The organism is Pseudomonas sp. GM49, assembly GCF_000282355.1.
Lineage (GTDB): Bacteria > Pseudomonadota > Gammaproteobacteria > Pseudomonadales > Pseudomonadaceae > Aquipseudomonas.
The window spans coordinates 1-42097 of the sequence record NZ_AKJL01000093.1 but is presented as its reverse complement, the minus strand read 5'-3'; the positions used below and the strand labels follow the sequence as shown (position 1 = coordinate 42097).

Here is a 42097-nt window from a genome sequence, read left to right as displayed (position 1 = left end):
CCCCCAGCCGCAAGTGTCGGCGGTGATGGCGGCCAGCACGCGGCCCATGTCCGAGTACAGGCAATGGCCGGCGGTGAGCTTGGCGGTGTGTTGGCATTTGAGGCTGTCGGGCAGGTTCAGGCGTTCGGTTTTTTCATTGGCATTGAGCAACGTCAGGCTGACGTTGGCGCCGCCGCGCAGGTCGGTCAGGCGCAGCAGTTGGCCGCGCTTGAGCACAAAAGAGCGATGGCCGCCGCCGGGGAGCATTTCTTCGGCGAAGGGCGGGAACAGTTGGGTCGAATCGGTCACGGGAAAATTCCTCTCAAGCAGTTCGAAGTGAGCCCGCCAGTGGCACCGGCAAGGCGTCGACGACGGCACGGTCGGCGCGGCGGTCGCTGTTCAACGGGATGTCGTAGGTGATGCGTGCGCCATAGGCGCCTGGTGCGTGCGGGTCGAGGCGAACCTTGTCGAACACCAGCAGACGCGTGCCAAGACTGAAGCCTTCGGACAGGTCATGGGTGACCATGAATACCGTCAGTCGGGTCTCGCGCCACAGCTCCAGCAGCAAGGCGTGCATGTCTTTGCGGATGCCCGGATCGAGGGCACCGAACGGTTCGTCGAGCAACAGCACGCGGGGCTTCATGATCAGTGCCTGGGCGATGGCCAGTCGTTGCTGCATGCCGCCGGAAAGCTGCGCCGGGTACTTGTCCAGCGAGTGACCGAGACCGACTTTGTGCAACAACAGTGATGCCTGTTCGCGGGCCTCTTTTTTAGCGCTGCCGAACAGGCGTCCGAGCAAGGGTGAGCGTGGCAGTTCGAGGCCCAGGGCGACGTTGTCCAGCACGCTCAAGTGCGGGAACACCGAGTAGCGCTGGAACACCACGCCACGACTGGCGTCCGGCTCACTGGCCAAGGGCTGACCGTCGAGCAGGATCTCGCCGCGACTGGCGCGTTCCTGGCCGAGCAGCAGGCGCAGGAAGGTCGATTTACCGCAACCGGAAGCGCCGACGAGTGTGCAGAACTCACCCTCGTTGACGTTCAGGTTCAGGCCTTCGAGCACCACCTGATCGGCGTATTGCTGCCAGACGTTTTTAACGGTGATAAAGCTCATTTGGCGGCCCCTTGGTGCCAGGGGAACGCACGCTGGGTCAGGTGTTTGAGGCCCCAATCCATCAGCCAGGCAAGCAGGGTGATCCACACCACGTACGGCAGGATCACGTCCATAGCCAGGTAGCGGCGCACCAGGAAAATCCGGTAGCCGAGGCCGTCGGTAGAGGCGATGGCCTCGGCGGCAATCAGGAACAGCCACGCCGAGCCGAGCATCAAGCGCAGCGAGATCAACAACCGTGGCAGCAGCTGTGGCAGCACCACCCGCAGCATCAGGGTCCAGGTCGAGGCACCGAGGGTCTGGGCCTTGATCAGCAGCTCCACGGGAATTTCCCGGGCGCGCTGTTCCAGGTCACGGGCCAGGGCCGGAGTGATGCCGATCACGATCAGCATCACTTTCGACAGTTCTCCCAGGCCGAAGACGATAAACAGGATCGGCAGAATCGCCAGTGGTGGCACCATCGACAGCACCGTCAGCAACGGTGACAACGGCGCACCGAACAGCGGCAGGGTACCGGCGGCGATGCCCAGGCACAGCCCGGCCAAGGCGCTGATGCCCAGGCCGATGGCCAGACGTTGCAGGCTGGACGCCGTGTCCTGCCAGAGCAGGTATTCGCCGGTGCGGGTGTCGGCGATGAATGCCAGGCGTTTCACCGCATCAGTCATCTGCACGGCGCTGGGCAGCAACTTGTCATTGGGGTTGTCCGCCAGTCGCTCGGCCGAGCCCGTGAAGTAGGCAAACAGCACCAGGGCGAACGGCAGGATCACCAACAGCAGGCGACTCGGGCGGTCCGGGTGAAGGTTGATCAGGCGCATGGCCAAGTCCTCTTTTTACAGCTTGGCGTCGGCGGCCATCTGCACGTAACTCGGGTCGAAGCGCAGCTTGAGGTTGCCCTTGTCGCCGCTGGTCACGCCGTTGGCGAAGGCCATGCCGACTGCGCTGGTGTCCTTGGCGCCTTCACCCAGCAAGCCGTGCTGGAAGGAAAACTCGGCGACTTTGCGCATGGTGTCCGGCAGTTGCTTGCTGGTGCTGAACGCCAGGGCCTCCTTGGGCGTGGCGAACAGTTTTGTGGTGTCCAGTTGTGCCTGGAAACCCGGCAGGTCGGTGCCCGAGGCTTTGGCCATGTGTTCCAGTGCGGCTTTGCCCGCAGCGTTCCTGGCGTTCATCAACTCGACCACTTCAAACCAGGCGCCGGTCAGCGCCTTGCCGAGGGCCGGGTTGTCTTTGAGGGTCTGGGAGTTGACGACCATCATGTCCATGATTTCGCCGGGGATCTGGCTGGAGTTGAACACTTCGCTCACCCCGGGCTTGGCCTTGATGTCCGAGAGCATCGGGTTCCAGGTGGTGACGGCGTTGACCTGATCGGTGTTGAAGGCGGCCGAGATATCGGCGTCGGAGGTGTTGACCACTTTCAGGTCTTTCTCGGTGAGATCCACCGAATCCAGGGCTCGAGCCAGTAGGTAGTGGGAGACCGAGAGTTCTACCAGGTTGACGTCCATGCCCTTGAGGTCGGCGACTTTCTTGCCTTCGCCCTTGAGCACGATGCCGTCGTTGCCGTTGGAGAAATCGCTGACGATCAGCGCAGTGCTGTCGACACCGCCGGCGGCCGGAATGGTCAGCGCGTCCATGTTGGTCATGGTGCAACCGTCGAACTGGCCGGCGGTGTACTGGTTGATCGATTCGACGTAATCGTTGAGCTGCACCACGTCGATCTTGATGCCGTACTTTTTCGCCCATTTATCGACGATGCCCTGGCTGCCGGCATATTCCCACGGCATCCAGCCGGCGTAGATGGTCCAGCACACGCTGAAGTGGTCTTTCTGGGCGGCCTGGGACGAGAAGCTCACGAGGGCCGCGAACGCAGCGGCGAGCAGGGCGGGTAAACGAAGCTGGGACATGGTGGTTCTCCAGTTGATCAAGGACGGACAGGACGGCAGCGGCACCTCGAACGGTGGCTTGTCTCCCGGGCTTTTGTCCCGCCGTGTAACCTCAACTGGAGGTCGCCAACTCTCGGACCAGTCACTCGCGATTGCGAGCCGGAACCCTAGTCAGCCATTGCAAATTGTGGTGCCGCGAACCTGTGGTGACTCCTGCACGGTTTTGGTAAAGCGAGAGGCGTGCCAAGTTGGTCCGAACGCTCTAGCGTGGGGGACAGGAGGGACGACGGGTTTGACTGGAAAGGCGGACTGCCTTGTGATGGTGCGCAAGCGCACCGCATTGGAACGTATCCGCCGCTGATCAGAAGGTGGGTGCGGCGTTGCACTTGGCAGAGATTTACCAGTCAAAACAGATGTCAGCCGGTCTGTTCCGACTGCTGTCACTGGTCTTTACGGAGGCCGTCATGTTGCGTCGTTTGTTGGTTGGTGCAGTGCTCGGTTTTGGATTGTCTGGCTGCTATTACTACGACAGTCCTGCCGACGTCTACGGGACATCTTATTACTACCCAGGTTACTACTCGCCTTATTACTACGGCGGCTATTACGGCCCACGTTATTACGGTGGTTATCGCTCCTATTACCATGGTGGGCACGGTTACTACGGTGGCCACGGCTATCGCGGCGGTTGGTATAACGGAGGTGGATATCATGGCGGTGGATTTCACGGTGGCCACCGTTAATCAGGGCGTGAATGGATGAAAAACCTTTCATCGGCCAGATGTTTCCACTTGTTTCAAGGGCGCACCAGATTCCGAATTCGATGTCTGATCTTTCGACAGTCATCAAACATTTGACTGTCGCTTGCCAGCGTCGCTGGTGTAGCTCACCCGCGGTCCAGGAGGCCGCCATGCTCTGTCAAAATAAGCTGCGGCGAATTCTTCTGCTTGCTGTGTCGGTATTGTCCCTTGGTGGGTGCGTGCCTTATTACGACGAAGGAGGCAGTTACTACAGTTCCGAAGTCTATACCTCGCCTGCGCCAACCTATTACGCCGGGGGGAGTTCCTACTATTCCAATGGTTACTACACACCGTCGCCTCGGTATTACATGCCGCCAGCGCGGTATTACCAGCCGACACCGCGCTATTACTCGCAGCCGCGGATGTATCAACCGCGCTATTACCAGCCCGCTCCGCGTTACTACCAGCCATATCGGGGTGATTACCGGATGCATCAGAACCATGGCTGGGACGGCCGTAACCGCGGGGGCTGGAACAATGACTCTCGCGGCCATGACTGGCGCAACCATCGTGGCGAACGCGGCGATCACAACTGGCGGGGTAATCACCGCTAATCATTCAGTTAAATACAATTGCTGTGGGAGCGAGCTTGCTCGCGATGGCGGAGTGTCAGGCAACATTGATTTCGACTGACACGCCTTCATCGCGAGCAAGCTCGCTCCCACATTTTTTATGTCCGGACTTTAGTATTCGGACAAATCCGCCAACGGATGCCGGCCTTCCCACGCCTTGTGAAAATGCGCCTCTACCACCGCGTCCGGCACGTTGTTGATGTCCGGCCAGTGCCAGTGCGGCTTCTGATCCTTGTCGATCAACCGGGCACGTACGCCTTCGCTGAATTCCGGATGACGACAGCAGTTGAGGCTCAGGGTGTATTCCATCTGAAAGACTTCGGCCAGCGACAGGTGCCGGGCACGGACGATCTGCTCCCACACCAGATGAGCGGTCAGCGGCGCGCCTTCGCTCATGGTCCTGGCCGCGCGGCTCAGTAACAGATCGCTGTGATCGCGCAAGGCGCTGATGGCCTTCCAGGCGCAACGCACGTCGCTGACATCCAGCAGCTCATCGATCTGCTGACGGCGCGGCAACCACTGGGCTTCGGGCATCTGCGCCACGGCTTCCTGCTGTAAGGCCTTGAGCAGGCTGTTGAGCTGCATGGGTGTCTGTTCCTGCCAGTTCAATTGCAACAGGCCTTCGATCAATTCCGGCTGCTGCTCATCGCGCAGGAAACGATCCGCCAGGTCCAGGTCGATGGCATCGCGGCCGTTCATGTGTGCACCGGTCAGGCCCAGGAACAACCCGAGCCTGCCGGGCAGGCGCGACAGAAACCAACTGGCGCCAACGTCCGGGTACAGGCCGATGCTGATCTCGGGCATTGCCAACCGGCTGCTCGGTGTGACGATGCGAATGCTCGCCCCTTGCAACAACCCCAGGCCGCCGCCCAGCACATAGCCATGGCCCCAGCAGATCAGCGGCTTGGGGTAGGTGTGCAGGTGGAAGTCCAGGCGATATTCCGCCGCAAAAAAGTGCGCGGCCAGTGGCGGCACTTCCCCGGCTTGCGCGCGGCAGGCTTCGACCAGGCTGCGCACTTCACCCCCGGCACAAAAAGCTTTGGAGCCATTACCGCGCAACAGCACGCAGACGATCTGCGGGTCCTTGGCCCAGGCCGCCATGCGGTCGCGCAGGGCGTTGATCATCGGCAGGGACAGGGCGTTCAGGGATTTTTCGGCATCCAGGCTGGCGATGCCGATGCGGGCGCCGTCGGTGCCGGTGAGTTCTTCGAAGTGCAGATTCATCGTGACCTCGATCGGGAATTTGAAGGTTAAGTATGATCGCAGTGTAGGAAAGTGCCGGATCTGCGTCAGATCAATTGACAAGCTTGGTGCGCTTTCCTAGGGTTCGCCCCATTGTTTTTGCCGGGTATGACCATGACTGCTGACGACCGTATCAAACTCGAACCGAGCTGGAAGGAGGCACTGCGTGCCGAATTCGACCAGCCCTACATGACAGAGTTGCGAAACTTCCTGCAACAGGAGCGGGCGGCCGGCAAGGAAATCTATCCGCCGGGGCCGATGATTTTCAACGCGCTCAATTCCACGCCGTTGAACAAGGTCAAAGTGGTGATCCTCGGTCAGGATCCTTATCACGGCCCGGGCCAGGCCCATGGTTTGTGCTTTTCGGTGCAACCCGGCGTGCCGGCGCCACCGTCATTGGTGAACATTTACAAAGAGCTCAAACGCGACCTGAACATCGACATCCCCAACCATGGCTACTTGCAGAGCTGGGCCGATCAGGGTGTGTTGATGCTCAACACCACCATGACTGTCGAGCGCGCCAATGCCAATGCGCACAAGGACAAGGGCTGGCAGTTTTTCACCGATCGGGTCATTGAAGTGGTCAGCCAGCAGCAACCGCACCTGGTGTTCATGCTGTGGGGCGCCCATGCCCAGAGCAAGCAGAAACTGATCGATGCCACCAAGCACCTGGTGCTGACTTCGGTGCACCCGTCACCGCTATCGGCCTATCGCGGCTTTCTCGGGTGCGGGCACTTCAGCCGCACCAACAAGTTTCTTGAGCAGAATGGCGAGACGCCGATCGAGTGGCGGTTGCCGCCGGTTTGATTGGTTGACCTGACTGGCCCCATCGCGAGCAAGGATCACGCGAACCCTGTGGGAGCGAGCTTGCTCGCGATGGGGGGCACTCGGTCTATTAGTCTGGCTCGGGATTACGGTCCCAGTACTTGAACAACGGCTCCGCCAGAAACAGCACAAACAACAACCGCATCACCTGCATCGCCGTCACCAGCGGCACCGACAGTTGCAGGGTTTCCGCCGTCAGGCTCATCTCGGCAATGCCGCCGGGCATCATGCCCAATGTCAGTGAGCGCAGATCCAGGTGGGTCAGCGCACTCAAACCCAGTGCTGCTGCAGTCGCAATTAACATGGTCAACACCGTGCCGATCAGGGTGCGGCCCATGAACGATGGCGCCCGCCGGAAAAACTGTCGGTTGAAGTGACAGCCCAGACCGCTGCCGATCAGCCATTGGCCGATCTGGCTACCGCCATTGGGCAAGCCGATGTGCAGATCCCAGCCGATGCTGACTGCCGCACTGACCAGCAATGGCCCGAACAGCCAGGGGTTGGGTTGCCGCAGGCGTTCCCAGATCCAGGCCGCCAAAGCGCCAGCGGGGAACAGCAGGGCCAGCCAGCGCCAGTCCACAGCGTTGGCATGTAAAACCGGGGCACCATCGCCCAACAAATACTTGAACGCCGCCGGCACGCAGAGCACCACGACCAACACCCGCAAACTCTGCCCCGCCGCGACACGGCTGAGCACCGCACCATTGCGGGCGCCGAGGTTGACCATCTCCCCGGAACCGCCGGGCATGCTGGAAAAGAACGCCGTGGCGCGATCTTCACCGGTACGGCGCATCAGCCACACGCCGACCACAGCAGACAGGCTGGTGACCAATGCACCGAAGAAGATCAGACCGAAATGACTCAGCACCTGCTCCATCACCACCGGGGTGAAGTGCAGGCCGATACCGATGCCGACGATCCACTGGCCGCACTTGCGGCCGCCAGGGATTTCGGCCAATTGCCAGGGTGTCAGGCAGCGCACGAGGATGATCGCCAGCAACGAGCCGACCATCCACGGCAAAGGCCAGCCGACCTGGCTGGCGAGGTAACCGCCAAGCAGGCCGACCAGCGGGGTTCCCCACCAGAGTTTGAAGGGGGACCTGTCAGACATCGGCGATTGCGCGTTGCGCGGCCGAACGTTTGCGCCAGATGCGGATAAGCGGCATCAGCAGCATGATCGCCGTCAGGATCCAGCAACCGAAGGTGATCGGGCTCGACCAGAGGATTTCCAGTGCACCGTTGGAAATCGACAGGGCGCGGCGCAGGTTCTGTTCCATCAGGCCGCCGAGGATGAAGCCCAGCAATACCGGCGACAGCGGGAAGTCCAGCTTGCGCAGGATATAACCGAAGATGCCGATGCCGATCATCAGGAACAGGTCGAACGTTGTAGCGTGCACCGCGTAGACACCAATCCCGGTAATGATCGCGATCACCGGCACCAGTGCCCAGTTCGGCACGGCGAGGATGCGGGTAAAGATGCGGATCATCGGGATGTTGAGGATCACCAGCATCACGTTGGCGATGAACAACGAAGCGATCAGGCCCCAGACGATGTCCGGTTGCTGCTGGAACAGCAGCGGGCCCGGAGTGATGTTGTACAGCGACAGCGCGCCGATCATCACCGCCGTGGTGCCGGAACCTGGAACGCCGAGGGTCAGCATCGGCACCAGCGCACCGCAAGCTGCGCCACCGATGGCGGTTTCCGGAGCGGCGAGGCCGCGCATGTCGCCCTGGCCGAAAGTACCCTTGGCGCCAGCCATGCGTTTTTCGGTCATATAGGCCACGGCACTGGCCAGGGTCGCACCGGCACCCGGCAACACGCCCATGATGAAACCCAGCACGCCGCAACGGATGTTCACTACGAACACCGATGCCGCTTCCTTGAAGTTGAACATCATGCGCCCGGTGGCTTTCACCGCTTCCTGGCCGTGATGGGTTTTTTCCAGCAGCAGCAGGATTTCGCTGATGGAGAACAGGCCCAGCACCAGCACGACGAACTGGATGCCGTCGGTCAGGTGAATGTTGTCCCCGGTGAAGCGATACACACCGCTGTTGGCGTCGATGCCGACGGTCGACAGGAACAGACCGATCAGCGCCGCGATGAACGTCTTCAGCGGACGGTCACCGGCCATGCCGCCGAGGCAGACAATCGCAAACACCATCAGTACGAAATATTCCGCCGGGCCGAAGGCAATCGCCCATTTCGCCAGCAGCGGGGCGAACAGCACCATGCCGCAGGTCGCGATAAAGGCACCGATGAACGAGCTCCATGCCGACAGCGACAGCGCTACACCCGCCAGGCCTTTGCGTGCCATCGGGTAACCATCGAGGGTGGTCATCACGGTGGACGCTTCGCCCGGGATGTTCAGCAGGATCGAGCTGATCCGGCCGCCGTATTCGCAACCCAGATACACCGCCGCCAGCAGGATCAGTGCCGACTCCGGTGGCAGGCCGAGGGCGAATGCGATCGGGATCAACAGTGCCACGCCGTTGATCGGCCCCAGGCCCGGCAACAGGCCGACCACGGTACCGATCAGGGTGCCGCACAGTGCAGTCACCAGGTTATACGGGCTCAGCGCGACGCCGAAACCCTGACCCAAATAGCCAAGAGTATCCATATCAGTTCTCCAGAACGTCGAGCACACCCAAAGGCAGCGGCACGTCCATCAACTTGTCGAACAGCAGGTAGAGGCCGACGGCCATCAGGCTGATGATCACGATGCTTGGCACCCAGCGACCGCCATACAGACGGGCCATGGGCACGCCGATCAGGATGCTGGCGACGATGAAACCCAGTGGTTCGAAGGTGCCGGCGAACACCAGCAACAGCACCACGCAGATGCCGATCTTGGTCAGGGTTTCGCGATCCAGCGGCGGCTCGTCAGCACTGTGCTTGATCGGTGCCGGACGGAACGCCATGTACAACAGCGCTGAGCCCATCAGGCCAAGCATCAGCAGTGGAAAGGCCCGAGGCCCCACCGGTTCGTAGGAAAAAGCCGCTTGGTACGGCCACGCCATCAGTGCCAGGCCGAGACAGACCAGTAACAGCACCGAAGCAAAAATGCGTTGTAAGAGCATGGAAAACTCCTGTGCCGCGGCCCCGCAAAACGGAGCCGCAGCCGCTAGACAGAGGCGATCACTGGATCAGGCCGAACTCTTTGGCCAGCACTTTGTAGTCCGCGACTTGCTTCTTCACGTAGGTGTCCAGTTCCGGGCCGGTCATGGCGAACGGGAACAGTTCACGCTGATCGCGCAGCTTGGCGAATTCAGGCGAGGCCAGCAGTTTGTCGAAGGCGTCTTTCCACCAGGCGTAGTCTTCGTCACTGACCTTTGGCCCGAGGTAGAAGCCGCGCACCACCGGCCAGACAATGTCGTAGCCTTGCTCTTTGGCGGTCGGGATGTCTTTCATTTCCGGCTCGTCCAGACGCTTCTCGGCAAACACGGCCAGCAACCGCATGTCGCCGCTCTGGATGTGTGGCATGGAGTCGGAGATGTCGGTGCTGCCGACCTGGATGTGGCCGCCAAGCAGGGCGGTGGCAATTTCACCGCCACCTTCAAGGGCAACGTAACGCAGGTCGCGCGGGTTGATCCCGGCAGCCTTGGCGATCAGCGCGGTTTGCATCCAGTCCTGGCTGCCGACGGTGCCGCCGGAACCGATCACCACTTTGCTCGGATCTTTCTTCAGTGCCTGGACCAGATCGTCCAGAGTCTTGTAAGGCGAATCGCTTTTCACCGCGATGGCACCATAGCTGGTGCCGACGGCGGCCAGCCAGCGCACGTTGCTTTCATCGAAGCGACCGAATTTGCCTTGGGCCAGGTTCAGCAGCGAACCGCTTGACCATGCCACCAGGGTGCCGGCATCTGCCGGACGCTGGGCAACCACCGCGTTGTACGCCACCGCGCCGACACCGCCGGGCATGTAGGTCACGCGCATCGGTTTGGTCAGCAGTTTTTCGTTGACCAGCGCGCTTTGCGCCAGTTTGCAGGTCAGGTCGAAACCACCGCCGGGCGAGGCCGGGGCGATGCATTCCGGGCGTTTGGGTTCGGCAAGCGCTTGGCCGGTGAACAGCAGGACGCTGGCGGCGAGGGCTAGTTTACGCATTGACAGGTTCATTCAAGTCTCCTTGGGAGTTGTTGTTATCGACGTACTGAATTACCAAAGGGCAACGCTATAGCTCACCAGCAGACGCACTTCATCGGCATCGCGAGCAGAGTAGTTGGAGCGGTAGGTGGCATTGCGCAAGCGCACGGCGACATCCTTGAGTGCGCCGCTTTGTACAACATATTTAATCTCGGAGTTGCGTTCCCACTCTTTGCCTTCGTCACCGTTCTTGAGCTTGATGTTGTCACCGCTCACGTAACGGCTCATGAAGCTCAGGCCGGGGACGCCGAGGGTGACGAAGTCGAAGTCATAACGCGCTTGCCAGGAGCGTTCTTCGGCGCCGGCAAAGTCGTTGATCTGGACGAAGTTCACCAGGTACGGGTCGCTGCCATCCACATATGGGAACGCGCTGTCGCCGGACATGTGCTGGTAGCCCGCGCTGAACTTGTGCCCGCTCAAGGCGTAACTCACCAGACCGTTGAGGGATTTGTTGTCGATCTTGCCGCCACGGGCCTCGCCCTGGTCGTCACTGATGGCAAACCGCAGGTCGCTGGCAAAAGTGCCGGGGCCGAATGGCTGCGAGGCGATCAAACCGAGGAAGTGCTGGTTGTAGACTTCATCGAGTTGCGCGAAGTGGTAGCTGCCGGTGATTTTGTCGGTGAACTTGTAGTCCGCACCGCCGAAATCGAAGTGCTTGCCGGCCACGGTGCCAGCGAAACGGCTGTTCTTGTTGTTGAGGGCAATGTCCTCGAAGTCGGTGCTGTCGCGATCCTTGGCCTTGTCCAGGCGCCCGCCGGTGAAGGTCAGGTTCTTGATCTCTTTGGAGGTCAGCATGCCGCCTTCAAAGGTCTGCGGCAGGATGCGCCCGTCGTTGGCCTTGAGGATCGGCAATTCCGGAATCAGGCTGCCGATTTTCAGCTCGCTGGCGGAGATTTTCATTTTGCCGGTCAGGCCGAGCTTGGAATATTCGTCGACGGCTCGCCCATCGTCGGTCGGCAGCAGGCCGGTACCGGTACGATCCGGGCTCGAATCGAGCTTGACCCCCATCATGCCCAGGGCATCGACACCGAACCCCACGGTGCCGTCGGTGTAGCCTGATTTCAGATTGAGCATGAAGCCCTGGGCCCACTCGTCACGCTTGGACTGTTGGGCGCTGGTGCCGTCGCGAAAATCGCGATTGAAGTACATGTTGCGGGTTTCGAAAGTGGCCGAGCTGTCTTCGAAGAATGCGGCCTGGCTCAATGGTGAAAAGCCGGCAAGGGCGGCAGCGCTGGCAAGCGCAGTGTGGCTGAAACGGGAGAGGCGGGCAGGCGCGATAGCCTGGGTCTGCAGGGACTGCATGGATGACTTACTCCGTTTATTGTTCTTATTTGTCGAAAACGCTTCGAGGCGTTTTTCGTATCGCTGTGTGGCGGCAGCGACGGCAGTCGAAACTGTCCGTGGCCGGACTGTAACGGGCTAACCTTTCGCTAACCTTTCAGCTGACTTTCACGGTTTTCGGGCTTCACAGCGGCGGTTGCGGCTGTAAACTTCGCGCCAGAGAATGGCGTCGACCATCCCGGAATGAGGTAAAGATCCATGCGTGTCCTGCTCGTCGAAGACCATCTGCAGCTCGCCGAAAGTGTCGCCCAGGCGCTCAAGAGCACCGGGCTGACCGTGGACGTGCTGCACGATGGCGTGGCGGCCGACCTGGCGCTGGGCAGCGAGGAATACGCCATGGCGATCCTCGACGTCGGCTTGCCGCGCATGGATGGTTTCGAAGTGCTGGCGCGTTTGCGGGCGCGGGGCAAGAACCTGCCGGTGTTGATGCTGACCGCGCGCAGCGATGTCAAAGATCGCGTCCACGGCCTGAACCTCGGCGCCGATGATTACCTGGCCAAGCCGTTCGAACTGACCGAGCTTGAAGCCCGGGTCAAAGCCTTGCTGCGCCGCAGTGTGCTGGGCGGTGAGCGCATTCAGCGCTGCGGTGTGCTGGCCTATGACCTGGAAACCCGGCGTTTCACCCTCGGCGAAGAGCTGTTGACCCTGACCTCCCGCGAACAGGCTGTACTCGAAGCCCTGATTGCGCGTCCCGGCCGGGTGATGAGCAAGGAGCAACTGGCCTCCCAAGTGTTCGGTCTCGATGAAGAGGCCAGTCCCGATGCGATCGAAATCTACGTGCACCGCCTGCGCAAGAAACTCGACGGCCAGTCGGTCGCCATCGTGACCTTCCGCGGCCTCGGTTACTTGCTGGAAAGCCGCGATGCATAAGCCCAGCAGCCTGCGTTGGCGGTTGCTGTGGAACCTGGCTTTATTGCTGGTGGTGTTGATGCTGGCCAGCGGCTTGAGCGCCTACTGGAACGGTCGCGAAGCTGCCGACACGGCCTATGACCGCACCTTGCTGGCCTCGGCGCGGACCATCGCTGCCGGCATCTCCCAGCGCGACGGCACCCTGAGTGCCGACGTGCCCTACGTGGCCCTCGATACGTTTGCCTACGACAGCGCCGGGCGGATTTTCTATCTGGTCAACGACATCAATCAGAAGCTGATTTCCGGTTACGAAAACCTGCCGGCGCCACCGCCGGGAACGCCGCGCACTGATGACTATCCGGCGCTGGCACGTTTCTACAACGCCCAGTATCGCGGGCAGAACGTGCGCGTGGTGAGCCTGCTCAAACCCGTGAGCGAGCCGAACATGAACGGCATGGCGGAAATCCGCGTAGCAGAAACCGATGAAGCGCGAGTGAGCATGGCCCGCAGTCTGGCGGCGGATACTTTGTTACGCCTGGGTATGCTGGCAGTCGGGGCATTGATGCTGGTGTGGTTTGCGGTGAGTGCCGCATTGCGCCCGCTGGAGCGCTTGCGCACGGCGGTGGAAGAACGCCAGCCGGACGATCTGCGCCCCTTGCCTCTGGTGGAAGTGCAACGCGAATTATGGCCGTTGGTGCGTGCACTCAATCACTTTACCGAGCGCCTGCGCGGGCAGTTCGAGAAACAGGCGCAATTCATCGCCGATGCGGCCCATGAACTGCGTACGCCTCTGGCGGCGCTCAAGGCGCGACTGGAACTGGGCATGCGCTCAGCCGAGCCCGATACCTGGCGCAGCACTTTGGAGACCGCGGCCCAGGGTACTGATCGCTTGACCCACTTGGCCAATCAGTTGCTTTCCCTGGCGCGGGTCGAAAATGGTGCCAGGGCGATTGCCGAGGGTGGCGCGCAGTTGCTGGACCTGAGTCAATTGGCCCGGGAGCTGGGCATGGCCATGGCGCCGTTGGCGCACAAGCGCGGTATCGCGCTGGCGCTGGAGGCGGATGAACCCGTCTGGCTGCGGGGCGAGCCGACGCTATTGAACGAGCTGCTGAGCAATCTGGTGGATAACGCACTGGCCCACACGCCGCCGGGTGGCAACGTGATTTTGCGCGTCTCGGCGCCCGCCGTGCTGGAAGTCGAAGATGATGGTCCCGGCATTCCTCTGGAGGAGCGCGGCCGGGTATTCGAGCGCTTTTACCGACGCAATCAGCAAGTGGCCGGTTCGGGGTTGGGTTTGGCGATTGTCGGTGAGATCTGCCGCGCGCATCTGGCCCAGATCAGCCTGCACGATGGCGAGCAGGCGGGGTTGAAGGTGCGGGTGAGCTTTGTTGCGGGGGACTGAATATTCCCATTGTGGCGAGGGGGCTTGCCCCCGTTCGGCTGCGTAGCAGTCGTAAATCCTGACTATGCGGTGTGCCTGGCTTACACGGTCGCAGGTTTTGGGGCCGCTTCGCAGCCCAACGGGGGCAAGCCCCCTCGCCACAATGATCAGTAAAACATCGAGCGCGTCTCTTCCAGATTGGCACACATCGCCGTGTTGTCCGGATCGATCCCGAGCTTGACGAAAGCGGGTACGCTGAAGGGATCGATGCTCGAAATCAGATGGTCAGTGTCTTTGTGGCAATACAGACTGGCCACCTGTACCAGATCCACATAATCGACCTGCGCAGACTGGCGTTGGAAGTTCAGGTATAGCTGCGGCACTTGCACCAGCATGTCGGGAAAATCCCAGACCCTGAGCAGCTTTTCGCCGATCAGCGGATGAATCCGGTCGATCACATGGTTGAGGCTGACCGGGTCGGACAGCAGCTCATAGTGATCTTCGGCGTAGGTCAGGATCGGCAGCACGCCGATCTGATGCACCAGCCCGCCAAGGGCCGCCTGGTCGGGCTTGAGTCGGGTGTAGCGGCGGCACAAGGCGTAGCTGACGCCGGCGATTTCCAGGCTTTTACGCCAGACATCGCGCATCTTCTGTTCCACCACGTCGGAGCGGGCATGGAAAATCTGCTCCATGACCAGGCCGATCGCCAGATTGCAGCTGTAGTTGATGCCCAGGCGGGTGATTGCGGTATGCAGATCGGTCACTTCCTGGGTCGCGCGCAACAGTGGGCTGTTGACCACTTTGATCAGGCGTGCCGACAACGCGGTATCACGGCCGATCACTTTGCTCAGGGTGCTGACGCTGACTTCCGGGTTTTCTGCGGCCTTGCGGATTTGCAGGGCCACTTCCGGTAACGTTGGCAGAACCAGGTCATCGTTATTGATGGCCTCAACCAAATCCTGTTGGACCTTTTCCGCCAGCTCGCTCATTTAATCTCTCTAGGTGTTGCGCCAAGTGCTGCCGTTACTGCTGGATTTCGCGATCGCGGTCCAGTTCATAAGGCAGGTCGAGCAGCTGCAAGGACGGCCCTTCGATCGCGCCCAGGTGGATGTCTCCACTGTCTGCTGCTTCGGCTTGCAACACAGCCAGGAGTTCAATGTTTTGCCCGGTGCGGGCAGCCAGCACCACTTCGCCGATGGAGCTGCCGTGGGTCGGGGAAAACAGTGGGACACCCGGTTCAGGCAGCTCGCTGGCTGCCAGTTGCAGGCGATACAAGCGGCGCTTGAGTTTGCCCAGGTACTGCATCCGCGCGACGATTTCCTGCCCGGTGTAGCAACCTTTCTTGAAACTCACGCCACCGACCGCTTGCAGGTTGAGCATCTGCGGGATGAACAACTCGCGGGTGCCCGGCATGACCTGGCCGATCCCTGCGCGGACCTGGCCCAGCAGCCATTGATTCAGATCGCCTTCGCTCAGCAAAGCCGACAGCTTGCCTTTGACCGCATCGGCTTGATCGGCGGCGGCCCACAGTTCGGCGCGCTCAGGCGAGACGCGGATGGCAATCAGTCCATCGTTGCGTACGACGCTGTCGGTTTCTGCCGGCAGGTCCAGGCCGAGGCTGGCCAGTGCGGCGTCGCCATGGTCAATGCCGAAGCGGACCCAGGCGGCACTTTCGTCGGTCAGTTTCGACTTGGAAAACACCGCGTACTTTTTCAGGTCCGCCAGTTGTGGTTCGAGCAATTCGGTGGCCATGGCCAGGACTACGCCGTCCCCTTCGAGCAGGATGCGGAAACTCGATTGCATCCGGCCTTTTTGGGTGCAGCGCGCACCGAGGCTGGCCCGGGAATCGCTCAGGTAGTCGAGATTGCAGGTCAGTTGGCCTTGCAGGAATTTGCTGGCGTCCGCGCCGCGGACCGCGAGAACACCTTCATGAGAAAGGGTGCAGAAAAAAGCAGAATCGGCCATGGGTCATCGCAGGGTAAAGAGTCTGGCGGACATCATAAGGGGACGCCTTGGAAATGGGTAGTTCACAAAGGATCACCGGTGCCCGACCAAAGCCGACTGTTCGACCGGGCGCGGGCCTGTATACTTGCGGCCTATTTGAGGAGCGCTCCATGGTCGAAGATGTTGAACTGAACCGCCTCTACTGGCACAGCCGCCGCGGCATGCTCGAGCTTGACGTGTTGCTGGTGCCGTTTGTGAAAGAGGTTTACCCGCACCTCAACGAGGTTGATCGCGCCTGCTACGTCAGGTTGCTCGAATGCGAAGATCAGGACATGTTCGGCTGGTTCATGGAACGCAGCGAATCCGAAGATCCTGAACTGCAACGCATGGTTCGCATGATCCTGGACCGTGTCCAGCCCAAGTAACGGGTTCGAATGCCGCTGGCATGCCTCACGGCAGTTGCTGGCGGCGTATCTTTTGGCCCAGCTGTTCGCGTTGGGTTCGTTGTTTTTACTGTCATTTCCGCTCTGGGCCAGCTCGCTCGGCATCGTGCTGTGCGTGGTTCACGGAGTCTGGCTGTTGCCCCGGCAAATCCTGCTGACGCACCCGCAGGCATTTTGCGGCTTGCGGCGCGATGCCGATGGCTGGCAGTTGTGGAGTCGGGCCAAGGGTTGGCAGCCCGTGCAACTGAGACCGGATAGCCTGGCGCTGCCGTTGATTGTGGTATTGCGCTTTCGTCTGCGTGGCGAGCGCCGGGTCAGGGCCATTTGCGTGCCCCGGGATGCGCAGGCGGCGGATGTGCACCGACGCCTGCGGGTCCGGCTCAAATTCAGCCGACGTAGGTGGGCGGCACCAGAATAGTGTCCAGCGCGACCGGCAACATGTCCGGATAGTCGAGGGTGTAATGCAGGCCACGGCTTTCCTTGCGCTCCATGGCTGACAGAATCATCAGCTCGGCCACTTGGGCCAGGTTGCGCAGCTCGATCAAATCCCTGCTGACCTTGTAGTTGCTGTAGAACTCGTCGATTTCATCCAGCAACAGTTGCACGCGGTGTTGTGCCCGTTGCAGGCGCTTGTTGGTGCGCACGATGCCGACGTAGTCCCACATGAATCGCCGCAGCTCATCCCAGTTGTGCGCAATGATCACGTCTTCATCGGAATCGGTGACCTGGCTCGCATCCCAGGCGGGAAGGGGGGCTGGCATCGGAACCCGGGGCAGTTGTTCGAGAATGTCCGCGGCCGCCGAGCGGGCATAAACGAAACATTCCAGCAGTGAGTTGCTGGCCATGCGGTTGGCGCCGTGCAGGCCGGTAAAACTGGTTTCGCCAATGGCGTACAGCCCCGGCACATCGGTACGGCCCTGTTGGTCGACCATCACGCCGCCGCAGGTGTAGTGCGCCGCCGGTACCACCGGAATCGGTTGTTTGGTGATATCGATGGAAAATTCCAGGCAGCGTTCGTACACCGTCGGGAAGTGCGTCTTGATGAAGGCTTCGGGCTTGTGGCTGATGTCCAGATAGACGCAATCGATGCCCAGGCGCTTCATTTCATGGTCGATGGCCCGGGCGACGATGTCCCGTGGCGCCAACTCGGCCCGTGGATCGAAGCGCTGCATGAAGCGCTCGCCGTTGGGTAGCTTCAGGTGCGCACCTTCGCCTCGCAGGGCTTCGGTGACAAGGAAACTCTTGGCTTGCGGGTGATACAGGCAAGTGGGGTGGAACTGATTGAATTCCAGGTTCGCCACCCGGCAGCCCGAGCGCCAGGCCATGGCGATACCGTCGCCGCAGGCGCCGTCAGGGTTGCTGGTGTACAGGTAAACCTTGGCCGCACCACCCGAGGCGAGGATCACAAAGCGCGCGCCATAGGTGTCGACTTCGCCGGTGCCGCGATTGAGTACATAGGCGCCAAGGCAGCGATCACCTTCGAGTCCCAGGCGTTTCTCCGTGATCAGGTCAACCGCGACCCGCTGTTCCAGCAGTTCGATGTTTGGTCGTTTCCTGGCCTGGTCGAGCAGGGTGGTGAAAATGGCAGCACCGGTGGCATCGGCGGCGTGGATGATGCGCCGATGGCTGTGACCGCCTTCGCGGGTCAGGTGGAACTCGAATCCGCCATCTTCGTTACCCGACTGTTCATCGCGGGTAAAGGGCACGCCCTGGTCGATCAGCCATTGAATCGCTTCCTTGCTGTGCTCGACGGTAAAGCGCACGGCGTCCTCATGGCACAGGCCGCCGCCGGCATTGAGCGTGTCATCGACATGGGATTCAACGGTGTCGGTGTCATCCAGCACGGCCGCAACGCCGCCCTGGGCCCAGAAAGTCGAGCCATTGGCGAGGTTGCCCTTGCTCAGAACGGCAATGCGCAAATGACCGGGCAAGGTCAGCGCAAGGCTCAAGCCGGCAGCACCGCTGCCAATTACCAGAACATCGTGTTGAAACTGTTGGCTCATTTCAGGATTCCGCTCAAAGCGACCCGGGTCGGGGGTGGTGCAGCTGGACAGGCGAGTCAAGGCAGCAGCACAGCCCACTAGTATATAGAGGGGGGGAGCGGCACAATACCCGAGCCAGCATGGCATTGTGAAACTACTGTGACGCAAAATATCGGACGCTTCGTCGGATGTTTTTCTGCCCGTTGGGCGCGAGAATGACTGTATCGCCGATTTAACAGTCTTTTTCCCTACACGGTTGCACAATGTCGGGTCGGCACAGCTATAAATATTTGGAACTTTTGCCAAAGTGCCAAGATCAATAGACGGTTGTCTGAAACAAGGGACAGTGTCGGCTTCAGTGCGGGATTGCAGTTCGATCCTTGCCCAGGAAACCGATGACAAGATTATTCGCGCAGCCGGGTCAACTCGCGCTGCGCTTTTCGTGCGTGCCAAATCAGAGCCCGCAGGAAACTTGCCTGGAGGGGGAGAACTTTTGCGAAAAGCCCGAGTCTATGTTTGCAAGTCTAGTCGTTTAGTTCTGCAAGCCTCCTCCGAGCTCATCGAGGAGTGTTCATGCTAACCCAGGAAGAGGATCAGCAACTGGTCGAGCGCGTTCAACGCGGCGACAAGCGTGCTTTCGATCTGCTAGTGCTGAAATACCAGCACAAAATTCTCGGGTTGATCGTGCGTTTCGTGCACGACACCCATGAAGCCCAGGATGTGGCACAAGAAGCCTTTATCAAGGCGTACCGTGCACTTGGAAATTTTCGCGGAGACAGCGCGTTTTATACGTGGCTTTACCGCATCGCCATCAACACGGCGAAAAACTATCTGGTTTCACGCGGCCGTCGGCCGCCGGATAGCGATGTCAGTTCCGAGGATGCAGAGTTCTACGATGGCGATCATGGCCTCAAGGATCTCGAGTCGCCAGAACGGGCTTTGCTGCGGGATGAGATCGAAGGCACCGTCCATCGAACCATTCAGCAACTGCCGGAAGATTTGCGTACGGCTTTAACTTTACGTGAGTTTGATGGTCTGAGTTACGAGGACATTGCGAGTGTCATGCAATGTCCGGTAGGCACCGTGCGCTCCCGGATTTTCCGCGCCCGGGAGGCCATCGACAAAGCCCTGCAGCCGTTGTTGCAGGAAAACTAAAGACAGCGGCGACAGCCAAGAGAGGAACGCCATGAGTCGTGAAGCCCTGCAGGAATCGCTGTCCGCAGTGATGGATAACGAAGCGGACGAATTGGAATTGCGTCGGGTATTGAATGCCTGTGACGATGTTGAAACCCGTGAAACATGGGCTCGTTATCAGATCGCCCGGGCAGTGATGCACAAGGATCTGCTGCTTCCACGTCTGGACATCGCGGCGGCTGTTTCTGCTGCCCTGGCTGACGAAGCCGTACCGGCAAAACCTTCCCGTGGTCCATGGCGCAGCCTGGGTCGTCTGGCGGTCGCAGCTTCCGTGACCCTGGCGGTGCTGGCCGGTGTGCGTCTGTACAACCAGGATGAGATCGCCGGTGTCGAATTGGCCCAGCAATCCAGTCAACCCGCGCTGGCCGTTCCTCAAGTAAAAGGCCCTGCTGTCCTGGCAGGCTACAATGAGAGTTCGCAAGCTACTGGCCCAATGGCCAACGGCGTTTTGCAAGGTCAGCCAGGCTGGCACGATCAGCGTCTGCCAGGTTACTTGCGCCAACATGCACAACAGGCTGCACTGAAAGGCACTGAGAGCGCTCTGCCGTACGCTCGTGCCGCAAGTCTGGAAAACCGTTAAGGAGGATCATGCGCGCCATACCTCTACTTTCGCTTCTGCTCAGCGGCTGGTTCATCGTTCCAGCCCAAGCCGATGATGCCCAGGACTGGTTGACCCGCCTGGGCCAGGCAGAGCAACAGCAAAGCTTTCAGGGTACTTTCGTCTACGAGCGTAACGGTAGTTTTTCTACCCATAACATCTGGCACCGCGTCCAGGATGGAAAGGTCCGCGAGCGATTGATCCAGCTCGACGGTTCCGCTCAGGAAGTCGTTCGCATTGATGGGCAAACCCAATGCGTCAGCGGCACGTTGATAGCAGGGCTTGGGGACTCCCCGAACTCCGCTGCCCGTGCACTCGATCCTCAAAAGCTCAAGAATTGGTATGACCTCGCCGTCATCGGCAAGTCGCGTGTCGCCGGGCGTTCGGCGGTGATCGTATCGCTGACACCCCGCGATCAGCACCGCTACGGTTTTGAGCTGCATCTGGACAAAGAGACCGGCCTGCCTTTGAAGTCCTTGCTACTGGACGACAAGGGGCGGTTGTTGGAGCGCTTCCAGTTCACGCAACTGGATACCGCCGACGTTCCTTCCGAAAAAGACCTGCAGGCCACTAATGATTGCAAGCCGGTCAACCTCGAGAGTGACAAGGCTTCTGCCGTCAAGTCTGCCCAGGTCTGGCGTTCCGACTGGTTGCCGCCCGGCTTCGAGCTGACCAGCAGCACCGCTCGCAAGGATCCGGAAACCAAGACCCAGGTCAACAGCCTGATGTATGACGATGGCCTGACGCGCTTTTCGGTATTCCTCGAACCATTGAACGGCGCAACAGTCACCGACACCCGTACTCAGTTGGGGCCGACCGTTGCGGTTTCCCGGCGCTTGGCCACGGCACAGGGCGACATGATGGTGACCGTCGTCGGCGAGATACCGGTCGGTACTGCTGAACGGATAGCGCTTTCGATGCGTACCGACGCCGCTGCAACCAAGCAGTGAGTTGAATTCGAAATGTTTCGTGAGCATTTCAATTTGCAAAAAGCCCGTAAATTTCTTATAGGTCAGAGCCCCTCGGCTCTGGCCTTGTTTGTTGTTCCCGGAACAAAAATACCGGCGTATTGTTCCCGGTGTTCCTTGCTCCATATCGCTTAACCCTGCTCGTCGTAACGGGAGCCGTATGTCGATACCACGCTTGAAGTCCTACCTTTCCATTATTGCCACCGTGCTGGTGCTCGGTCAGGCGGTCACCGCCCAAGCGGTCGAACTGCCTGACTTTACGCAACTGGTCGAACAGGCTTCGCCTGCGGTCGTGAACATCAGTACCACGCAAAAGCTGCCGGATCGCAAAGTCAGCCAGCAAATGCCCGACCTCGAAGGTTTGCCGCCGATGCTGCGCGAATTCTTCGAACGGGGCATGCCGCCACAATCCCGTTCACCTCGCGACCGTCAGCGTGAGGCAACCTCTCTGGGTTCGGGTTTCATCATCTCTTCCGATGGCTATATCCTGACCAACAACCACGTGATCGCCGATGCTGACGAAATCCTCGTTCGCCTGGCTGATCGCAGCGAAATGAAAGCCAAGCTGGTCGGTACTGATCCACGTTCCGATGTGGCGCTGCTGAAAATCGAAGGCAAGGATCTGCCAGTGCTGAAGCTCGGTAAATCCCAGGACCTGAAGGCCGGCCAATGGGTTGTCGCGATCGGTTCGCCGTTCGGCTTTGACCACACGGTGACCCAAGGCATCGTCAGTGCCGTCGGTCGCAGCCTGCCGAACGAAAACTATGTGCCGTTCATCCAGACCGACGTGCCGATCAACCCGGGTAACTCGGGCGGCCCGCTGTTCAACCTGAACGGTGAGGTGGTCGGGATCAACTCGCAGATCTATACCCGCTCCGGTGGCTTCATGGGTGTGTCGTTTGCTATCCCGATCGACGTGGCCATGGATGTTTCCAATCAGCTGAAATCCGGTGGCAAGGTCAGCCGTGGCTGGCTGGGTGTCGTGATTCAGGAAGTGAGCAAGGACCTGGCCGAGTCGTTCGGTCTGGAAAAACCGGCGGGTGCGCTGGTTGCTCAGATCCAGGATGATGGCCCGGCTGCCAAGGGTGGCCTGCAAGTGGGCGACGTGATCCTGAGCATGAACGGTCAGCCAATCGTTATGTCGGCCGACCTGCCGCACCTTGTTGGCGCATTGAAGGCTGGTGCAAAAGCCAATCTGGAAGTGATTCGTGACGGTAAGCGCAAGAATGTCGAGCTGACCGTTGGTGCCATTCCGGAAGAAGGTAAGGAGCTGGGCGCCGAGCCGAAATCCAGCATCGAGCGCAGCAGCAATCGCCTCGGTGTCTCCGTGGTCGAGCTGACGGACGAACAGAAGAAAACCTTCGATCTCAAAGGTGGTGTGGTGATCAAGGAAGTCCAGGACGGTCCTGCCGCCATGATCGGCTTGCAGCCGGGTGATGTGATCACCCACCTGAACAACCAGGCCATTGGTTCCACCAAGGAGTTCGCGGACATCGCCAAGGCGCTGCCAAAGAACCGCTCGGTATCGATGCGGGTACTGCGTCAGGGGCGTGCGAGCTTTATCACCTTCAAACTGGCTGAATAACCCGGTTGTTGGTTGAATGAAAAACCGCCTCGAAAGAGGCGGTTTTTTTGTGTCCGGACTATTTGTCTCCAGGGGGCGTCAGCCCATCATGTCCTTGATCATGCGCTCCTGTTCCATCAGCTCGCGTTGCCGTGCGTCGATCCGCGAGGACAGCGGGAAGTTGCTGCCTGCCTTGCGTTTGGCGAAGTCCAGTTGCTGGATGGCCTGTTTGTAGTCCCCGACCAGCGCAAAATATTCGGCGCGAGCCTGATGCAGGCCGATGATATTGCCCGACAGGCCGCGCGTCTCGGCAACCTGATACCACACGTCCGGGTCATCGGGGCGAGACTTGAGCAGGCCTTCCAGGGCTTTCTCCGCATCGCCAGCGCGGTTCTGCTTGAGCAGCAGGTCGACGCGCACCTGATTCAGCGGATAGTTGCCAGGGTACTGGGTCATCAACCGGTCAACCCGGGACTGGGCGTCCGGCAGGCGATTATTGGTGATGTCCAGATCGACCTGAGCCAGGTTGTAGATGATTTCGTTGGGTGACTTGGCCAGTAGCGGCTTGAGGTTTTCCCGGGCTTCGTTCAGTTGTCCGCCCTTGATCTGGGCAATCGCCAGGCCGTAGCGCGCCGCGTCGTTTTTCGGGTTCTCGTCGAGCAGGGCGCGGAAGCGCTTGGCACCGAGCCCCGGGGTTTCTTCATAGATCAGTTGGACGCGCGCGCGGATCAGTTGATAACGCATGCTGTCTTCGATACCGCCCTGTGGCGCCAGTTCGGCGCGGTTGCGGGTGTCGGCAATACGCGATTCGGTGACCGGGTGAGTCAGCAGGAATTCCGGTGGCTTGGCATCGTAGCGGTACTGACGCATCAGTCGCTCGAACATGGTGGGCATCGACCGGGGGTCGTAACCGGCCTTTTCCAGATTGAGAATGCCGATACGGTCGGCTTCCTGTTCGTTCTGGCGAGAGAATCGCCGCTGTTCCTGAATGGCCGCTGCCTGTGTGCCGGCAATGGCCGCGATCCCGGCGTCACCGGCGCCGGCGGCTGCAACCACGATCCCGGCCAGCAATGCCGCCATCATCGGCACTTGCATGCGTTTTTGCGCTTCGACGCCCCGGGCAAAGTGGCGCTGCGACAAGTGAGCCAATTCGTGCGCCAGTACCGATGCGTATTCGCCTTCGGTCTGGGCATTCAGGAATAAACCACCGTTAACCCCGACAATCCCGCCCGGCGCCGCAAAGGCGTTGAGTTGCGGGCTGTTGATCAGGATGAATTCCAGGCGCCGGTCAGTGACCTGGCTGGTCTCTACCAGTCGGTAAACGCTGGACTCCACGTAATCCTTGAGTTGTGGATCGTTGAGCTGCGAAACCTGACTGCGCAACATTGCCAGCCAGGCGCGGCCGAGCTGGTATTCCTGTTGCGGTGAGACAATGGCAGAACTGGCGTCGCCGAGTGACGGCAGGTCGTCGGCGAAGCCCGGTGAGGCGAGCAGGCAAGCGAGCGTCAGCAGGGTAGGGCGCAGAAATGTCATGCACAAAGCCTTAGTCGACAAAGACCTTACTGTAGCCGGACACCGGCGTTGCGACCAGATATTCTAGGCAACTCAACCACCTGACCCGGAGTGATGCAATGACCGACGCTGTAGAGCATGACGTTGAACTGGACGCCAGTGGCCTGAATTGTCCGTTGCCGTTGCTCAAGGCCAAGATGGAGCTCAACCGGCTGGCCAGTGGTGCGGTACTTAAGGTCATCGCCACTGATGCGGGTTCGCAGCGCGACTTTCGCACCTTTGCCCGATTGGCCGGTCATACCCTGCTTCGTGAAGAAGATGACGCGGGTGTTTACCGCTACTGGTTGAAAAAAGCCTGAAATCGGCTGCGTTTGTTCCTAAGGATTATTGATGTTCAAAGTGTTACGCGACTGGATTCAGCGCTATTTCTCCGATGAAGAAGCGGTGGTGCTGGCTGTCCTGCTGTTTCTGGCGTTCACCGCCGTGTTGACCCTGGGCGGTATGCTGGCGCCGGTGCTCGCCGGGATGGTGCTGGCGTACCTGATGCAGGGGCTGGTGGTGACCCTCGAACGCCTGCGGATGCCGGGCGGGGTCGCGGTGGGGTTGGTCTTTGCATTGTTCATGGGGCTGTTGCTGGTATTCATCGTGATTGTCGTGCCATTGCTCTGGCATCAACTGATCACGCTGTTCAACGAGTTGCCTGGCATGCTCGCCAAGTGGCAGTCATTGTTGCTGCTGCTGCCGGAGCGCTATCCGCACCTGGTGTCTGATGAGCAAGTGCTTCAGGCCATCGAGGTGGCGCGGGGCGAAATCGGCAAGTTTGGTCAGTGGGCACTGACGTTCTCGCTGTCGAGCCTGCCATTGCTGGTGAACATCATGATCTACCTGGTGCTGGTACCGATCCTGGTGTTTTTCTTCCTCAAGGATCGGGCCATGATCGGCCAGTGGGTGCGCGGCTACCTGCCCCGTGAACGGGCGTTGATCACCCGGGTCGCCCATGAAATGAACCGGCAGATTGCCAACTACATTCGCGGCAAGGTCATCGAAATCTTCATCTGCGGTGGCGTGACCTACATCGCCTTTGTTGTTCTTGAGCTCAACTACGCGGCGCTGCTGGCATTGCTGGTGGGGATTTCGGTGGTGGTGCCTTATGTCGGCGCCGTGGTGGTGACCGTTCCCGTGTTTCTGATTGCACTGTTCCAGTGGGGCTGGAGCGATCAGTTCATTTACTTGATGGCGGTCTACGGGATCATCCAGACGCTGGATGGCAATGTGCTTGTGCCATTGCTGTTCTCGGAGGCGGTCAACCTGCACCCGGTGGCGATCATCTGTGCGGTGCTGCTGTTTGGCGGGTTGTGGGGCTTCTGGGGCGTGTTCTTTGCGATTCCCCTGGCGACGCTGTTCAAGGCTGTGCTGGATGCCTGGCCGCGTAAAGAGCCGGAAGTGGCGCCGCTGCTTTAATTCTTCGGTGAGGCTGATGGCCTCTTCGTCGGAACGCCGCCCGGACCAAGCCCGCTCCCACAGTTGACCGAGTTGTTCAGACGAACACGGTCCAATGTGGGAGCGGGCTTGCCCGCGAAAGCGTCCGGATAGGCGCTATATGAATCAGGCTCTGTCGAGGGCCTGAGCAGCAGCCAGAACCGCATCAACATGCCCCGGCACCTTCACACCGCGCCATTCCTGACGCAGCACGCCTTTGGCGTCGATGAGGAACGTGCTGCGATCCACGCCCATGTATTCCTTGCCATACAGCTTTTTCAGCTTGATCACGTCGAACAGCTGGCAGATGGCTTCGTCCTTGTCGCTGATCAGCTCAAAGGGGAATTCTTGCTTGCACTTGAAGTTCTCGTGGGATTTCAGGCTGTCGCGAGACACGCCGAACACTTCGGTATTGGCGGCCTTGAACGCAGCATACTGATCACGAAAGCCTTGCCCCTCGGTCGTGCAGCCCGGCGTGCTGTCCTTGGGGTAGAAGTAGATCACCACCTGCTTGCCTTTCAGGCCGGCGAGGCTGACGGTCTGCCCGCTGGTGGCGGGGGCTTCGAAATCGGCAACCGGTTGGTCGATGGCAACGGCCATGAAAGCTTCCTTACATTGGGTTCTGTGGGCGCCAGGGTTCGATCAGGGCATCGAGGTTCAGCGCGTCGGCAAAATCCAGGAACTGATCGCGCAGCCAGCTGATCTGCACACCGGGCGGCAAGGTCACGGTAAAGGTGGCATTGAGCATGGTGCCGCCGGTCTGCGGAGCCTGGTAGGTGTCGCAGGTCAGGTTTTCCAGTTCGACATTGTGGTCCATGAAGAACTGACACAGCTCGTTGATGATGTCCGAGCGGTAGGCCGAGCTGACATAAGCGACGTACGGCAGGGCCTGGGGGCGGTTTTCCAGGGCGGCGCTGCGCACCACGTTCACCGTGAACGCATGCCGCTTGGCCAGCACTGGCAGGCTGCCTTCCAGGCGCGCCAGGGCATCCCAGCTACCGGAAATTTCCAGTACCAGCGCACTGCATTCGCCATGCCGGGTCAGGCGAGAGGTGACAACGGCGCAGCGGTTTTCATGGCTGGCGCGGCACAGGACGTTGGTCAGCTCCATGGGGTTGGCGCCGAGGGCACTGATAACAAGGAATTGTTCGCGAACTGTGGGGGTGGACATGCAGCATTCCTAAAGCGATGAGCGGTCGATACGTCCAAAGGGCGTTTTGCCGGGAGCCAGCCTGCGGATGCGAATTCAGAAAACCCCAAGCGGCAGGTTGCAACGTGCTCCGGCAGGGCGGGAGCGAGAGGCGGCAACGCTGGATCAGGGCTTGTGATGCCGAAAATGGAGGCTGAAACCCGACGGACGAGCTTGTCCGTACCGATCAAAGTCTGAAGGGTAGCGAAAACCGGCGCCAAGGGGAATGGCGGCAGCACAGTACTTCGCTTGTGCAAGCATCTTGGCGCCAGTACCATTACGGCTCTCTTTTTCCGGCAGGAGCGGTTTCATGATTGCGGGCAGTATGGTGGCACTGGTCACACCCATGGATGCACAGGGGCGTCTTGACTGGGACAGCCTCAGCAAACTCGTGGACTTCCACCTTGAAAACGGCACCCATGCCATTGTCGCCGTCGGTACCACTGGCGAGTCGGCAACCCTTGATGTCGATGAACACATCGCCGTCATCAAGGCGGTAGTCAAGCAGGTCAATGGTCGCATTCCGGTGATTGCCGGTACCGGCGCCAATTCGACCCGCGAAGCCGTCGAATTGACCCGCAATGCCAAGGAAGCCGGCGCCGATGCCTGCCTGCTGGTCGTGCCGTACTACAACAAGCCGACCCAGGAAGGCCTGTACCTGCACTTCAAGCACATCGCCGAAGCGGTCGACATCCCGCAGATTCTCTATAACGTTCCCGGCCGCACCTCCTGCGACATGCAGGCCGAAACCGTGATCCGCCTGTCCACCGTGCCGAACATCATCGGTATCAAGGAAGCGACCGGCGACCTCAAGCGCGCCAAAGCCATCCTCGATGGCGTAAGCAAGGACTTCATCGTCCTTTCCGGCGATGATCCGACTGCCGTCGAGTTGATCCTGATGGGCGGCAAGGGCAACATCTCCGTTACCGCCAACGTCGCTCCGCGTGAAATGGCCGATCTGTGTGAGGCCGCCCTCAAGGGGGATGCCGAGACTGCACGGGCAATCAACGAAAAACTGATGCCGCTGCACAAGGACCTGTTCATCGAAGCCAACCCGATTCCGGTGAAGTGGGCTTTGGTTGAAATGGGCCTGATGCACGAAGGCATTCGCCTGCCGTTGACCTGGCTGAGCGCACCCTGTCACGAAACGCTGCGCACGGCCCTGCGCCAGTGCGGCGTCCTGGTTTAATTGAGGAAGTACAACGCATGAAGCGAATGGCCGGACTTTCCGCACTTGCCTTGATTATCTCCAGCACCAGTGGCTGCGGATGGATCTGGGGCCCGGAAGGTTATTTCCGTGACCGTGGTAGCGACTACCTGGAAGCGCAACAGACTGCACCGATGCAAATACCGCAGGATGTCCGTACCGCCAAGCGTCTGGATCCGCTGTTGCCGATCCCGCGCAACGTGGCCGATGACACGGTCAAGGGCGAATACGTCGTTCCTCGGCCGCAGCCGCTGACGGCGGGTGCCGATGCCAGTGCCTATTCCCTGCAGAAGAGCGGCGGCTCCAGCTCCATCCTGGCGCAGAACCCGCCGGCGGAAGTCTGGCCTGTGGCTGTTCAGTTCTTCCAGGACAACGGCTTCCGTCTGGATGAACAGCGTCCGCAAACCGGCGAATTCACCACGACCTGGCAGCATTCCGACGAACTGTCCGCGGCCATGGCCAAGCGCCTGAGCGCGGCCGGCGTCAGCACAGACAGCGAAACCCGCGTGCGGGTGCGCATTGAGCCGGGCGTGCAGCGCAACACCAGTGAAGTCTATGTGGTCAGCGCCGAGCGTCCTGCCGGCAGCACCGCTGACGTGGCCTTCACCAACCGTTCGGTCAACACTGGCCTGGACGCGGCACTGGTCGACGACATGCTCGCGAGCATGAGCCGTATCTCGGAGAAGGGCGGTTCGGTCTCCATGCTGGCATCGCGTGATTTCGACGCGCCAAGTCGTGTCAGCCTGAGCGAAGACGGCAGCGGCAACCCTGTGCTGAACGTCGGTACCGACCTGGATCGTGCCTGGTCGAGCGTCGGTCGTGCGCTGGAACAAGGCGAATGGCGTGTTGAAGACATCAACCGCAGCCTGGGCCTGTACTACATCAACCTGGCCGAAAAAGCCGAGAAGAAAGACGACAAGCCAGGCTTCTTCAGCAGCCTGTTCGGCAGTGCGCCGAGCAAGGAAGAGCTTGACGCCCGCGCCGAGCGTTATCAGGTTCGCCTGAGCAAGGTTGGCGAGAACGTCCAGGTCACCGTCGAGAAAAACATCAACACCGTGGCGCCGGCAGACGTGGCGCGTAAAGTGTTGAGCAAGATTCAGGACAACCTGGGCTGATCCTATGCGTTTTGCCGTTCTCGGCAGCGGCAGTCAAGGGAACGGCACGCTGATAGCCAGCGCTGATACGTACGTATTGGTGGATTGTGGTTTCTCCCTGCGGGAAACCGAAAAACGCCTGCTGCGCCTGGGTGTGAACCCTGCGCAGTTGAGCGCGATACTCGTGACCCACGAACATGCCGACCACGTGCATGGCGTGGGTTTGCTGTCTCGGCGCTACAATCTGCCTGTCTACCTCAGTCGCGGGACCTTGCGCGGGATGCGCAAACCGATTGAACCCGCAGGCTTTCTGGCCGGCGGCGAGCAGTTGCAAATCGGCGACTTGAGCATCGGTGTCATTGCCGTGGCCCACGATGCACAAGAACCGACGCAATATGTTTTCAGTGACGGTGAGCGGCGCTTCGGCCTGTTGACCGACCTGGGCTCGTATTGTGACAAGGTGCTGGACGGCTATCGGGACCTCGATGCGTTGATGATCGAGTCCAATCACTGTCGTGACATGCTGGCTCGCGGTCATTACCCGTACTTTCTCAAGCAGCGGGTGGGCGGTGAGCTGGGACATCTGAATAACCATCAGGCGGCATTCCTGGTGGCGGAGCTGGGCTGGAAAGACCTGCAACACCTGGTCCTGGCCCATCTGAGCAGCAAGAACAACCTGCCGCAGCTGGCCCGGCAATGTTTTGTCGACACCCTAGGGTGCGACCCGGACTGGCTGCAACTGGCCGATCAAGATTCAGGGCTCGACTGGCGTCACATCGCCTAGCCCATCTACTTAGCAAGCGGAGCCCATCATGGAAAAACGTGAAGAACTCTACCGCGGCAAAGCCAAATCGGTTTACAAGACCGACGACGCTAACCGTTTGATCCTGCTGTTTCGCAACGACACTTCGGCGTTCGATGGCAAGCGTATCGAACAGCTTGACCGCAAAGGCATGGTGAACAACAAGTTCAACGCCTTCATCATGCAGAAGCTCGAAGCCGCTGGCGTGCCGACCCAATTCGACAAGTTGCTGGGCGACAACGAATGCCTGGTGAAGAAGCTCGACATGATCCCGGTCGAGTGCGTCGTGCGTAACTACGCCGCTGGCAGCCTGGTCAAGCGCCTGGGTGTCGAAGAGGGCATGAAGCTCAACCCTTACACCTTCGAGCTGTTCCTGAAGGACGACGCCAAGGGCGATCCGTTCATCAACGAATCCCACGTCGTGGCATTTGGCTGGGGCACCGCCGAGCAACTGGTTCGCATGAAAGAACTGTCGCTCAAGGTCAATGAAGTCCTGAGCAAACTGTTCGACGACGCCGGCCTGCTGCTGGTCGACTTCAAACTGGAATTCGGCGTGTTCCACGATGGTTCCATCGTGCTGGGCGACGAATTCAGCCCGGACGGCTGCCGTCTGTGGGACAAGGCCACCGGCAAGAAAATGGACAAGGACCGCTTCCGTCAGGGCCTCGGTGACGTCATCGAAGCTTATGAAGAAGTTGCCAATCGTCTGGGCGTACCGCTTTAATCGACGCAAGCATCTGAAAGCACAGAAATATTTCGCTTGGGGGGTTCGCTTCCAGCGAAAGTGTTGTTATGATGCGCGCCGTTGGAGAGATGCCAGAGTGGCCGAATGGGACGGATTCGAAATCCGTTGTACCTTCACCGGTACCTAGGGTTCGAATCCCTATCTCTCCGCCATTACATAGAAAAAGCCCCGTAGCTGAAAAGTTACGGGGCTTTTTCGTTTCTGAAGCTTTTTCAGTGGTCTATCGCTGCCGACATCTGATCAAGGGGGCCCGCGAACAGACCTCGATCAAGGAAATCCGGTTGCTTAAACGTGAACCGCGTCAGGCTATTGAACCTGAGTTGGATAGACGGCAGTCGCACCAGCTACCTAAACTGTCAGCAGATTTGGGGATCGGGGGCAGTGGATGAATCGCAACGAACTTCGCAAAGCGGATATCAACCTGATGGTGGTATTCGAAACGCTGATGCTTGAGCGTAATGTCACTCGGGTGGCGGAGAAGCTGTTTCTCGGTCAGCCGACCATCAGCTCTGCCCTCAACCGCTTGCGTGCAATGTTCAATGATCCGCTGTTCATACGCGTTGGTCATCGCATGGAGCCGACAGCGCGGGCAGAGGAAATCATCAAGCACCTGTCGCCGGCGCTGGACTCCCTGTCCGTGGCCTTGAGCCTGACCCATGATTTTGACCCGGCCAGCAGCACGATGACGTTCCGCATCGGGTTGTCCGACGATGTCGAGTTCGGGTTGTTGCCGCCATTGCTGCGAGCCTTGCGCCAGGAAGCGCCCAACGTGGTGTTTGTGGTGCAGCATGTCGATTACTGGCGGATTCCCGACTTGCTGGCGTCTGGCGATATCACGGTGGGTATCAGCCAGACTCGTGGCTTGCCGGCCAATGCCAAGCGCAAGTTGCTGCGACACATCCAGCCCAGCATTTTGCGCGCCGATGCCTCAGACACACTGCTGACCCTCGATGAATATTGCGCGCGACCGCACGTACTGGTGTCCCATACCGCCAACGTCAGCGGCTACGCCGACGAGTGGCTGGCGGAAATCGGCCGCACGCGCCAGGTGGTGCTATCGGTACCGCAATACAGTGCGTTGCCGGCCCTGCTCGCCGGGACGGACCTGATTGCCAGCCTGCCGGACTACACCGCCGAGGCGATGGCTGCATCGGGAATGCTGTTCAAGGAACCCTTTCCGATCAAGACGCCCACCCTGGATTTGTCCATGGTCTGGCTCAGTCATGTCGATACCGACCCCGCCGAGCGCTGGTTACGTTCGCGCCTGGAGGCGTTCATGAGTGAGCGTGCCGTTTTGCCGCTGCCCGAATGAACAGGGCGGCGCTGTGTTATATGTACGACCTTTCCACCCACTGACAGGAACCGACTCATGCCTCACCTGCACATGGAATACACCGCCAACCTGACTGATCTGAATGCCGATGTGGCATTGATGCGGTTGAACAATACGCTGGTGGCTTCCGGCCAGTTTGCTGCCGAATTCGACATCAAGAGCCGTGCGGTCAAGGTCGAGACGTTCAAGATTGGCACGGCACTGGCTGAGCGGGCGTTCGTGCATGTGAAGCTGGCGCTGTTGAGTGGTCGTTCCGCACAGATCAAGAAACAGCTCTCCGAAAGCCTGCTGGAGGTGGTTCGGGAGTTGTGCGAATGGCCGAGCGGTATTGAGGTTCAGCTGTGCGTGGAAATTCTCGATATCGATCGCGATTCCTACAGCAAGACCGCCATCAGCAACTGAATATCAGGCCGTTTCCTGCTCGGCGCAGGCCTGGATCACTTGCTCTCGTAGCCAGGTGTTGGCGCTGTCCTGATCAACGCCTTGGCTCCACTGCATATCGAGAGTGAAACCCGGCAAACCTTCGGGTGCTTCGCAGTGATTGAAGGTGTCTGCGCTGGCCAGTAGTTGCTGGATACGGCGGGGCAGGGTCAGGGCATAGTCGGTGCCGGTAATCAGCTTCAGCGCTGCGCTGTAGCTGTTGGCGCGCGCGATAATCTGGCGCTGTCGTGCCTGTTGCGCAAGCCAGCCGTCGACCATGTTGGTGGCGGACGTCCAGGGTGTCGGGAACACGTGTCGACGTTCGACGTAGGATTGCAGACTCAAGCGCGGTTCTGCCGGCGTGGCGCGCTTGTCGAAAACACAGACCAGATCGTCTTCGAGCAACGTCATCGATTTGAAATCGACGTGGCTGCGATGAAAGTTCGGGCCGAAACACATCACCAGGTCGAGGCTGCCGTCGCGCAGCGCTTGGGCAGGGATATCGGCTTCGAGTTTGAACACATTGACCATCACCGGAAGATCGGCGAGGTCAAAGGTTTTCAACAAGCGCGGCAGGATCAGTTGCTCGAAATATTCCGGTGCGCAGATGTTGAAAGTCACAGGTTGCAGACCCGGGTCGAACGTCGGTGAGCCGGCGTGACACAGGTTGATGCTTTCCAGGATTTTCAGCACGTGAGGGTACATCGTGCAGGCCTTGCAGGTGGGCTGCATGCCACCGGTGCGGGTATTGATGAACAGTTCGTCCTCGAAACAGGTGCGCAGTTTTTTCAGGCAGTAACTCACCGTGGACTGGCTGACGCAAAGCGTCTCGGATACGCCGGTGACGCTGTTTTGCTCGTACACGGCGACGAACACCATCAGGTCCTGCATGTCGAGTTTTCTAAGCGAATTACTGTTCAGCATCCGTTCTGTCTCGCTGCGCCCCTGCGCTGACCGTGCGCAAGTGTGAGCGAATGATCCTAGCGGAACGAGGGCGCATTGAGAATGATTTGCAGGAGGTTTCGGATCAGGCCGAGTCAGCCCTGGGCTACCAGCGACACTGCACGGCGGCTGGACATCAGCAGTGCAAACATGCCGATGCCTACCAGTACCGCACCGGCCAACTCCAGCGGCAGAGGCATCTGGCGCCCCCAAAGCCAATGAAACAAGGTGATGAACAGCGTGCTCAGGTAGATGTAGGAAATCACCGAGGACGGCGCGATCACGCCGATGGCCCGATGCAATAGCCAGAACGTTGCCAGCGTGGCGAATACGGCCAGGTACATCAGCCAATAGAAGTCGTTGAGCGTCAGTAATGATGCCGAGCGCCAACCGCCACTGAATCCACAGAGCGCCAGTAGAAACAGCGCACCGAACAGCATGTTCCAGAACGTCATGGGCACCGGCCCGCGCCCCTTCAGGCTATTGGTTTTCAGGCGTTGGCTGAGGGGGGCGTAGAGCGCCATCGCCAGGCAACCGATGCCGTACACCGTCAAAGCATACGGCGATGGCAGCTCGCCGGGGCCGGTGCCTTTCATGATCAGTAACACAGCCCCGGCAGCGGCGAGCAGCATCGGCACAATCCGTTGTCTCAGGCGGCTGTCAGGTGTCAGCGCGGCTTCGAAACCCAGGGTCATCAGCGGCACCAGCGTGAACATCGTCCCGGTGTTGACGGCTGTGGTGTAGCGCAATGCTTCGAACAGTGAGCCGAAGTACAGCGCGAGCAGCAGGCCGAGCACCGCGTGACCGAGCAGCCCACGGGCGGTCATGACGGCATCGCCTTTAAGCAGCAACAGCGGCAGAAACACCACGGCGCAAAACAGCAGGCGCAAACCGGTCAGCAGGATCGGGTCAATGGCCTGGCTGACTTGCGCCGCTGCGGAAAACGACGCGGCGATCAACAAGGCCCAAAGCAGCATGCTGGCGTGAGCGGCGGCGAAACCGGTGGTTTTCATGGCTGGCTCCGGATCAATGGATGTGGCGGGTGTAGTGCCTTGGGTTGAAGCGCAAGACCATCAACATCATCAGCACCATGACTGCCGTCAGCGACCACCAGGCCCATTCGAAGCTGCCGAGCTGGTCGCGGATTATCCCGGCCAGCAGCGGCGACAGGCCGGCAATCAGGTAGCCGATGCCTTGAACGAACGCGGTCAGGCCACCGGCGCGCAAGGGATTGTCCAGGTGATCCAGCGATACAATCAGGCTCATAGGGAACAGGCCGCCAATGCCCAGCCCCAGCAGGCATGGCCAAATCAGGCTCAAATGCTGCGGGCTCAGAATCAGTCCGCTGAAGCCGGCGATGATGAGCGTCAGCAATACCATCAGCACGTTGCGGCGATCGCGGTTGCGATTGGCGATGACGGGGGTCAGCAGACCTGACAGCACTTCCATGGCGGTCAGAAATCCGAGCAGCAACCCGGCGTGCTGTTCGCTCCAGCCCTTTTCCACGTAGTACGGCGCCAACCAGGCCAGAACACAGGTGTAGGACGCAGTGCTCAGGCCAAAGAAGATCGCGAGTAACCATGCGCGGGAATTGGCGAAGAATGAAACGTTGCTGGATGTCTTTGAATCCAGTGTCGGCATCCCCGCGCGTTGGGTGCCCCAGAACAGCAATGCCAGCACGGCGAGAACGGCCCAGATCGCCAGACCCATGCGCCAGCTGCCGGTGCGCTGCATCACCAGCGGTGAAAAGGACGCAGCAATGGCGGCACCACCCATGATCGACGTGACGTAGAGCCCCATGCTCAGGGCAACGTGGTCGCTGAATCGGGATTTGATCAACGCTGGCATCAGGGCCTGGATCAAGGCGATCCCGATACCTGCCAGCACCGCGCTGAGGATCAACTCCGCTGCTGAATCAAGGAACAACCGCGAAACCGTGGCCACGCCGATGATCAGCAACGAGAACACCACCGTGCGCTGATCGCCGAGTTGCTGGCTCACGCGCAGGCCGACAAACATCGCCAGTCCCATGGCCATGACCGGCAACATGGTCAGCAGTGAAGCCAGGCTGAAGCTTAGCGGGATGTCGACGCGAATCACCGGGAGCAAAGGTCCGACAGCGGCCATGGATGGGCGCAGGTTCAGGGCAACCAGGACAATGCTGAACATGAACCAGAGGGCAGGGAGGGAAGTGGCTCGGGTGTTTTCCATGATCGGGCCTTGAACAGTAGGATTCCGATTAGGCGCGTGATGCCTGGAGACGGCAAATCAGAAAGTCTGGCGTGGTATTTAGAAATTAAATACAAGTCACTGCGACGCAGACCCCCTGTGGGAGCGAGCTTGCTCGCGATGAGGCTATGAATTTCACTGGGTCTGTTGACCGACACACCGCTATCGCGAGCAAGCTCGCTCCCACAGGGGTGGCACCACTGAACGGCCAAATGTTTAGCCAGGCCACATCCAAGGTTCTTCAAATCCTGATTTAACGACTCAACCCATCGTGTGACGCTGCGGGTCATCTGTTTTCTGCGGTTCTCTCTATGGACGGTTGGCCAGTCGCAATCCACTTCAAGGCATCCACAGACGCCCGAGCGTCGAGCCTTGGTCGTCGATTCACACCCGCCACCGCGCCAAACCTCTCTACACTTCCTTCTGAACTGGCCTTCTGGGCGCTGTGGCATTGTCGCCATGCGCGCCCGCCGGATTCGTGCTCTTTCCGTTGATAGTCCCTACCTGTTCCGGTTGATGCCGGGATTAAAGTGCGGGTGCTGTTGCGTACCCGCCTGACACGGAAAAAGAGAGTTCCCATGAGTTGTGCCACGACCTCGTTTGCCACCAGGCAAGAAGCCCTGACCTTTCTGGAGCAGAACCCGGATATTGAAATGTTCGAGCTGTTCATCCTCGACAACAACGGTGTGCCGCGCGGCAAGCTGCTGCATCGTGACGAGTTGCTGGCGGTTTATGAAAGCGGGCGACCATTGCCGAGCACCATCCTCGGGCTGACCATCAACGGCGATGATGTGGAAAACTCCGGGCTGGTCTGGGATGTCGGCGATATCGACTGCCGGGCCTACCCGATCAGCGGCAGCCTCACGCGCATGCCGTGGCGTCTGATACCGACCGCGGCCGTGCAGGTCAGCATGCACCCGACAGAGGGAATGCCCGCCACCATTGCCGATCCCCGCCATTTGCTGGCGAAAGTTATCGAAGGTTTACAGGCTGACGGCTATTACCCGGTCATGGCGGCGGAACTGGAGTTCTACCTGCTGGATCAGCAACGCGACAGCAATGGCCGGCCGCAACCGGCACGGGATGTCGATGGCGGGCGTCCGCGCGGAACGCAGGTCTATGGTTTGCGCGAGCTTGAGCAGATCGAGCCGTTTCTGGCCGATCTCTACAGCGCCTGCAAGCTTCAAGGGATTCCGGCGCGCACGGCCATTTCCGAATACGCGCCGGGGCAAGTGGAAATCACCCTCGAACACCGCACCGACGCATTACAGGCGATGGACGAAGCGGTGCGCTACAAGCGCTTGGTCAAGGGTGTGGCACACAAGCACGGCATGACAGCCTGCTTCATGGCCAAGCCTTTCGATGACCTGGCCGGCACCGGGATGCACATGCACGTCAGCCTGGCGGACAAGGACGGCAACAACCTCTTCGCCAGCGAAGCCCCGGATGGGACGCCACTGCTTAAACAGGCCGTCGCAGGCATGCTTGGCACCCTGCTCGATTCGCTGTTGCTGTTCTGCCCTAACGCCAACTCCTACCGTCGATTCCAGGCCAACAGTTATGCGCCACTGGCGGCCACCTGGGGCGTGGACAACCGCACCGTGAGCTTGCGCGTACCGGGTGGGCCGGCGTATTCCCGGCACATCGAGCATCGGATTTGTGGCGCAGATGCCAACCCCTATCTGGCGGCTGCGGCGATTCTGGCCGGTATTCATCGCGGTATACGCGAACGACTCGACCCTGGTGCGCCGGTGGAAGGCAATGGCTACGCCCAGGCCACGAAATTGCTGCCGACAGACTGGCTGACCACCTTGCGATCGCTGGAAGGTTCGAGTTGGGCCAGGGAAGCCTTCGGCAGGGAGTTCCTCGGTGTCTACCTGGCGGTGAAACGCGCCGAATATCGTCAATTCATGGGTGAGGTCGGAGAGCAGGACTGGCGTTGGTATTTGCACCAGGCTTGAGTCGAAGCTGGACCCGGGCTGAACCATTCTCAAATAGTCTGGAAGTTTCAGGCAGGTTTTGTAAGCCAACTAATTGTTGGCTTCTTTTTCACAAAAAATTGATGGTTGGCTACCTAAAATCAGAGCTGTCTCGGTAAATGAAATTTTCACATTTGCCGAAGACACTTTTTCAGGACCCGCCGAATCTCATGCTTAAGATTAAAGCTGTGCGCCCCGAATGGGTGACACTGATTGCCAGCGCATTTTTGTTAGTTGGCTTCAATTTTGTACTCTGGCAGCACCTGTTCGAAATCACCGCGTCCGATGGCAAAGGCATCGTCATGCGTGTGGCCTTCGGGGCGATGATCTTCGCGGCGTTCAACATTGTGCTGACCCTGCTGGCATTCCGGCCGGTGCTCAAGCCGCTACTGACCCTGCTGTTCATGATCAGCGCGGGCGTGGCGTATTTCATGAGCCAGTATGGTGTTCTGATCGACACCGGCATGTTGCGTAACTTCGCTGAGACCAATGCTACGGAAGTGCGCGACTTACTGTCGCCCAAGTTGTTTGTTTATATCGTGCTGCTCGGCGTTTTACCGTCTTGGCTGTTGTGGAAGACACCGATTGATTATCGCCGTTGGCACCGTGAACTACTCAGTAAAGTTCTGGTGACTTTTGCCTCGGCAGCGGTCATTGGTGGTGTTGCACTGGTTAACTATCAAGGCCTGTCTTCGCTGTTTCGCAATCACCACGAGTTGCGCCTGATGGTGGTGCCAAGCAACTACATTGGTGCCTCGGTTGGTTTCTTGCGCGAGAAAGTAGCAACGGCACAGCAACCCTTTGTCAAAATCGGTGAAGATGCCGTGCGCAATCCGGCCTGGCAAACTCACGGGCGCAAATCCCTGACGGTTCTTGTCGTGGGTGAAAGTGCCCGGGCGGAGAACTTCGGCATCCTTGGCTATAGCCGCGACACCACTCCGAAACTGAGTAAGGAAGATGGTCTGATCGCTTTCACCGATGTGCACTCCTGCGGCACTGAGACAGCCGTATCGGTGCCTTGCATGTTCTCCAATATGGGACGCAAGGACTACAACGCCAGCAAGGCAAAGAACGAAGAAGGCCTGCTGGATGTGCTCAAGCATGCGGGTATCGACGTGATCTGGCGTGACAACCAGTCAGGCTGCAAAGGTACGTGCGATCGCGTCACTATTCAGGACGTCAGCAATCTGAAAGATCCGGCGCTGTGTGCCAACAGTGAATGCCGCGACGAAATCCTGCTGCAAGGACTGCAACATTTCATCGATACCCTGGACAAGGACACGGTGTTGGTACTGCACCAGATGGGCAGCCACGGTCCGGAGTACTTCAAGCGTTATCCGAAAGAGTTCGAACGCTTCACCCCGGTTTGCGAGAGTAACGCCCTGAACAATTGCAGCCGCGAAAGTATCGTCAACGGCTACGACAACACCTTGGTATATACCGACCATGTGCTGTCGACCTTGATCGATCTGCTGCGCAGCAACCAGGGCAAAGTGGATACCGCGATGCTGTATCTGTCGGACCACGGCGAGTCCCTGGGTGAATACAACTTGTTCCTCCACGGCACGCCTTACATGCTGGCACCGGAGCAGCAAAAGCATGTGGCCATGTTTGCCTGGTTCTCCGACAGCTATAAGAAGTCGTTTGCGGTAGATACCCACTGCCTGCAACTGAGTCGTGAAAAGCCCTTGAGCCAGGACAACCTGTTCCATTCGATGCTTGGGCTGCTGGAGGTCAACAGCAAGGTCTACAACCAGGATCTGGACATGTTTGCCGGATGTCGTGGTCCAGTGGTCGACGGCGCGTTGGCCAAAGATTGAGTGCTCCGATTTTGTTTCACACGGCGGCCGCCGACCTGCGGCCTGTAGAACTTTTATCAAGAGCCATTGCACATGTCCGCTCAGCCTCCATCCGCCATCGAGCTTGAGATCGCCCGGCGCTACGACCAGGAGCACGCGCGCGTCTGCCTTCAGCCGCAAGCGCCGGGTCTGGCCGGGCGTCTGGCGCTCTGGCGTGAGGAGCGTTTGGTGCGCAAGGCACTCAAGGTCGCCGGCGAGCCAGGCCTGATCCTTGATGTGGCTTGTGGTGTGGGGCGTTTTTGGCCGGTGCTGGCCGAGCACGCAAATCGGGTGATCCTCGCGACGGATCCGTCTCAAGACATCCTCGATCATGCCCGCACACATCACCCGCAGAGCCTGTTGAAACGGGTCAAGACCTTTCAAAGCTCCGCGTTCTCGATTGGCTTGTCGGAGAACGCGGTTGACTGCATTTTTTGCATGCAGCTGTTTCAGCACCTCCATAACCCGGAACATCGTCTGGCGATGCTGAGCGAGTTTTACCGGGTCAGTCGCGATACGGTGATTGTCGCGGTGCGCCTCGACGGTCTTTTCAAGGGCGCGCATTCAGGCGTGGAGGGCGTTCCGGCCCGGCCGTTACCGAGCAAGACCGAGGTGGAAAGCGAGTTCAGGCAGGCGGGTTTCCGTTTGCTTAGCCATCAGGACTTTTTACCGGGTTGCGCGCGGATGCGCATCTACGTGCTGGGTAAGACCAGCTAGCCCGACGTTGTCGGACTATTCTGTATGTCACGCAGTAATTTTCGCTAACGCTCTTGTTCAGTGGATGCGCGGAAATCGCCGGGGGCGATATATACTGCGCGCCATTCTTCAAGGGAGAGCCGTGTGGCCATCGATATTCACTGGATTCGCGACAACGATAGCCTCGGACGCTTGTGTGCCGAGTGGCAGCAATTGCCATTCGTTGCCCTCGACACCGAATTCATGCGGGTCGATACCTTCTACCCAATCGCCGGCCTGCTACAGATCGGTGATGGCGTTCGCGCCTATCTGATCGACCCGCTGACCATCGACAACTGGCAACCATTGGCCGCGTTGCTGGAAAACCCGGCGGTGGTCAAAGTTGTCCACGCGTGCAGCGAAGACCTCGAAGTCCTGCTACGCCTGACCGGCAGCCTGCCGGCGCCACTGTTCGATACGCAATTGGCTGCCGCTTACCTGAACCTCGGTTTTTCCATGGGCTATTCGCGGCTGGTGCAGGAAGTACTCGGCATTGACCTGCCCAAGGGTGAAACCCGTTCCGACTGGTTGCAACGTCCGCTTTCCGAAACCCAGATCAGCTATGCCGCCGAAGATGCCGTGCACCTGGCTGAAGTGTTCGTAAAGCTGCGTCCAAAGCTGTCTGCCGAGAAGTACGCCTGGGTCCTGGAAGACGGCGCCGAACTGGTGGCCAACCTGCGCCGCGAGATCGATCCGTACGAGGTCTATCGCGATGCCAAGCTGGCCTGGAAGCTGTCTCGCGCCCAACTCGCCGTTTTGCGTGAACTCTGCGCCTGGCGCGAACAGGAAGCCCGGGCCCGTGACCTGCCGCGCAACCGGATCATCCGCGAACATTCGCTGTGGCCGCTGGCGCGTACGCAACCGGACAACCTCGGTGCCCTGGCGAAAATCGAAGACATGCACCCGCGTACCGTGCGTCAGGATGGCGAGTTTCTGCTTGATCTGATCAAGCGCTCTGGCAGTGTGTCGCCTGATCAATGGCCGCCCGCCGTGCCGGAGCCGCTGCCGGTGGATGCCGCCGCATTGCTCAAGCAACTGCGGGCCATCGGTCAGACCGAGTCCGAACGCCTGAACATTGCGCCGGAACTGATGCTGCGCAAGAAAACCCTGGAAGCGCTGCTCAAGAGCGGCTTCCCCAATGGTCCCTACCAATTGCCTGATTCGCTGCGTGGCTGGCGCCGCGAATTGATGGGCCAGGCGCTGCTCGACAGCCTGGCCACCGCCGGAGAACAGCCTTGAAACGTATTTGTTCCATCTACCGCAGCTCGAAGAAAAACGAAATGTACCTGTATGTGCTCAAGAGCGATGCTCTGGAGCGCGTGCCGGAGCCCCTGATGGCAGCCTTCGGCAAGGCCATCCACGCGTTCGACCTGGTGCTGAGCCCTGAGCGCAAACTGTCGCGCGAGGACATCACGATCGTACTGGAAAACCTCGAAAAACAGGGTTATCACCTGCAAATGCCGCCTGCCGAAGACGAGTACATCGAGCACTTGCCGGAAGAATTGTTGCGTCGCAACGATCCGGTGTGAGCGGCAGACAGGCTCTGTTCAGAGTGGTTATGAAACACTGATTGATTTTAGCGATGGCAGCATCGACGGAGCACCGCTCTGTCGGTGGCCGTCTGCACCGTTTTTGAAAGGTTTGAAGCATGCGCGTCCTGATTGCTGAACACGACCACCCCGTGTACGCCCAACTGTTGCGCGAGGCGGCACCGGATCTGGAGGTGCTGACCAGCGGTGATTCCGCCGAACTGGCCAGCCAGGCCGCCGATTGTCCGGTGTGGCTCCC

At 59.7% G+C, this 42097-nt stretch carries 43 protein-coding genes, 1 tRNA gene, 1 pseudogene and 1 riboswitch; of the genes and pseudogenes, 26 read left to right on the top strand and 19 right to left on the bottom strand.

Going from position 1 to position 42097, the window contains the following annotated elements; translation table 11 throughout:
* The 4 genes from PMI29_RS20080 to PMI29_RS20095 all read right to left on the bottom strand — a co-directional run.
* Positions 1-288, bottom strand: a 288-nt coding sequence (locus PMI29_RS20080; RefSeq protein ID WP_007996240.1) for a DUF1989 domain-containing protein, incomplete at its 3' end; no start/stop codon positions are given.
* Positions 289-301: 13 nt separating this feature from the next.
* Entirely contained in the window at positions 302-1090 is a 789-nt protein-coding gene (locus tag PMI29_RS20085; RefSeq protein ID WP_007996239.1) for an ABC transporter ATP-binding protein, read from the bottom strand.
* Positions 1087-1902, bottom strand: coding sequence for an ABC transporter permease (locus tag PMI29_RS20090; protein WP_007996238.1), 816 nt, complete (start codon positions 1900-1902; stop codon positions 1087-1089). The genes PMI29_RS20085 and PMI29_RS20090 overlap by 4 nt, the downstream gene beginning before the upstream one ends.
* Positions 1903-1917: 15 nt before the next feature.
* Positions 1918-2985, bottom strand: a complete 1068-nt coding sequence (locus PMI29_RS20095; RefSeq protein WP_007996235.1) for a putative urea ABC transporter substrate-binding protein — start codon at positions 2983-2985, stop codon at positions 1918-1920.
* A gap of 60 nt (positions 2986-3045) precedes the next feature.
* A riboswitch (guanidine-I (ykkC/yxkD leader) is annotated at positions 3046-3146 on the bottom strand.
* A gap of 282 nt (positions 3147-3428) precedes the next feature.
* On the opposite strand from PMI29_RS20095, the gene PMI29_RS20100 reads away from it, so the two are divergent.
* Both PMI29_RS20100 and PMI29_RS20105 read left to right on the top strand, forming a co-directional pair.
* On the top strand, positions 3429-3704 hold the full coding sequence (locus tag PMI29_RS20100; protein ID WP_007996233.1) for a hypothetical protein: 276 nt from the start codon (positions 3429-3431) through the stop codon (positions 3702-3704).
* 167 nt (positions 3705-3871) lie between these two features.
* Positions 3872-4315 (top strand): hypothetical protein, encoded by a 444-nt coding sequence (locus tag PMI29_RS20105; protein WP_007996231.1) that lies wholly within the window; start codon positions 3872-3874, stop codon positions 4313-4315.
* 129 nt (positions 4316-4444) lie between these two features.
* Here PMI29_RS20105 and PMI29_RS20110 read toward each other — a convergent pair whose 3' ends face one another.
* Entirely contained in the window at positions 4445-5557 is a 1113-nt protein-coding gene (locus tag PMI29_RS20110; protein ID WP_007996229.1) for an enoyl-CoA hydratase/isomerase family protein, read from the bottom strand.
* 132 nt (positions 5558-5689) lie between these two features.
* On the opposite strand from PMI29_RS20110, the gene ung reads away from it, so the two are divergent.
* Positions 5690-6382 (top strand): uracil-DNA glycosylase, encoded by a 693-nt coding sequence (ung, locus tag PMI29_RS20115; RefSeq protein ID WP_007996228.1) that lies wholly within the window; start codon positions 5690-5692, stop codon positions 6380-6382.
* Positions 6383-6470: 88 nt separating this feature from the next.
* On the opposite strand, the gene PMI29_RS20120 is transcribed toward ung, so the two are convergent.
* Genes PMI29_RS20120 through PMI29_RS20140 form a run of 5 tightly spaced genes read right to left on the bottom strand, consistent with a single transcriptional unit; the run spans position 6471 to position 11843 of the window.
* Positions 6471-7511, bottom strand: a complete 1041-nt coding sequence (locus tag PMI29_RS20120) for an AbrB family transcriptional regulator (protein ID WP_007996226.1) — start codon at positions 7509-7511, stop codon at positions 6471-6473.
* Positions 7504-9018, bottom strand: a complete 1515-nt coding sequence (locus PMI29_RS20125; RefSeq protein WP_007996225.1) for a tripartite tricarboxylate transporter permease — start codon at positions 9016-9018, stop codon at positions 7504-7506. The genes PMI29_RS20120 and PMI29_RS20125 overlap by 8 nt, the downstream gene beginning before the upstream one ends.
* 1 nt (position 9019) lies before the next feature.
* Positions 9020-9478: a tripartite tricarboxylate transporter TctB family protein gene (locus tag PMI29_RS20130; RefSeq protein WP_007996224.1), complete on the bottom strand. Its 459-nt coding sequence runs from the start codon at positions 9476-9478 to the stop codon at positions 9020-9022.
* A gap of 58 nt (positions 9479-9536) precedes the next feature.
* Positions 9537-10514: a Bug family tripartite tricarboxylate transporter substrate binding protein gene (locus PMI29_RS20135; protein ID WP_007996223.1), complete on the bottom strand. Its 978-nt coding sequence runs from the start codon at positions 10512-10514 to the stop codon at positions 9537-9539.
* Positions 10515-10553: 39 nt separating this feature from the next.
* On the bottom strand, positions 10554-11843 hold the full coding sequence (locus PMI29_RS20140; RefSeq protein ID WP_007996222.1) for an OprD family porin: 1290 nt from the start codon (positions 11841-11843) through the stop codon (positions 10554-10556).
* 237 nt (positions 11844-12080) lie between these two features.
* Between PMI29_RS20140 and PMI29_RS20145 the strand changes: the two genes are divergently transcribed.
* On the top strand, positions 12081-12752 hold the full coding sequence (locus tag PMI29_RS20145; RefSeq protein ID WP_007996221.1) for a response regulator: 672 nt from the start codon (positions 12081-12083) through the stop codon (positions 12750-12752).
* Complete coding sequence (locus PMI29_RS20150) at positions 12745-14133, top strand: sensor histidine kinase (protein WP_007996220.1); 1389 nt, start codon at positions 12745-12747, stop codon at positions 14131-14133. The genes PMI29_RS20145 and PMI29_RS20150 overlap by 8 nt, the downstream gene beginning before the upstream one ends.
* Positions 14134-14279: 146 nt before the next feature.
* Here the strand turns inward: PMI29_RS20150 and PMI29_RS20155 are convergent, their stop codons facing one another.
* Positions 14280-15101, bottom strand: a complete 822-nt coding sequence (locus PMI29_RS20155) for an HDOD domain-containing protein (protein WP_007996219.1) — start codon at positions 15099-15101, stop codon at positions 14280-14282.
* A 34-nt stretch (positions 15102-15135) separates the two neighbouring features.
* The gene (ygfZ, locus tag PMI29_RS20160; RefSeq protein WP_007996218.1) at positions 15136-16077 is read right to left on the bottom strand and encodes a CAF17-like 4Fe-4S cluster assembly/insertion protein YgfZ; all 942 of its coding nucleotides are present in this window, start codon (positions 16075-16077) and stop codon (positions 15136-15138) included.
* 149 nt (positions 16078-16226) lie between these two features.
* Between ygfZ and PMI29_RS20165 the strand changes: the two genes are divergently transcribed.
* Together PMI29_RS20165 and PMI29_RS0129995 are read left to right on the top strand one after the other, a co-directional pair.
* The gene (locus PMI29_RS20165; protein ID WP_003184348.1) at positions 16227-16481 is read left to right on the top strand and encodes an FAD assembly factor SdhE; all 255 of its coding nucleotides are present in this window, start codon (positions 16227-16229) and stop codon (positions 16479-16481) included.
* The gene (locus PMI29_RS0129995) at positions 16465-16917 is read left to right on the top strand and encodes a protein YgfX (RefSeq protein WP_033052207.1); all 453 of its coding nucleotides are present in this window, start codon (positions 16465-16467) and stop codon (positions 16915-16917) included. Before PMI29_RS20165 ends, PMI29_RS0129995 begins: the two co-directional genes overlap by 17 nt.
* Here the strand turns inward: PMI29_RS0129995 and nadB are convergent.
* A complete protein-coding gene (nadB, locus tag PMI29_RS20170) occupies positions 16886-18502 on the bottom strand; it encodes an L-aspartate oxidase (protein ID WP_007996217.1) in 1617 nt (538 codons plus the stop codon). The two genes, PMI29_RS0129995 and nadB, sit on opposite strands and share 32 nt — an antisense overlap.
* A 552-nt stretch (positions 18503-19054) precedes the next feature.
* Here nadB and rpoE point away from each other — a divergent pair.
* The 4 genes from rpoE to PMI29_RS20190 all read left to right on the top strand — a co-directional run bounded on the left by rpoE (position 19055) and on the right by PMI29_RS20190 (position 22826).
* Positions 19055-19636: an RNA polymerase sigma factor RpoE gene (rpoE, locus tag PMI29_RS20175; protein WP_003172477.1), complete on the top strand. Its 582-nt coding sequence runs from the start codon at positions 19055-19057 to the stop codon at positions 19634-19636.
* Positions 19637-19667: 31 nt separating this feature from the next.
* Positions 19668-20255 carry a sigma-E factor negative regulatory protein gene (locus PMI29_RS20180; protein ID WP_007996213.1) on the top strand — a complete coding sequence of 196 codons (588 nt, stop codon included), beginning with the start codon at positions 19668-19670 and terminating at the stop codon, positions 20253-20255.
* A gap of 8 nt (positions 20256-20263) precedes the next feature.
* The gene (locus tag PMI29_RS20185; protein ID WP_007996212.1) at positions 20264-21223 is read left to right on the top strand and encodes a MucB/RseB C-terminal domain-containing protein; all 960 of its coding nucleotides are present in this window, start codon (positions 20264-20266) and stop codon (positions 21221-21223) included.
* Between the two features lie 178 nt (positions 21224-21401).
* Positions 21402-22826 carry a DegQ family serine endoprotease gene (locus tag PMI29_RS20190; RefSeq protein ID WP_007996210.1) on the top strand — a complete coding sequence of 475 codons (1425 nt, stop codon included), beginning with the start codon at positions 21402-21404 and terminating at the stop codon, positions 22824-22826.
* Positions 22827-22904: 78 nt separating this feature from the next.
* Here the strand turns inward: PMI29_RS20190 and PMI29_RS20195 are convergent, their stop codons facing one another.
* Positions 22905-24338, bottom strand: a complete 1434-nt coding sequence (locus tag PMI29_RS20195) for a M48 family metalloprotease (RefSeq protein WP_007996209.1) — start codon at positions 24336-24338, stop codon at positions 22905-22907.
* A gap of 98 nt (positions 24339-24436) precedes the next feature.
* Here PMI29_RS20195 and PMI29_RS20200 point away from each other — a divergent pair, with 98 nt between their 5' ends.
* The gene (locus tag PMI29_RS20200) at positions 24437-24676 is read left to right on the top strand and encodes a sulfurtransferase TusA family protein (protein ID WP_007996208.1); all 240 of its coding nucleotides are present in this window, start codon (positions 24437-24439) and stop codon (positions 24674-24676) included.
* A 31-nt stretch (positions 24677-24707) separates the two neighbouring features.
* Complete coding sequence (locus PMI29_RS20205) at positions 24708-25778, top strand: AI-2E family transporter (RefSeq protein WP_007996206.1); 1071 nt, start codon at positions 24708-24710, stop codon at positions 25776-25778.
* Positions 25779-25922: 144 nt separating this feature from the next.
* Here PMI29_RS20205 and PMI29_RS20210 read toward each other — a convergent pair whose 3' ends face one another.
* Positions 25923-26396 (bottom strand): peroxiredoxin, encoded by a 474-nt coding sequence (locus PMI29_RS20210; RefSeq protein WP_007996205.1) that lies wholly within the window; start codon positions 26394-26396, stop codon positions 25923-25925.
* Between the two features lie 10 nt (positions 26397-26406).
* Positions 26407-26967: a glycine cleavage system protein R gene (locus PMI29_RS20215; protein WP_007984753.1), complete on the bottom strand. Its 561-nt coding sequence runs from the start codon at positions 26965-26967 to the stop codon at positions 26407-26409.
* A 328-nt stretch (positions 26968-27295) separates the two neighbouring features.
* Here PMI29_RS20215 and dapA point away from each other — a divergent pair, with 328 nt between their 5' ends.
* The 7 genes from dapA (at position 27296) to PMI29_RS20250 (ending at position 32568) form a co-directional block, all read left to right on the top strand.
* On the top strand, positions 27296-28174 hold the full coding sequence (gene dapA, locus PMI29_RS20220) for a 4-hydroxy-tetrahydrodipicolinate synthase (protein WP_007996203.1): 879 nt from the start codon (positions 27296-27298) through the stop codon (positions 28172-28174).
* Between the two features lie 17 nt (positions 28175-28191).
* Complete coding sequence (gene bamC, locus PMI29_RS20225; protein ID WP_007996201.1) at positions 28192-29307, top strand: outer membrane protein assembly factor BamC; 1116 nt, start codon at positions 28192-28194, stop codon at positions 29305-29307.
* Positions 29308-29311: 4 nt separating this feature from the next.
* Positions 29312-30070 (top strand): MBL fold metallo-hydrolase, encoded by a 759-nt coding sequence (locus PMI29_RS20230; protein WP_007984759.1) that lies wholly within the window; start codon positions 29312-29314, stop codon positions 30068-30070.
* A gap of 28 nt (positions 30071-30098) precedes the next feature.
* A complete protein-coding gene (purC, locus tag PMI29_RS20235) occupies positions 30099-30812 on the top strand; it encodes a phosphoribosylaminoimidazolesuccinocarboxamide synthase (RefSeq protein ID WP_007944067.1) in 714 nt (237 codons plus the stop codon).
* Positions 30813-30895: 83 nt separating this feature from the next.
* Positions 30896-30985, top strand: a tRNA-Ser gene (locus PMI29_RS20240).
* Between the two features lie 233 nt (positions 30986-31218).
* A complete protein-coding gene (locus PMI29_RS20245) occupies positions 31219-32145 on the top strand; it encodes a LysR substrate-binding domain-containing protein (protein ID WP_007996200.1) in 927 nt (308 codons plus the stop codon).
* 57 nt (positions 32146-32202) lie between these two features.
* Positions 32203-32568, top strand: a complete 366-nt coding sequence (locus tag PMI29_RS20250) for a 5-carboxymethyl-2-hydroxymuconate Delta-isomerase (protein WP_007996199.1) — start codon at positions 32203-32205, stop codon at positions 32566-32568.
* Between the two features lie 3 nt (positions 32569-32571).
* Here the strand turns inward: PMI29_RS20250 and PMI29_RS20255 are convergent, their stop codons facing one another.
* The 3 genes from PMI29_RS20255 to PMI29_RS20265 all read right to left on the bottom strand — a co-directional run bounded on the left by PMI29_RS20255 (position 32572) and on the right by PMI29_RS20265 (position 35739).
* Positions 32572-33510, bottom strand: a complete 939-nt coding sequence (locus PMI29_RS20255; protein ID WP_007996196.1) for a LysR family transcriptional regulator — start codon at positions 33508-33510, stop codon at positions 32572-32574.
* A 113-nt stretch (positions 33511-33623) separates the two neighbouring features.
* Positions 33624-34541, bottom strand: coding sequence for a DMT family transporter (locus PMI29_RS20260; RefSeq protein ID WP_007996194.1), 918 nt, complete (start codon positions 34539-34541; stop codon positions 33624-33626).
* A gap of 13 nt (positions 34542-34554) precedes the next feature.
* Positions 34555-35739 carry a cyanate transporter gene (locus PMI29_RS20265; RefSeq protein ID WP_007996193.1) on the bottom strand — a complete coding sequence of 395 codons (1185 nt, stop codon included), beginning with the start codon at positions 35737-35739 and terminating at the stop codon, positions 34555-34557.
* 596 nt (positions 35740-36335) lie between these two features.
* Between PMI29_RS20265 and PMI29_RS20270 the strand changes: the two genes are divergently transcribed.
* The 6 genes and pseudogenes from PMI29_RS20270 to PMI29_RS31940 form a co-directional block, all read left to right on the top strand.
* Positions 36336-37718, top strand: coding sequence for a glutamine synthetase family protein (locus PMI29_RS20270; protein WP_007996192.1), 1383 nt, complete (start codon positions 36336-36338; stop codon positions 37716-37718).
* A gap of 188 nt (positions 37719-37906) precedes the next feature.
* Positions 37907-39556, top strand: coding sequence for a phosphoethanolamine transferase (locus tag PMI29_RS20275; protein ID WP_033052206.1), 1650 nt, complete (start codon positions 37907-37909; stop codon positions 39554-39556).
* Positions 39557-39628: 72 nt separating this feature from the next.
* Positions 39629-40291, top strand: a complete 663-nt coding sequence (locus PMI29_RS20280; RefSeq protein ID WP_007996189.1) for a class I SAM-dependent methyltransferase — start codon at positions 39629-39631, stop codon at positions 40289-40291.
* A gap of 123 nt (positions 40292-40414) precedes the next feature.
* Positions 40415-41548, top strand: a complete 1134-nt coding sequence (gene rnd, locus PMI29_RS20285; protein WP_007996188.1) for a ribonuclease D — start codon at positions 40415-40417, stop codon at positions 41546-41548.
* Entirely contained in the window at positions 41545-41838 is a 294-nt protein-coding gene (locus PMI29_RS20290) for a YcgL domain-containing protein (RefSeq protein ID WP_007996186.1), read from the top strand. The genes rnd and PMI29_RS20290 overlap by 4 nt, the downstream gene beginning before the upstream one ends.
* A gap of 119 nt (positions 41839-41957) precedes the next feature.
* Positions 41958-42097: pseudogene (locus PMI29_RS31940) on the top strand (D-2-hydroxyacid dehydrogenase); the annotation flags it as partial.

Bases quoted from the DNA above. Each gene is read 5' to 3' on its own strand.
- bamC (WP_007996201.1), top strand. From the start codon at position 28,192: ATGAAGCGAATGGCCGGACTTTCCGCACTTGCCTTGATTATCTCCAGC.
- PMI29_RS20100 (WP_007996233.1), top strand. From the start codon at position 3,429: ATGTTGCGTCGTTTGTTGGTTGGTGCAGTGCTCGGTTTTGGATTGTCT.
- PMI29_RS20215 (WP_007984753.1), bottom strand. From the start codon at position 26,967: ATGTCCACCCCCACAGTTCGCGAACAATTCCTTGTTATCAGTGCCCTC.
- nadB (WP_007996217.1), bottom strand. From the start codon at position 18,502: ATGAGCCAACAGTTTCAACACGATGTTCTGGTAATTGGCAGCGGTGCT.
- rpoE (WP_003172477.1), top strand. From the start codon at position 19,055: ATGCTAACCCAGGAAGAGGATCAGCAACTGGTCGAGCGCGTTCAACGC.
- PMI29_RS20260 (WP_007996194.1), bottom strand. From the start codon at position 34,541: ATGAAAACCACCGGTTTCGCCGCCGCTCACGCCAGCATGCTGCTTTGG.
- PMI29_RS20085 (WP_007996239.1), bottom strand. From the start codon at position 1,090: ATGAGCTTTATCACCGTTAAAAACGTCTGGCAGCAATACGCCGATCAG.
- dapA (WP_007996203.1), top strand. From the start codon at position 27,296: ATGATTGCGGGCAGTATGGTGGCACTGGTCACACCCATGGATGCACAG.
- PMI29_RS20195 (WP_007996209.1), bottom strand. From the start codon at position 24,338: ATGACATTTCTGCGCCCTACCCTGCTGACGCTCGCTTGCCTGCTCGCC.
- PMI29_RS20210 (WP_007996205.1), bottom strand. From the start codon at position 26,396: ATGGCCGTTGCCATCGACCAACCGGTTGCCGATTTCGAAGCCCCCGCC.
- PMI29_RS20155 (WP_007996219.1), bottom strand. From the start codon at position 15,101: ATGAGCGAGCTGGCGGAAAAGGTCCAACAGGATTTGGTTGAGGCCATC.
- PMI29_RS20095 (WP_007996235.1), bottom strand. From the start codon at position 2,985: ATGTCCCAGCTTCGTTTACCCGCCCTGCTCGCCGCTGCGTTCGCGGCC.
- PMI29_RS20140 (WP_007996222.1), bottom strand. From the start codon at position 11,843: ATGCAGTCCCTGCAGACCCAGGCTATCGCGCCTGCCCGCCTCTCCCGT.
- PMI29_RS20250 (WP_007996199.1), top strand. From the start codon at position 32,203: ATGCCTCACCTGCACATGGAATACACCGCCAACCTGACTGATCTGAAT.
- PMI29_RS20180 (WP_007996213.1), top strand. From the start codon at position 19,668: ATGAGTCGTGAAGCCCTGCAGGAATCGCTGTCCGCAGTGATGGATAAC.
- PMI29_RS20200 (WP_007996208.1), top strand. From the start codon at position 24,437: ATGACCGACGCTGTAGAGCATGACGTTGAACTGGACGCCAGTGGCCTG.
- PMI29_RS20265 (WP_007996193.1), bottom strand. From the start codon at position 35,739: ATGGAAAACACCCGAGCCACTTCCCTCCCTGCCCTCTGGTTCATGTTC.
- PMI29_RS20130 (WP_007996224.1), bottom strand. From the start codon at position 9,478: ATGCTCTTACAACGCATTTTTGCTTCGGTGCTGTTACTGGTCTGTCTC.
- PMI29_RS20110 (WP_007996229.1), bottom strand. From the start codon at position 5,557: ATGAATCTGCACTTCGAAGAACTCACCGGCACCGACGGCGCCCGCATC.
- PMI29_RS20105 (WP_007996231.1), top strand. From the start codon at position 3,872: ATGCTCTGTCAAAATAAGCTGCGGCGAATTCTTCTGCTTGCTGTGTCG.
- PMI29_RS20230 (WP_007984759.1), top strand. From the start codon at position 29,312: ATGCGTTTTGCCGTTCTCGGCAGCGGCAGTCAAGGGAACGGCACGCTG.
- PMI29_RS20270 (WP_007996192.1), top strand. From the start codon at position 36,336: ATGAGTTGTGCCACGACCTCGTTTGCCACCAGGCAAGAAGCCCTGACC.
- PMI29_RS20245 (WP_007996200.1), top strand. From the start codon at position 31,219: ATGAATCGCAACGAACTTCGCAAAGCGGATATCAACCTGATGGTGGTA.
- PMI29_RS20150 (WP_007996220.1), top strand. From the start codon at position 12,745: ATGCATAAGCCCAGCAGCCTGCGTTGGCGGTTGCTGTGGAACCTGGCT.
- PMI29_RS20185 (WP_007996212.1), top strand. From the start codon at position 20,264: ATGCGCGCCATACCTCTACTTTCGCTTCTGCTCAGCGGCTGGTTCATC.
- purC (WP_007944067.1), top strand. From the start codon at position 30,099: ATGGAAAAACGTGAAGAACTCTACCGCGGCAAAGCCAAATCGGTTTAC.
- PMI29_RS20165 (WP_003184348.1), top strand. From the start codon at position 16,227: ATGGTCGAAGATGTTGAACTGAACCGCCTCTACTGGCACAGCCGCCGC.
- ung (WP_007996228.1), top strand. From the start codon at position 5,690: ATGACTGCTGACGACCGTATCAAACTCGAACCGAGCTGGAAGGAGGCA.
- ygfZ (WP_007996218.1), bottom strand. From the start codon at position 16,077: ATGGCCGATTCTGCTTTTTTCTGCACCCTTTCTCATGAAGGTGTTCTC.
- PMI29_RS20255 (WP_007996196.1), bottom strand. From the start codon at position 33,510: ATGCTGAACAGTAATTCGCTTAGAAAACTCGACATGCAGGACCTGATG.
- PMI29_RS20090 (WP_007996238.1), bottom strand. From the start codon at position 1,902: ATGCGCCTGATCAACCTTCACCCGGACCGCCCGAGTCGCCTGCTGTTG.
- PMI29_RS20275 (WP_033052206.1), top strand. From the start codon at position 37,907: ATGCTTAAGATTAAAGCTGTGCGCCCCGAATGGGTGACACTGATTGCC.
- PMI29_RS20135 (WP_007996223.1), bottom strand. From the start codon at position 10,514: ATGAACCTGTCAATGCGTAAACTAGCCCTCGCCGCCAGCGTCCTGCTG.
- PMI29_RS20120 (WP_007996226.1), bottom strand. From the start codon at position 7,511: ATGTCTGACAGGTCCCCCTTCAAACTCTGGTGGGGAACCCCGCTGGTC.
- PMI29_RS20280 (WP_007996189.1), top strand. From the start codon at position 39,629: ATGTCCGCTCAGCCTCCATCCGCCATCGAGCTTGAGATCGCCCGGCGC.
- PMI29_RS20125 (WP_007996225.1), bottom strand. From the start codon at position 9,018: ATGGATACTCTTGGCTATTTGGGTCAGGGTTTCGGCGTCGCGCTGAGC.
- PMI29_RS20190 (WP_007996210.1), top strand. From the start codon at position 21,402: ATGTCGATACCACGCTTGAAGTCCTACCTTTCCATTATTGCCACCGTG.
- PMI29_RS20145 (WP_007996221.1), top strand. From the start codon at position 12,081: ATGCGTGTCCTGCTCGTCGAAGACCATCTGCAGCTCGCCGAAAGTGTC.
- PMI29_RS20205 (WP_007996206.1), top strand. From the start codon at position 24,708: ATGTTCAAAGTGTTACGCGACTGGATTCAGCGCTATTTCTCCGATGAA.